At 59.6% G+C, this 55539-nt stretch carries 57 protein-coding genes, 1 tRNA gene and 2 pseudogenes (2 of these 60 running past the window's edge); 14 read left to right on the top strand and 46 right to left on the bottom strand.

Annotated elements, in window-relative coordinates:
* From leuD to ABS758_RS09950, 5 genes are all read right to left on the bottom strand, one after another.
* On the bottom strand, positions 1-29 hold the 5' portion of the coding sequence (gene leuD, locus ABS758_RS09970) for a 3-isopropylmalate dehydratase small subunit (RefSeq protein WP_350382407.1). Its footprint begins 628 nt before the window's first position; only the first 29 of its 657 coding nucleotides appear in the window; its start codon is at positions 27-29; the stop codon falls past the left edge of the window.
* A gap of 9 nt (positions 30-38) precedes the next feature.
* On the bottom strand, positions 39-1442 hold the full coding sequence (gene leuC / locus ABS758_RS09965; protein WP_350382408.1) for a 3-isopropylmalate dehydratase large subunit: 1404 nt from the start codon (positions 1440-1442) through the stop codon (positions 39-41).
* A gap of 140 nt (positions 1443-1582) precedes the next feature.
* Entirely contained in the window at positions 1583-2419 is an 837-nt protein-coding gene (locus tag ABS758_RS09960) for a M48 family metallopeptidase (protein ID WP_350382410.1), read from the bottom strand.
* A gap of 33 nt (positions 2420-2452) precedes the next feature.
* Positions 2453-3553 (bottom strand): chorismate synthase, encoded by a 1101-nt coding sequence (gene aroC, locus ABS758_RS09955; protein WP_350382411.1) that lies wholly within the window; start codon positions 3551-3553, stop codon positions 2453-2455.
* Between the two features lie 78 nt (positions 3554-3631).
* Positions 3632-4000 carry a DUF2069 domain-containing protein gene (locus ABS758_RS09950; RefSeq protein WP_350382412.1) on the bottom strand — a complete coding sequence of 123 codons (369 nt, stop codon included), beginning with the start codon at positions 3998-4000 and terminating at the stop codon, positions 3632-3634.
* A gap of 35 nt (positions 4001-4035) precedes the next feature.
* Here ABS758_RS09950 and ABS758_RS09945 point away from each other — a divergent pair, with 35 nt between their 5' ends.
* Together ABS758_RS09945 and ABS758_RS09940 are read left to right on the top strand one after the other, a co-directional pair.
* Entirely contained in the window at positions 4036-5292 is a 1257-nt protein-coding gene (locus ABS758_RS09945; RefSeq protein ID WP_350382414.1) for a YihY family inner membrane protein, read from the top strand.
* A 28-nt stretch (positions 5293-5320) separates the two neighbouring features.
* Positions 5321-5785, top strand: a complete 465-nt coding sequence (locus ABS758_RS09940; protein ID WP_350382415.1) for a CBS domain-containing protein — start codon at positions 5321-5323, stop codon at positions 5783-5785.
* Here the strand turns inward: ABS758_RS09940 and dusA are convergent.
* Positions 5734-6774, bottom strand: coding sequence for a tRNA dihydrouridine(20/20a) synthase DusA (dusA, locus tag ABS758_RS09935; RefSeq protein ID WP_350382417.1), 1041 nt, complete (start codon positions 6772-6774; stop codon positions 5734-5736). The genes ABS758_RS09940 and dusA overlap by 52 nt on opposite strands.
* Before the next feature lie 87 nt (positions 6775-6861).
* On the opposite strand from dusA, the gene ABS758_RS09930 reads away from it, so the two are divergent.
* Both ABS758_RS09930 and ABS758_RS09925 read left to right on the top strand, forming a co-directional pair.
* Entirely contained in the window at positions 6862-7842 is a 981-nt protein-coding gene (locus ABS758_RS09930) for a homoserine kinase (protein ID WP_350382418.1), read from the top strand.
* Positions 7839-8636: a BPSS1780 family membrane protein gene (locus ABS758_RS09925; protein ID WP_350382419.1), complete on the top strand. Its 798-nt coding sequence runs from the start codon at positions 7839-7841 to the stop codon at positions 8634-8636. Before ABS758_RS09930 ends, ABS758_RS09925 begins: the two co-directional genes overlap by 4 nt.
* Here the strand turns inward: ABS758_RS09925 and ABS758_RS09920 are convergent.
* From ABS758_RS09920 to metE, 20 genes are all read right to left on the bottom strand, one after another.
* Positions 8588-8974 carry a DUF192 domain-containing protein gene (locus ABS758_RS09920; protein WP_350382421.1) on the bottom strand — a complete coding sequence of 129 codons (387 nt, stop codon included), beginning with the start codon at positions 8972-8974 and terminating at the stop codon, positions 8588-8590. The genes ABS758_RS09925 and ABS758_RS09920 overlap by 49 nt on opposite strands.
* Positions 8974-9831: a type II secretion system F family protein gene (locus ABS758_RS09915; RefSeq protein WP_350382422.1), complete on the bottom strand. Its 858-nt coding sequence runs from the start codon at positions 9829-9831 to the stop codon at positions 8974-8976. Before ABS758_RS09915 ends, ABS758_RS09920 begins: the two co-directional genes overlap by 1 nt.
* A gap of 17 nt (positions 9832-9848) precedes the next feature.
* Positions 9849-10697: a type II secretion system F family protein gene (locus tag ABS758_RS09910; RefSeq protein ID WP_350382424.1), complete on the bottom strand. Its 849-nt coding sequence runs from the start codon at positions 10695-10697 to the stop codon at positions 9849-9851.
* Positions 10694-12403 carry a TadA family conjugal transfer-associated ATPase gene (locus ABS758_RS09905; protein ID WP_350382426.1) on the bottom strand — a complete coding sequence of 570 codons (1710 nt, stop codon included), beginning with the start codon at positions 12401-12403 and terminating at the stop codon, positions 10694-10696. Before ABS758_RS09905 ends, ABS758_RS09910 begins: the two co-directional genes overlap by 4 nt.
* Positions 12400-13833, bottom strand: a complete 1434-nt coding sequence (locus ABS758_RS09900) for a type II and III secretion system protein family protein (RefSeq protein ID WP_417276883.1) — start codon at positions 13831-13833, stop codon at positions 12400-12402. The genes ABS758_RS09905 and ABS758_RS09900 overlap by 4 nt, the downstream gene beginning before the upstream one ends.
* Positions 13830-14861 (bottom strand): Flp pilus assembly protein CpaB, encoded by a 1032-nt coding sequence (cpaB, locus tag ABS758_RS09895; RefSeq protein WP_350382430.1) that lies wholly within the window; start codon positions 14859-14861, stop codon positions 13830-13832. Before cpaB ends, ABS758_RS09900 begins: the two co-directional genes overlap by 4 nt.
* On the bottom strand, positions 14858-15583 hold the full coding sequence (locus ABS758_RS09890; RefSeq protein ID WP_350382431.1) for a hypothetical protein: 726 nt from the start codon (positions 15581-15583) through the stop codon (positions 14858-14860). The genes cpaB and ABS758_RS09890 overlap by 4 nt, the downstream gene beginning before the upstream one ends.
* Positions 15580-16299, bottom strand: coding sequence for a hypothetical protein (locus ABS758_RS09885; protein ID WP_350382433.1), 720 nt, complete (start codon positions 16297-16299; stop codon positions 15580-15582). Before ABS758_RS09885 ends, ABS758_RS09890 begins: the two co-directional genes overlap by 4 nt.
* A 1-nt stretch (position 16300) precedes the next feature.
* A complete protein-coding gene (locus ABS758_RS09880) occupies positions 16301-17605 on the bottom strand; it encodes a hypothetical protein (protein ID WP_350382434.1) in 1305 nt (434 codons plus the stop codon).
* Positions 17606-17836 (bottom strand): hypothetical protein, encoded by a 231-nt coding sequence (locus ABS758_RS09875; RefSeq protein ID WP_350382572.1) that lies wholly within the window; start codon positions 17834-17836, stop codon positions 17606-17608. It lies immediately after the preceding gene.
* A gap of 213 nt (positions 17837-18049) precedes the next feature.
* Positions 18050-18754: a fumarylacetoacetate hydrolase family protein gene (locus ABS758_RS09870; RefSeq protein WP_350382435.1), complete on the bottom strand. Its 705-nt coding sequence runs from the start codon at positions 18752-18754 to the stop codon at positions 18050-18052.
* Between the two features lie 80 nt (positions 18755-18834).
* Positions 18835-19374 (bottom strand): inorganic diphosphatase, encoded by a 540-nt coding sequence (gene ppa, locus ABS758_RS09865; RefSeq protein WP_350382437.1) that lies wholly within the window; start codon positions 19372-19374, stop codon positions 18835-18837.
* Between the two features lie 35 nt (positions 19375-19409).
* Positions 19410-20906: a heme biosynthesis HemY N-terminal domain-containing protein gene (locus ABS758_RS09860; protein ID WP_350382439.1), complete on the bottom strand. Its 1497-nt coding sequence runs from the start codon at positions 20904-20906 to the stop codon at positions 19410-19412.
* Positions 20907-20914: 8 nt separating this feature from the next.
* Positions 20915-22153 (bottom strand): uroporphyrinogen-III C-methyltransferase, encoded by a 1239-nt coding sequence (locus ABS758_RS09855; protein ID WP_350382440.1) that lies wholly within the window; start codon positions 22151-22153, stop codon positions 20915-20917.
* Positions 22146-22979, bottom strand: coding sequence for a uroporphyrinogen-III synthase (locus ABS758_RS09850; protein WP_350382441.1), 834 nt, complete (start codon positions 22977-22979; stop codon positions 22146-22148). The genes ABS758_RS09855 and ABS758_RS09850 overlap by 8 nt, the downstream gene beginning before the upstream one ends.
* A gap of 24 nt (positions 22980-23003) precedes the next feature.
* On the bottom strand, positions 23004-23942 hold the full coding sequence (hemC, locus tag ABS758_RS09845) for a hydroxymethylbilane synthase (RefSeq protein ID WP_350382443.1): 939 nt from the start codon (positions 23940-23942) through the stop codon (positions 23004-23006).
* 182 nt (positions 23943-24124) lie between these two features.
* The gene (gene sucD, locus ABS758_RS09840) at positions 24125-25006 is read right to left on the bottom strand and encodes a succinate--CoA ligase subunit alpha (protein ID WP_350382445.1); all 882 of its coding nucleotides are present in this window, start codon (positions 25004-25006) and stop codon (positions 24125-24127) included.
* Positions 25007-25024: 18 nt separating this feature from the next.
* Positions 25025-26185, bottom strand: a complete 1161-nt coding sequence (gene sucC, locus ABS758_RS09835) for an ADP-forming succinate--CoA ligase subunit beta (protein ID WP_350382446.1) — start codon at positions 26183-26185, stop codon at positions 25025-25027.
* A gap of 78 nt (positions 26186-26263) precedes the next feature.
* The gene (locus ABS758_RS09830; protein WP_350382447.1) at positions 26264-26824 is read right to left on the bottom strand and encodes a DUF2889 domain-containing protein; all 561 of its coding nucleotides are present in this window, start codon (positions 26822-26824) and stop codon (positions 26264-26266) included.
* A gap of 75 nt (positions 26825-26899) precedes the next feature.
* Positions 26900-29197, bottom strand: a complete 2298-nt coding sequence (gene metE, locus ABS758_RS09825) for a 5-methyltetrahydropteroyltriglutamate--homocysteine S-methyltransferase (protein WP_350382448.1) — start codon at positions 29195-29197, stop codon at positions 26900-26902.
* 103 nt (positions 29198-29300) lie between these two features.
* On the opposite strand from metE, the gene ABS758_RS09820 reads away from it, so the two are divergent.
* Positions 29301-30218, top strand: a complete 918-nt coding sequence (locus ABS758_RS09820) for a LysR family transcriptional regulator (protein WP_350382450.1) — start codon at positions 29301-29303, stop codon at positions 30216-30218.
* A 94-nt stretch (positions 30219-30312) separates the two neighbouring features.
* Here the strand turns inward: ABS758_RS09820 and recX are convergent, their stop codons facing one another.
* Positions 30313-30840 carry a recombination regulator RecX gene (recX, locus tag ABS758_RS09815; RefSeq protein ID WP_350382451.1) on the bottom strand — a complete coding sequence of 176 codons (528 nt, stop codon included), beginning with the start codon at positions 30838-30840 and terminating at the stop codon, positions 30313-30315.
* On the bottom strand, positions 30830-31891 hold the full coding sequence (gene recA / locus ABS758_RS09810) for a recombinase RecA (RefSeq protein WP_350382452.1): 1062 nt from the start codon (positions 31889-31891) through the stop codon (positions 30830-30832). Before recA ends, recX begins: the two co-directional genes overlap by 11 nt.
* Before the next feature lie 221 nt (positions 31892-32112).
* On the opposite strand from recA, the gene ABS758_RS09805 reads away from it, so the two are divergent.
* From ABS758_RS09805 to ABS758_RS09790, 4 genes are all read left to right on the top strand, one after another.
* Positions 32113-32814 (top strand): response regulator, encoded by a 702-nt coding sequence (locus ABS758_RS09805; protein WP_350382454.1) that lies wholly within the window; start codon positions 32113-32115, stop codon positions 32812-32814.
* Between the two features lie 8 nt (positions 32815-32822).
* Complete coding sequence (locus tag ABS758_RS09800; protein ID WP_350382455.1) at positions 32823-34283, top strand: sensor histidine kinase; 1461 nt, start codon at positions 32823-32825, stop codon at positions 34281-34283.
* 50 nt (positions 34284-34333) lie between these two features.
* Complete coding sequence (locus ABS758_RS09795; protein WP_492304503.1) at positions 34334-35962, top strand: MFS transporter; 1629 nt, start codon at positions 34334-34336, stop codon at positions 35960-35962.
* Between the two features lie 320 nt (positions 35963-36282).
* Positions 36283-37188 carry a recombination-associated protein RdgC gene (locus ABS758_RS09790; protein WP_350382458.1) on the top strand — a complete coding sequence of 302 codons (906 nt, stop codon included), beginning with the start codon at positions 36283-36285 and terminating at the stop codon, positions 37186-37188.
* 41 nt (positions 37189-37229) lie between these two features.
* Here ABS758_RS09790 and ABS758_RS09785 read toward each other — a convergent pair whose 3' ends face one another.
* Together ABS758_RS09785 and ABS758_RS09780 are read right to left on the bottom strand one after the other, a co-directional pair.
* Positions 37230-38522 carry an aspartate carbamoyltransferase gene (locus tag ABS758_RS09785; RefSeq protein ID WP_350382460.1) on the bottom strand — a complete coding sequence of 431 codons (1293 nt, stop codon included), beginning with the start codon at positions 38520-38522 and terminating at the stop codon, positions 37230-37232.
* A 197-nt stretch (positions 38523-38719) separates the two neighbouring features.
* Positions 38720-39316: a hypothetical protein gene (locus tag ABS758_RS09780; RefSeq protein WP_350382462.1), complete on the bottom strand. Its 597-nt coding sequence runs from the start codon at positions 39314-39316 to the stop codon at positions 38720-38722.
* Between the two features lie 193 nt (positions 39317-39509).
* Between ABS758_RS09780 and ABS758_RS09775 the strand changes: the two genes are divergently transcribed.
* A tRNA-Ile gene (locus ABS758_RS09775) sits at positions 39510-39588 on the top strand.
* A gap of 231 nt (positions 39589-39819) precedes the next feature.
* Here ABS758_RS09775 and ABS758_RS09770 read toward each other — a convergent pair.
* The gene (locus ABS758_RS09770) at positions 39820-40020 is read right to left on the bottom strand and encodes a hypothetical protein (protein WP_350382463.1); all 201 of its coding nucleotides are present in this window, start codon (positions 40018-40020) and stop codon (positions 39820-39822) included.
* Positions 40021-40168: 148 nt separating this feature from the next.
* Here ABS758_RS09770 and ABS758_RS09765 point away from each other — a divergent pair.
* A pseudogene (locus ABS758_RS09765) lies at positions 40169-40259 on the top strand (IS3 family transposase); the annotation flags it as partial.
* 76 nt (positions 40260-40335) lie between these two features.
* On the opposite strand, the gene ABS758_RS09760 reads toward ABS758_RS09765, so the two are convergent.
* From ABS758_RS09760 to ABS758_RS09745, 4 genes are all read right to left on the bottom strand, one after another.
* Positions 40336-40533, bottom strand: a complete 198-nt coding sequence (locus ABS758_RS09760; protein WP_350382465.1) for a hypothetical protein — start codon at positions 40531-40533, stop codon at positions 40336-40338.
* A 113-nt stretch (positions 40534-40646) separates the two neighbouring features.
* Positions 40647-41813 (bottom strand): FAD-dependent oxidoreductase, encoded by a 1167-nt coding sequence (locus ABS758_RS09755; RefSeq protein ID WP_350382466.1) that lies wholly within the window; start codon positions 41811-41813, stop codon positions 40647-40649.
* A complete protein-coding gene (locus ABS758_RS09750; protein WP_350382467.1) occupies positions 41813-43813 on the bottom strand; it encodes a LodA/GoxA family CTQ-dependent oxidase in 2001 nt (666 codons plus the stop codon). Before ABS758_RS09750 ends, ABS758_RS09755 begins: the two co-directional genes overlap by 1 nt.
* A gap of 11 nt (positions 43814-43824) precedes the next feature.
* Positions 43825-44115, bottom strand: a complete 291-nt coding sequence (locus ABS758_RS09745) for a hypothetical protein (RefSeq protein WP_350382468.1) — start codon at positions 44113-44115, stop codon at positions 43825-43827.
* A 395-nt stretch (positions 44116-44510) separates the two neighbouring features.
* On the opposite strand from ABS758_RS09745, the gene ABS758_RS09740 reads away from it, so the two are divergent.
* The 3 genes and pseudogenes from ABS758_RS09740 to ABS758_RS09730 all read left to right on the top strand — a co-directional run bounded on the left by ABS758_RS09740 (position 44511) and on the right by ABS758_RS09730 (position 45871).
* On the top strand, positions 44511-44726 hold the full coding sequence (locus ABS758_RS09740; RefSeq protein WP_350382469.1) for a YMGG-like glycine zipper-containing protein: 216 nt from the start codon (positions 44511-44513) through the stop codon (positions 44724-44726).
* 61 nt (positions 44727-44787) lie between these two features.
* The gene (locus tag ABS758_RS09735; RefSeq protein WP_350382471.1) at positions 44788-44949 is read left to right on the top strand and encodes a DUF1328 domain-containing protein; all 162 of its coding nucleotides are present in this window, start codon (positions 44788-44790) and stop codon (positions 44947-44949) included.
* A gap of 99 nt (positions 44950-45048) precedes the next feature.
* Positions 45049-45871, top strand: a pseudogene (locus tag ABS758_RS09730) (isocitrate lyase/PEP mutase family protein).
* 5 nt (positions 45872-45876) lie between these two features.
* On the opposite strand, the gene ABS758_RS09725 reads toward ABS758_RS09730, so the two are convergent.
* The 11 genes from ABS758_RS09725 to ABS758_RS09675 all read right to left on the bottom strand — a co-directional run.
* On the bottom strand, positions 45877-46812 hold the full coding sequence (locus ABS758_RS09725; protein WP_350382472.1) for an electron transfer flavoprotein subunit alpha/FixB family protein: 936 nt from the start codon (positions 46810-46812) through the stop codon (positions 45877-45879).
* Complete coding sequence (locus ABS758_RS09720) at positions 46809-47561, bottom strand: electron transfer flavoprotein subunit beta/FixA family protein (protein ID WP_350382473.1); 753 nt, start codon at positions 47559-47561, stop codon at positions 46809-46811. The genes ABS758_RS09725 and ABS758_RS09720 overlap by 4 nt, the downstream gene beginning before the upstream one ends.
* A gap of 43 nt (positions 47562-47604) precedes the next feature.
* Positions 47605-48033, bottom strand: a complete 429-nt coding sequence (locus ABS758_RS09715) for a PaaI family thioesterase (protein WP_350382475.1) — start codon at positions 48031-48033, stop codon at positions 47605-47607.
* Complete coding sequence (locus ABS758_RS09710) at positions 48011-48712, bottom strand: ABC transporter ATP-binding protein (protein WP_350382476.1); 702 nt, start codon at positions 48710-48712, stop codon at positions 48011-48013. The genes ABS758_RS09715 and ABS758_RS09710 overlap by 23 nt, the downstream gene beginning before the upstream one ends.
* Complete coding sequence (locus ABS758_RS09705; protein WP_350382477.1) at positions 48705-49418, bottom strand: ABC transporter ATP-binding protein; 714 nt, start codon at positions 49416-49418, stop codon at positions 48705-48707. The genes ABS758_RS09710 and ABS758_RS09705 overlap by 8 nt, the downstream gene beginning before the upstream one ends.
* Entirely contained in the window at positions 49412-50389 is a 978-nt protein-coding gene (locus ABS758_RS09700) for a branched-chain amino acid ABC transporter permease (protein ID WP_350382478.1), read from the bottom strand. Before ABS758_RS09700 ends, ABS758_RS09705 begins: the two co-directional genes overlap by 7 nt.
* A 2-nt stretch (positions 50390-50391) precedes the next feature.
* Complete coding sequence (locus tag ABS758_RS09695; protein WP_350382480.1) at positions 50392-51264, bottom strand: branched-chain amino acid ABC transporter permease; 873 nt, start codon at positions 51262-51264, stop codon at positions 50392-50394.
* 127 nt (positions 51265-51391) lie between these two features.
* Positions 51392-52561, bottom strand: a complete 1170-nt coding sequence (locus ABS758_RS09690; protein ID WP_350382481.1) for an ABC transporter substrate-binding protein — start codon at positions 52559-52561, stop codon at positions 51392-51394.
* Between the two features lie 85 nt (positions 52562-52646).
* Positions 52647-53654: an NAD(P)H-dependent flavin oxidoreductase gene (locus ABS758_RS09685; RefSeq protein WP_350382483.1), complete on the bottom strand. Its 1008-nt coding sequence runs from the start codon at positions 53652-53654 to the stop codon at positions 52647-52649.
* 33 nt (positions 53655-53687) lie between these two features.
* Positions 53688-54896 carry a CaiB/BaiF CoA transferase family protein gene (locus ABS758_RS09680; RefSeq protein WP_350382484.1) on the bottom strand — a complete coding sequence of 403 codons (1209 nt, stop codon included), beginning with the start codon at positions 54894-54896 and terminating at the stop codon, positions 53688-53690.
* Positions 54893-55539 carry the 3' portion of an oxepin-CoA hydrolase, alternative type gene (locus ABS758_RS09675; RefSeq protein ID WP_350382485.1) on the bottom strand. The gene runs 151 nt beyond the window's last position, so only the last 647 of its 798 coding nucleotides appear in the window; its start codon lies beyond the right edge, outside the window; the stop codon is at positions 54893-54895. Before ABS758_RS09675 ends, ABS758_RS09680 begins: the two co-directional genes overlap by 4 nt.

Here is a 55539-nt window from a genome sequence, read left to right as displayed (position 1 = left end):
AGCCCCTGATGAGTCGTAAATGCTTGCATGGCGGGATCCTATTTGAAAGTGCGGACGTCAATAAAATGCCCGGTTACTGCAGCAGCGGCAGCCATGGCGGGGCTGACCAAATGCGTACGCCCTCCCTGCCCCTGACGCCCTTCGAAATTGCGGTTTGAAGTGGAGGCGCAGCGTTCGCCCGGCTCGAGCCGGTCGGCATTCATGGCCAGACACATCGAGCAGCCCGGCTCGCGCCATTCAAATCCGGCATCCAGAAAGATGCGATCGAGCCCTTCGCGCTCGGCCTGCGCTTTGACCAACCCCGAACCCGGGACAACCATGGCCAAGCTGACATTACCTGCCACCTTGCGCCCCTTGGCCACTTCGGCCGCCGCACGCAGGTCTTCGATGCGCGCATTGGTGCACGAGCCGATAAATACTTTGTCGATGCGGATGTCGGTGATGGGTGTGTCCGCCTGAAGATCCATATACTGCAGGGCACGCTCCATCCCTTTGCGGCGTACCGCATCGGGCTCTGCTGCCGGATTGGGCACCCTGCCACCAACTGCAGTGACCATTTCGGGCGAAGTACCCCAGCTGACCTGGGGCTGGATCTTGCCGGCATCAATCTCAACCACACGATCAAACACCGCGTCTGGATCTGAGTGCAAGGTTTGCCAATAACGGACGGCCTGATCCCAGAGGTCTCCTTCTGGTGCATATGGCCGGCCCTTGAAATAGTCGATGGTGGTTTGATCGACAGCCACCATGCCGGAGCGGGCACCGGCTTCGATAGCCATGTTGCAGATCGTCATGCGGCCTTCCATCGAGAGGGCCTGTATTGCCGTACCGCCGAATTCGATGGCGTGACCGGTGCCGCCGGCCGTACCAATCTGGCCAATGACGTAGAGAATCAGATCCTTGGCTGTACAACCAAAAGGCAGCTGACCATCCACCTTGACCAGCAGATTACGGCTTTTTTTCATCAGCAGGGTTTGGGTGGCCAGGACGTGCTCGACCTCGGAGGTGCCGATGCCAAAGGCAAGTGCCCCCATCGCTCCGTGCGTGCTGGTGTGCGAATCGCCACACACGACCGTCATGCCGGGCAAGGTAGCACCTTGCTCGGGGCCAATAATGTGCACAATGCCCTGACGGCGGTCGTTCATGCGAAATTCGGTGATGCCCCAGGTATCGCAGTTTTTATCCAGGGTATCCACTTGCAGTCGCGAAATGGGATCCTGGATACCCTGGGAGCGGTCGGTGGTGGGGACGTTGTGGTCGGCCACGGCCAGATTGGCGGCAATGCGCCACGGCTTGCGCCCTGCCAGCTCAAGGCCTTCGAACGCTTGCGGGCTGGTTACTTCGTGAACCAGATGGCGATCGATATACAACAGACAGGTACCGTCTGGGCCCTGGTGCACCACATGGGCGTCCCAGAGCTTGTCATATAGAGTTTGCGGCATGATTGGAGTCTCGAAATCAGGAATGGAACCTGGCATGGCCAAGCGGATAGAAACCATTATGCCAGCGTGAGATCTACCGACAAGGCCAGCATTTATCCTAGTACTAAATATACCCGGTACTGGGTTGAGACAGCGCCCAACTATCGGGGGTGATACAGAGGCATCACCTTGGCCGTGGCCTGTTTGAGATCCTGGATACGGCTTGCAGACGAAGGGTGTGTAGAGAGCATCTCGGGCGGCTGTCCGCCACCAAGGCGCTCCATTTTTTGCCAAAGTGTGATGGCTGCGCGTGGGTCGTAACCGGCACGGGCGGCAAGCTCCACCCCCATGCGATCTGCTTCGGTTTCGTTGGCTCGGCTGTTAGGCAAGGTAAACATCACCTGCGACAGATTGGAGCCCAGATCGGCCACTGCCTGACTACCCGTGACCGCTGCCAAAATGGACACCCCAATACCAGCACCCATCTGGCGCGAGACTTGCTCACGGGCATGTTCACGCAAGGCGTGAGAGATCTCATGGCCCATCACGGCTGCCAACTCGGCATCGGTGGGATTGATTTTCTCAAGCATCCCTGTGTACACGGCAATTTTGCCACCCGGCATGCACCACGCATTGACTTCATCCGATTTCAGGACATGAACCTCCCAGTTCCATTGCTTGGCATCCGGACGAAATACCCCCACTTGTGCAATCAGCCGCTGAGCGATTGCCTGAACGCGTTTGGTTTGGGCGGCGGAGGGATCCAGCGCGTGCTGCGCACGCGCCTGAGCAAGGATCTGCTGGTACTGCTGCGCAGCTTCCTGATCAAGCTGGGCCTCAGAGACCAGGCCGGACATGTATTGCGTGCGTTCGATTCCCACTGCACCAGACTGTGTGGTTTGCACAGGTGCGCAAGCAGCCAGCAGCACCGCGCAAGAGACAGCTGCTGCGGCTATCCAGGAGGTTTTGATGTGGGCAAGACGTTGAATGGGCTTCATTGGCTTTGATCTCCGCTCCGGGGTTGATGAAATCTAGGCACCGGCCAGAACCGAACCACCGACGAAAGGCGCCACGTCCGCGCACTGGGCCCGGTGGCGCAGTGCATGATCCATCAGAACAATTGCCAGCAGGCATTCGACAATCGGGGTGGCCCGGATGGCAACGCAGGGATCATGTCTGCCCAACGTTTGCACCATCACCGGCGAATTGCTTTTATCCACGGAACGACGCTCAATGCGGATACTGGAGGTGGGTTTGATCGCCAGCGAGACCCGCAGCGCCTGGCCGGAAGAAATCCCGCCCAGCACCCCACCGGCATGGTTGGCCAAAAACCCATCGGGGCTGAGCTCATCACCGTGCTCGGAACCACGCATGCTGATGCAATCGAAGCCAGAACCAATGGAAACACCCTTGACCGCATTAAGCCCCATCATGGCATGCGCAATATCCGCATCCAGGCGGTCGTACAGGGGCTCGCCCCAGCCCGCCGGCAAACCATCGGCCTGTACTTCGATGCGCGCACCGATGGAATCACCCTCGTGGCGCAGCTGATCCATAAAGGCCTCGAGTTGCGGCACGATGGCTGCGTTGGGCGCATAAAACGGGTTTTGTGAGACGGCGTCCCAGGATTCGAAAGAAATCGGGATCGGCCCAAGCTGGCTCATGTAGCCACGAATCTGTACGCCAAATTCTTGCATCAGCCACTTGCGGGCCACTGCACCGGCAGCCACCGTGGGGGCTGTCAGGCGGGCCGAGGAGCGCCCCCCGCCACGCGGATCGCGGATGCCGTATTTTTTCCAGTAGGTGTAATCCGCATGCCCAGGCCGGAAGGTCTCGGCGATATTGGTGTAGTCGCGGCTGCGGGCATCCGTATTGCGGATCAGCAGACCAATGGGTGTACCCGTGGTTTGGCCCTCAAAAATGCCCGACAGGATCTCAACCGTATCAGGCTCGCGACGCTGTGTGACATGGCGCGAGGTACCCGGTTTGCGGCGATCAAGCTCTGCCTGGATATCTGCTTCGCACAGCGCCAGCCCTGGCGGGCAGCCATCAATCACGGCGCCAATCGCCGGGCCGTGAGATTCGCCAAAATTAGTGACACGAAACAAGGTGCCCAAAGAATTGCCAGACATGATCGGTACGCCGTGAAAAATCGTGAAAGAAGATTTTGATTATGGCATAGCGCCCACAGGCCAAGGTTTCAAGCTGCGTCAGTGTGACTGCCGGGCCGCCCGCTTGGCCGGACGCACATAAAAAATTGCGGAAAAATACAAGCCCAGGGATAACAGTATCTCAAGGCCGGCCAGCGCAACCGACACGGCTGAGGTATCTGACCACGCACGCACGGAGCCCTCCATCAGATACAGAAGACTGAGCATGGCCACCCACTGCAGCGTATACAAACGGGCACGCAAGACACCACGCACGGCAAACAGCAGTGGCACGGCCTTCAGGGCCATCAGAGACCCACCCGGGCGCAGTGGTGCCCACCAGAGTTCCCAGCCCACGCACAGCACGATAAGACCAAAGAGACAGGCACACGCCAGACGATGCAGCCCTTGATTGAGTTGAATATCCATGTTGCTATTATGGCTCGAAACCTTTGCATGAATGTATGACAGACCTCCCTTCAACGACACGGCCGATTTCCGAGCGGCGGGCCCACGCACTGGACATTGTGCGATTTACCCTCGAGTTTGCAGGCAATCGCAAGCTCACCCGTGTGGCATCCAGCCTGACGTTCACCACCGTACTGGCGATCGTGCCCCTACTGGCCGTGATTTTGTCGTTATTTACCGCTTTTCCGCTGTTTGCAGAGTTTCGTCAGGCACTTGAGGGCTTTCTCAGCCAAAGTCTGCTGCCGCCATCCGTATCCGACACCATCATGCTGTATCTCAACCAGTTTGCGGCCCAGGCCTCAGGCCTGACAGCAGTAGGCGGCGTGTTTCTGGTGATTACCTCGGTCATGCTCATCATGACGATCGACGAAGCGTTCAACGAAATCTGGAATGTCGCGCGCCAGCGCCCCTTGCGCCAACGCCTGCTGGTGTATTGGGCCATTATCTCTCTAGGCCCGATTCTTACCGGCGCCAGCCTGTGGGCCAGCTCGGTATTGGCCAGAGAGTCCCTGGGTTACATCGGCAGTCTGCCCGAAAGCCTGGGCATTGCACTGAATATCATCCCGTTTGCGCTATCCGTGCTGGGGTTTACCGCCCTGTTCGTATTTGTGCCCAATTGCCGCGTACGGTGGCGTGACGCACTGTTTGGCGGCTTGGGAACAGCGGTGATCCTTACCCTCATGAAAGCGGGGTTTACCTGGTATCTCACCCGCTTTCCGTCTTACACTGTGATTTATGGTGCCTTTGCCACCTTACCGATTTTTCTGCTGTGGATTTATCTGTCGTGGCTGGTGATATTGCTTGGCGCCACCACGGCCTCTTTACTGCCTGCATTGCGGCTGCACCGCTGGGTATTGCAGCGGCACACAGGCGCCCAGATAGTGGATGCCATCAGCATTTTGTCGATCTTGTGGCAGGCACGGCAGACGCTGCCCCCCGGGCGCAGCCAGCAGTTTCTCGAAAAACACTTACGGGTGCATCCGGACGCCCTGTATGAGATCCTGGCCAAGCTGCATGACCTTGGTTACGTGGTGCCGGCATCAGACAGCGACCTCTGGGTACTGGCCTGCGACCCCCACCACGCAACCATCGGGCCGTTGGTCGACCAACTGTTACTGGATCGCACGCAAACCGGGCTGACCACGCTGCATACCCAAGCGCTGTCTGACACCTTGCTGGGCAAGCCGCCCACCCTGGACACACTATTCAACACATACACGGCTACCGAAAACACGGATGATGATGCACAATGACAATAAAAACTGCCCGAGGAAGAATGCCATGCTGAAAGTCAATGAAATCCTGCGTGTGAAGGGGCACACGCTTTACACCGGCACGCCAGACATGCCCGTACGCGACGCCATCAGCACCATGAGCCAGCTGGACATCGGCTCTTTGGTCATCATGGAGCACGGTCAGCTGGTAGGCATGCTGACATTTCGTGAAATCATCAACCATCTCAACCAGCACGACGGCCAGACAGGCGACTACACCGTACGCAGCATCATGGATGACGCCCCCATGAGTGTCACACCCAACACCGACGCAGACGAAGTGCAGCGTCTGATGCTGGACAAACACGCACGGTATATCCCGGTGATGGACGGCCCTACCCTGATGGGCGTGATTTCGTTTTACGACATGGCACGCGCCATTGTGGACGCCCAGCAATTCGAAAACGATATGCTCAAGGCTTATATCCGCGACTGGCCATCCGAAGACCCCGCTATTGCCCGGAAATCCTGAGCAGCCGCATCAACCAGCGTATCCCAGGCCTGCAAAAGCAGATCAGGCCCTTGTGCCCGCAAGGCTTTGGAGTCAGACAGCATCTGACGCCAGCGGCGGGCACCGGGCCGGCCGGTGCGCCATCCAAGCAAACCACGCACCATGATATGCAGCGGTACTCCGCGCGCATGATGGTGCTGCACATATTCTAAAAACTGCAGCAGCACCTGCCGGCCTTCGTCATCGTCCAGCGCCGCAGATTGCCTACCCATCAGGCCGTCTGCGCTTAACGCAGACAAAATATCCGGTTGATGCCAGGCCGCACGGCCCAGCATGATGCCGTCCAGCTGGTCTTGCCACGCACGGCAGGTATCCACATCGGATAAGCCACCGTTTAGCACAATGGTGCAATCCGGAAAGTCACGCTTGAGCTGCAAGACCGAGCTATAGCGCAAAGGCGGCTTTTCACGATTATCTTTGGGCGACAAACCCTTTAATACGGCATTGCGGGCATGCACGATAAACACCCGGCACCCAGCCTGATACAGAACACCCACAAAATCGCGCACAAAGGCATATGAGTCATCGTAATCAAGCCCCAGCCGATGCTTGACGGTAACCGGCACCGAGACGGCATCCTGCATGGCGCGGACGCAATCCGCCACCAGTTGGGGCTCGGCCATCAAACACGCCCCAAACGAGCCCTGCTGCACACGCTCGGAGGGGCAGCCACAATTGAGGTTGATTTCGTCGTAGCCCCAGGATTCACCCAGCTTTGCACACTTGGCCAAAGCGTCTGGCTCGCTGCCACCCAACTGCAGGGCCACGGGATGCTCGGACGCGTCGAAATCGAGATGACGCGCCACATCCCCATGCAACAAGGCGCCAGTGGTAATCATCTCGGTATACAGACGGGCCTCGGGGGCCAGCAGGCGATGAAAATAACGGCAGTGGCGATCCGTCACATCGATCATCGGAGCCACACATAAACGCCAATCAGCCATAGTCAAAATTATCCATACAGAAGCGCTATTTTACTTTCGACTAAAATGCCGCGTTGAACTCACCCGCCGCGGCTTTTGCGCCGCCTGCTTGTCATGGCTGTCTTTACTGCTGTTTCCCAGGACGATGTCCACTCGCTGCTGGAACACTACGATCTGGGCACATTGCTTGCCCTGCGTGGGATCACTGCGGGCATCGAGAACACCAATTATTTTCTGGATACCACACAAGGCAGCTATGTGCTGACGCTATTCGAGGTGCTGACGGCCGAGCAACTGCCCTTTTACATCGAGCTGATGCACCACCTGGCAGGCCGCGGTGTGCCAGTACCACAACCGCAAACCCGGCACGACGGCAGCCGCATCAGCACCTTGCACGGCAAGCCAACTGCCATTGTCACACGCCTGAACGGCGGCTACGAGCCCGAGCCCAGCCCGGCCCATTGCACTTTGACAGGACAAACCCTGGCACATGCCCACCTGGCCGCCCAGGATTTTCCGCTGCACCAGCCCAATCTTCGAAGCCTGCCCTGGTGGCAAGAAACCGCCCCCCGGCTGATGCCGTTTCTGAACGAAGACCAGGCGACGCTGTTGCGCCAAAGCCTGAACGAACAGGCTGCCTTTGTGGCCCAGGGCGGACTCGAAAACCTGCCCAGCGGCCCAGCGCACTGTGATTTGTTTCGTGACAACGTGCTCTTTGATGGCACGTTCGAATCTCCTCACATGGGCGGCTTCATCGACTTTTACTTTGCCGGCTGTGACGCCTGGATTTTTGACGTGGCGGTGAGTGTCAACGACTGGTGCATCCAGCGCAGCAGCGGGATATTCATCCGGCGCCGGCTCAGTGCCTGGTTAAGTGCATATCACGCTATCCGCCCGTTTACCCCGGCCGAACGTGCCGCGTGGCCCCTGATGCTACGCGCCGCCGCCCTGCGCTTCTGGATTTCGCGCCTGTTTGATTTCTATCTGCCACGCCCCGCCCAGACCCTTAAACCGCACGATCCACGACACTTCGAACGCATCCTGCGCTTACGCACGACGCAGCCGGCGCCCCTGTTGCCGGGCGACCTCACATGAACAACACACCTACCCTTCAAGCTTCTGTATTGCCTCCCTCCGCCGGCTGGGCATGGATTCTCCAGGGGTACCACCTGTTTCGCGCACAGCCGCTGGCCATGCTCTTCTGGAGTACGGCCACGAGCTTTATCATCCAGGTGGGCTCGGTGATCCCTGTGATTGGCCAGATGGCATTGGTGCTGCTAACCCCTTTGCTGACATTTCTGACCTTGAACGCCTGCCGCACCATCAGCCGGGGACAAAAAATGGTCCCGGGCCTGTGGCTGGCGCCATTGAAGGCTCCAGGCGTCATGCCTGCATTGTTGCGCCTGGGTAGCGCCTACCTGGGCTTTACCTTGCTGGCCGCCTTTGTTTCTGTCTTGCCATTTTTGTCCTCCTTGGTGCAATCCCTTGGCACTGGCAGCGACCCAGACTATGCAAGCCTTGCCCAGGCCATGTGGGGGCCGATGCTGGTATTTGGCGGCTTTTATGTGCTGCTATCGGCGTTGTTCTGGCATGCGCCAGCCCTGATGGGCTGGCATGCACTGCCCCTGAAGCGTGCCCTGTTTTATTCGATGGTGGCCTGCTGGCGCACCAAATGGGCCATTGTGCTTTACGTGGGCAGCTGGGCCGCCGTGTATTACGGCCTTAGCCTGCTGCTTGGTACTCTGGCAAGCGCAGGGCTGACGGCCAACGGCATGACGTGGATATCGCTGATTTTGGACATTGTGCTGACTGCCCTGCTGTACTGCAGCTTTTACCCGGTTTATGCCACCACGTTTCGCGCCAACGACACATCTGCACTCCAGGCCTGAGTGATGACCGCCTGCCATTGAAGTATGGTGTCGTTGTTGGGGGGTAGCTCAAGCGTGGCATAGGCACCCGCACAGCGCGCCCAACGGCCCGGCGCCAGCCACGTGATCCGCCTCAAGATACGCCCCTGATCATCCAGAAACAGCACATTGATCGGACACGTCAGGCCCAGAGTATGCACCATCCTGCAACTGGGAAACAACAGACCACGAGGAAAGGCACCCCAGGCTTTCCAGGCGTGCAGGCCCAACAAACGCTGCCTGAAGCTACGGGCCTGAACCAGCCGTAAAGGCGACCGGGTGAGATCCCAAGCGGGCAAGTCTTGTGGCCCACCCCACATCAGAAATTGGCCTGCATCAACTTGACCGCAATCGGAAAGCCGATCACCAGGAAAGTACAGGGGAAAATGCACAGCACCATGGGAAACAGCATCCTGACCGGTGCCTGCATGGCCAGCGTCTCTGCCCGGGCAAAGCGCTCGCTGGACTGACGCTCGGCCTGAGCCCGCAGCAGGGGCCCAAGGCTCATCCCCAGGCGCTCTGCCTGTGCCAGGGAAAGCACCAGGCTATAAACACCAGGAACATCCACTGCATCAGCCCATTGTGCGAGCCAGCGGCTGCGCTCTACCCCGGTGCGCTCCAGGGCACAGGCGCTTTGAAGGCTTTGGCGCAAAGGGCCTTCGGGAGCGTGCTCTGCCACACGCAACAACGCAACCGGCAGGCTAAGGCCTGCTTCGACACACAGTGTGAGGAGGTCCAGCAAAAAAGGGAGCTCGCGCATCATGACAAAACGTCTTTGACGCGCCTGCGCGTACAGGCGTTGATTGAGCACACAGTATCCCAGAACTGCCCCTCCGGGCACCAGCCACCAGGCAAGGATCGGCAGAACACCCACCAACAAGGCCACCAGCATGGCACTTGCGAAGCAAAAAGCCACCAGTACACGGGCGGCAAGCCAACGTTCGGGTGACCAGCAATCCGATAGCCCCGCCCGAGGCCCCCATTGCTGCAGATGCCGCCGCATCGACCAAGTAACCCAGCGGGCACACCAGGGGGCCAAAGCCAGCACCCAGGGCCACCACAGGGACAAGCGGGATGAGGACTTTTTACCGTCAAGACTGGCCCAAGGCCCCCCCAGTACCCAGCATCCCAGACCGACAGACACAGCAGCCAAAACAAGACCGGACCAAAACCACATGAGTGGATCTCCGTTTTTTACACATCGATGGTTGCCACTCGCCGTATCCAGACGATGCCTGCACATTCGAGAATAACGATGATTCCCAGCACTGTACCTCCCCACCAAGTGTGCCAGAGCAAACGCATTGCCTCAGGCTCGAGCTGAGACAACACCCATAAAAGACCAGCCGGCAGACTTGCCATCAACATACTTTGCATCCGCCCCTGTGCAGTGAGCGCCCGTACCCTGCCCAGCCAATGCAGACGCGAACGTAGCGTACGTGAAACGCTCTCGAGGGTTTCGGCAAGGGCACCACCTGTCTGTGAAGCCACAAGCAAAGCGGATACCATCAGGCCACAGGAGTCTGTGGGGATACGCGTATGCAGGCTTTGCAGGGCTTGTGGCAATCCCAGCCCCAGACGCTGCTCGCGCAACACCAGCGCGAACTCCTGAGACAAGGGTGGCCGTGACTGCGAGGCAATATGTTGCAAAGCAGGTTGTAAACCCGCCCCGGCACGCAAGGCACCAGCCAGGGAAACCAAAAAATCTGGCAATTGGGCGTCAAACTGCTGTCGGCGCCGCCGTCGCATATGCCGCAGAAGCCAGGGCGGCAGCAACAGGATTGCGGCCACCAGAGGCAGGAGGCTCCAAGCCCCCATCAATATCCACGCCCCCACCAGCAGCATCCCTGCCAGGGCAAATAACCGCGCAGGCGATACTTGCGTCAGATCAAGGAACAAAAAGGCACCATCCAGCGTTTGCCGGGTATCTTCGTGCAAGCGCTGTTGATAATCCCGCCACAGCGTGGCGGCCCGTGCAAGCGCCAGCGCCGCCACAACCGCCACACACAAGCCAATCAGAACAGCCAAAACCATGCCTGTCATGATGACGATGCCGCCATGCCTGTATCACCCAGAACCGCACTGCCGTGGCAAACCGAACGATGGGTAAACAAACTGATATCCAGTGCTGCATCGCCATGGAATCCCTCAGGCATAAGACCGCAGCCTGTAAATACGGCAGGCGGCCCCGCCTGGGCGAGAAAAATTTCCTGGAGCTGGAATTTGTGGTTCTCGAGGCCCGTCACTTGGACAATGGCGCTGATAAGGCGCCGGCCATCCGGTGCACGCACGAGCTGAATGATCAGATCCATGCTACCGGCAATATGCTCTCGGACGGCAGCCAGCGGCAGGTCCATCCCCGCCATCAGGATCATGGTCTCCAGACGGGACAGCGCTTCACGTGGATTGTTGGCATGCAGGGTGGTCATGGATCCCTCATGGCCCGTGTTCATTGCTGCCAGCATGTCAAAGGCTTCTGCCCCCCGACACTCACCCACCACAATGCGATCAGGCCGCATACGCAAGGCATTGCGTACAAGATCACGAATATCGATGCGGCCGCGCCCCTCGAGGTTGGGTGGCCGTGCTTCCAGGCTGACCAGATGAGCATGGCTCAGGCGCAGCTCGGCAGCATCTTCTATGGTGATAATGCGCTCGCCCGCCGGGATGGCATTGGACAGGATATTGAGAAGGCTGGTTTTTCCAGAGCCGGTACCCCCCGACACCAGCAGGTTTTTTCGGTGCCGTACGCTATGGGATAAAAACGCCGCCATCGATTCGTCCAATGCCCCAACGGCCAACAGATCCTGCATCACCAAACGCCGCTCGGGAAATTTCCGGATGGTCAGGCTGGGGCCGCGCAATGCAACCGGAGCAATCACGGCATTTACCCGCGAGCCATCCTTCAATCGCGCATCCACCATGGGCGCGCTGTCATCGATCCGGCGGCCTAACGGCGCGACGATACGGTCGATGACCCCCAGTACGGCTTGCTCGCTGCTGAAACACGCAGAATCCTGCATCAGGCGGCCGGCACGTTCGACAAAAATTTCATCGGGGCGGTTAACCATGATCTCCGTCACCGAGGGGTCGGCCAGCAACGGCTCGAGGGGCCCCAGACCCACAGCCTCATCAACCAGGTCGCGCAGCAAACGGTCGCGATCCAGCGTAGCGGGTAAATCGGCATCCTCGGCAATCAACCCCGAGAGCACGCGCGTGGCTTCAGCCCGCAGTGTCTTGTCACTCATGCCGGTGACATCCTGTCTGCGCAGTTGCAGGGCCTGGATCAGGCCTTCGTGCAAGCGGCGGCGTGCCTGGCGGTTTGGTACGGCTTGAGGATCGGCACAAGACACCTGCGAGCACGTGGCAGGCTGCGGATAGGCGCTGGAAGGTGGCTCTTGCAAAGAGATGGGCGCGTGCCCTGCGGGCAGCTGTGCATCTGATATCTGCCTGGCAACAGGCCGCGAGGCATGTATCAGGCATGGCCCGATCACGATATCGTCCTCTGGACACAAGGGCCCGTACGAAGCCACACGATGCCCATTCAGGGTAGAGCCAAAGATGGAACCGAGATCTTCAAGCCAGAGTTCATCCTCGCGACAGACAATCCGGGCATGATGCCGGGCTACTCGCCAGGTTTTCAGCGCCAGACCACAATCGGCCTCGCGCCCTATCAAAAGCGGCACACGATGGCGGGTACGAGTGCGACGACCATCCTCAAATTGCACATCCAGTTCAACCTCTGTCATGGTGACTCTCCTGCTTGGGTTTGCCACTGGGATCCTTTTCCACCAGATCGGGGGTTCCACCCCGTCGATGATCTGGGCGATCTGCCTGTCCCGCGATTCAGTACCGGATTCATCAGCGTAGGCGTATCGGGAAACGCTCTGTTCAGCACGGCGCTTGCCCGCGCTGCCCGGGTTTGCATATCGGGATGATTGGCCGTCACCAGCTGTGGGGTAACCAGAATCGCGAGCTCTGTTTCGTTGCGCCGAAAGCGGCTGGAGCGAAACAGGGCCCCAAGCACAGGCAATGATCCCAAACCAGGAATACGGTCGACGTTATCGGATGTTTCTCGCGATAGAAACCCGGCGAGCACCAGCGTTTGTCCTGTGCGCACATTAAACTCGGTTGCTGTCCTGCGTGTCTTTAGCGACGGCCCGCCTGGCACGGACAAAGCCGTGTCAATAGAGCTGACTTCGACTTCGATGCGGGAACGAACTGCACCGCTACGCTCGATGGAGGGTGTGATGCGCAAGGACACACCGTAGGGCTTGAAAGAGGTCTGCGTATTGCCGTTGCGGTCTACCGTGCTGTAGGGCACTTCTCCTCCAGCCAGAAACTCGGCGGTGGCACCACTGCGAGCAAGAAGTTGCGGTTGCGCTAGAACCACTGCACGCCCTTCCTGGGCAAGGAGGTTGATTTTGGCCGATAGCAAGGCATTGATACCGAAGTAACCTGCTGCTTTTGCCGCGGGAAACATCAGCGGAATCGCCGTCTCGCCAGGGCGATCGGCAAACCGGCGCGACCCCCCATCCCAGCCCAACGCAGATGTCAGGCCCCCGCCTGCATTGGGATCCCAGCGCAAGCCCAGTTCGCGCATCAAGGACTTGGGCACCTCAACCACCTGCACGTCCAGCAGTACCATCTGATCCCAACCGACAGTCCCCGTAAAATCGAGCAATTGCGGATAGCGCCGGCCAAGCTCGGACAAGCGCTGGCGGTCGGCATCAGAGAGCTCATCGCCCTCAACCAGCAGCTTGTCACCCAGCGGGGTGACAAGCGCCCCCGGAATGCGCTCAAGCACGGTACGTAGTTCGTCCTGGAGCTGCCGTGCACCTTCTGGTGCCACCTGCACGGCATAGCGCACAATCTGGCCATCTGCTGTCCAGGCATGCAAAGTGCTGAAACCCGCCTTGCGTGCAAACAAAATGACTTCACGGTCGTCCGTACTCACGGCCTTGATGATTTCACCGTCTCCTACGGCCACCCGGGCAACGCCCGGAATACCCAGCACCCGAACTTCACCAGCCTGCAGCGCAATGGGTGTTTCAGTGGCAGCCAGAACTCCCGCGCCAAACACAAGGCCCGCAAGAGCGACACACAGACCCAACACAAGGCGACTCCAAGGTAGGCGGGCAAATACTCCCGTATGGAAAACAACCCTCCATCGCCTCATGACTGGTCTCCTTCGGTCTCCGTACCAGCATCCAAGAGCACCGAGAGATCATCCGACACCTCATCCTCGTCTGCCTGCAAGGGGCCACCCAGCCCTGTGGTGGGCAGCCGCGTGGCCGGGCCGCGCAACTGTGCCCTCATCCAGGCACTGACCAAAGCCTGCCCCTCAGGAAGATCAAACCAAGGACCACGCACAGCAGAAACTGAGGATTTACCTGGCCGGGCCCATGCGGGCAAGCCACGTGCAGGAGAACTGCCATACAGAATGACTGCCTTGCGTGATGGCACAGGAGGGCGCGCGGCAATGCCCAGCAAAGCAGCCAAGTCGCCCCGCGCAGCACGCCGATCTGCGTGATCGTCCTCTGGGTGACGCAAAATCGCCGTGAGTGTCCCAGCCTGACGGGCGGCCACCAGTTTGACGACGTCTTCGGGGGCCGCATCCAGTGTGACCGTGGAATAGGATGCCGTTGAGTGCGTGTCCCCCAGGGTCGTATCGCGTCCGGTAGCCAAGACCAACACACCCTGCAACAACGGGGCAGTCAACCGTTTGCGTTGATAATCAAAAGACACGTACAGATCGATGAGATCGCCTGGCTGCAGCAAGCCGGACAAGGAATTGAGCTGGTCGACAGGCAGAGTGATGGCCCGGCGTCCGGGTACCAGCTGGGCAGAAAATGCTGCTGTGTGCCGCACGACATGGGCAGCTACGATGGCATCACCCGCTTCCAGTGAAGTCGTCAGCGTTTGCCCTTCGAGCTCGCCATATCGCCCGGGAGGTACCGTATCTCGCCCCACCCACTGCGCTGGAAAACTGCGCAAGGCAAGGTGTTCAGCCACCAGCCGCGTGCCGGCCGGGAGATCCCTCGCAGCGACAACGCGTTCGACCAGAACCAGGCGAGATTTGTCCTCAACCTCACGAACACGCTCCTGGATATGCCACATCAGGAAAACGGCAGCCAGGCTACCTAGCAATAAAGCCAAGCCGGCCAGTACAGCTGCACGTGGAATACTTTCAGGCCAGGCTTTCATGACGGCTCCGTGGCCCGATGCCAGAAAGTGATTAGTACCCCCGGAGCAGTTGACTGCATGAAGAAGGTTAAATGACCCATTTGCGGGTGGCGCCAGACAATCTGAGCCCCTATTGCGACCGGCTCCCGGGCCCGACTGGCCTGCAGCCTGAAAGTATCCTCTGGCGCCCAGCCAGCCAACCGGAGTGAATCAAAGAGCTGCCCACGCACTTTGTCGACAGTGCCCGGCACGCGAAACTGACTGAGTACGCCACTTGCATGTCCCAAAGCCTCCCGCTGAAAAAGTAAGCGTTCGGCACCTGACGGAAGAAGCTGAGCGGGATCAAAGCCAGCTGCGGGAGTGTCAGAGGGCTGCAGGCGGGAAATCAGCCCGATTGTGCGGTCCCCTTGTTGGCGAACCTCAGCCAGCCAATGCGCATCCAATCTAAGGCCAGACAAGAACACGACTCCGTCCGCCAGCTGCATCCGTGTCAGACGCCCCGCCGAGATCGCCATAAGCTGCCTGGCTGCATCTGCAGGACTGGCATTGACGGAGAACTGCTGTAGTGTGATGTGTGCCCCCGATACGTGGAAGTGCTGCTGCCCAGATCCTTGCCACCCTTGTGGGGATAGTTCCTGCACAGGATCCCAGAGGGCGGCCTGAGGCCTGGCGGGCACCGCCACAGCAGACAAGGCGAACAACACCAGACCGGAAAAACCGGTTAATGCCTTGAACCATTTCATGGCAATACCTCGCTTAGGTGGCGCTGAGGCACCTGACCAGCCCAGGGCCCTAGCCAATCCCATTGCGGCTCAGGACGGCCCCACGGCGCATCCAGGGGGCCCAGCCGCCCGGCAACAGCTTGCCCCACCACCTGGGAGGCTTGCTGTGCGTGCCCCCACGCCAATGCACTGCCCGCCAATGTATGCTGCACAAGGGCATCACTGAACGCGGCCCCGCTACCAACGGCAATTGCCGTGTGTGCGCGCAAACGCAAGGCCAATTGATCAAAATCAGCCAGTCCCGCTTGCCCGGCTGAGCCACCCGCTGTACGGGCCTCTGCGTGTGCCACCCAGAGACGCTCGTCACCCAGATGCCAATCGCGGCGAATCTCCGCACCTCCAGCCACCATATCCCCTGGCAAATTCCTCAGTTGCCCTGTCGACTGATCCAGCCAAAGTGCAACGCCATCCGGCACCAGGGCTTGCCCCTTGCGTGTTTGCCAGCCGGCTTTCGGTGTTTGGCTCGGAACCCAGGCATGCGGTGTTTGCGTGTGCTCATCCTGATGGGCCCATGCAAACGCCGCATGCCGGCTGTCGTGCAATAGCTGCAGCCGAATATCCTGAATACGCCCCAACCACGCGATGGCAAGCCAGAAACTGGCCAGCACGGCAAGCACCAAAAGGGATTCAGCTAATGCTTGCCCTTGCTGTTGATGAATACCTGTATGCCCGCTCACATCAGTCTCCTGGCAATGGCAGCAGGGGTGAAGACAGCCGCGCATGCCAATAGGGATGGAACAGATTGGCAGCCTCGGAATGCCCATCCTGCCGGACTGCTGGCCGGGTGAAGAAGGTTTCCGCAGCGCTGCGGGCGTGCACGCTCTGGCCCTCCTGATTTGGCAGGATAAGCCTGATAACGAACCCTGCCTGGCCCTGCGGTGGTAAATCTGCCCTGACATCAAAATAGGCAGCCAACCCCCGGGATGGCCAGAAGACAGCACTTTGCATGGCATACGAGTTGGCCAAAGGATTGGCCTGGCCACCAACAATATCCCACCCGGTAGCAGCCTGAACCCAGCGCCAAAAATCCTTTTGAGAAAAATCAGCGGGAGCATCTGTGGAATGCCCACCCACGATTGCCTGGCCTGATTGCGCGGGCATCCAGGCCCAGCCCATGGCGTACTCGCGGTAGTAGCAACCAATCCAGCGATTGGATCTCACAGCATGAAACGATTGTGTATCCCCTGCCTGCCAACGGCCGGAAGCATCCAGCTGAGTCTGGCCACGGCGGCGCAGTTCGTGACGCCAGGCTGGACAACGCGGATCCACTGCCCACACATTACGGGCGGTCTCGTTGCGAGGGCCCAGAAAGCCATACAAACCAGCCAAACCATGCAATAACGTGGCAAGGGACGCATCAGCAGGACGCTTCTGCAGGAAACCGGGCCAGGCATCAGCCTGGATCTGTGGTGTCAGTACCTGCCGGCCAAGCTCTGGGTAATGTGCCGCCAGAACCTGACGCATGACGGCCAGACGCGCCTCTGGGAGGCCCGCAACCAACGCGTCGGATAGGGAGGCCGATTGATCATGAATAAAGGATTCATGGGCCGCAAATGCCGAGGCCAAAGACCCGCCTACCTGTGTCTGATGATTTAACCCCGCTGCAGCGGCAGCTGCCAGGTAGGCACGCCCGTGGCCTGCCCCAAAAAGCATCCCGATCAGATAGGCAGGCGGGTTACCCTGTGCTAGGCGCTGCGCCTGCATACCGCCAAAGTGCGCCCAACTACCCAGTGTCAGCAAGTGTGCCATGGCCAGTTGGTGGCCCAGCCTGGCACGATTGAGATACGCAAGAAAATTGAGCGTACGTGCCTGAACCAGCGCACCACTGTAGCTGGCAGCATCCAGGCCATGCACCATCCGCGCCTTAGAGGCAGTGACCTGAGCGGTGGCAAAGTAGCGCAGCCAGGCCAGCCCCAACAATGTGGCCAACACCAGGCCCAATACCAGCACCTGGCCGCGCTGTGCGTGGGCGGCGGCACGCATCTACTGCCCCGCTGCCGCGTTGCCGGTAAATGATTTAAGTGTTTTGGCGGCAGTCTGTGCAGCGGCAGACTCAGCGGCAGACTGTGCCATACGGGATTGCTCGCTACCGTCTTCGCCGGCGATTTCACGCGCCATGGCGGCAGTCTGGGAGCGAATCACCTGGCCAAATAGTTGGTAAACCGCAATAGCGGCAACAGCAACCAGTGCCACCACGATAACGTACTCGACCATCGCCTGGCCCCGCTGACTGGCACGCTGGCGGAGATGGCTCAGGCGTGTAAAAAGGACTTCACGAGCACCCGGGCAGCGTTTGGCAGGCCACCACGGTAAGTAGGCGGGAAACAGGCGGAACAAAGACATGGTGGGCTCCGGAAGGACTTGACGAGCACCCAGTGTGCCCCTGCCCTGCCGGCCCGCCTATTCGCAGTTTCCGCCCTGGATAAATCAGGCCTGGACGATCGTGACACGCAGGGTGCCAAGGCCCTGTATCCGTGCCTCAAGCTGATCACCAGACACCACAGCACCTACACCTGCTGGTGTACCGGTAAAAATCAGATCGCCTGCGCGCAACTCGAACAGTGTGGACAGATAAGCGATGGCTTCAGGCACCGACCAGATCATGTCGGACAAATCGCCCGTCTGGCGCTGTTCTCCGTTGATGGTCAAGCCAATATGGCCCTTGGTGAGGTCTCCGGTGGCTGCCACCGGGTGCACGGGGCCGATGGGTGCGCTGTGGTCAAAGCCCTTGGCGGTTTCCCAGGGGCGCCCCTGCTTCTTGGCCTCGGCCTGCAAGTCGCGGCGTGTCATGTCCAGCCCAATGGCATAACCCCACACGGCGCGTGCAGCTTGCTCGGGGCTCAGGTTATGCCCGCCCGCACCCAAGGCGGCCACGAGCTCTACCTCGTGGTGCAGATTATGCGTTTGTGGAGGGTAAGGCATCTGGCCTTCGGTGCCTTCTGCCACATTCAGTACGGCATCAGCCGGCTTGCCAAAGAAAAAGGGCAGCTCTCGGCCGGTAGCGCCCATCTCACGGGCATGATCCGCATAATTGCGGCCCACGCAATAGATGCGGCGCACCGGAAACCGGGCAGATGAGCCTTGTACCGCCAGGGTAACCGGCTCGGGACGGGGAATGACAGTTTCTTGCATAAGTATCTCGAGAAAAAATCCGGCGTAAAGCCGGATTTATGGGCGTGCCAGGTTAAAAACGCACCTGCGCACCCAATGGGTTAAGCCTTCTTGCCTGCTTGATAGCGAGTGACGGAGTCGCGGATTTCTTGCTTGGCCGCATCAATGCCCGACCAGCCTTGCACCTTGACCCATTTGCCTTTTTCGAGATCTTTGTAGTGCTCGAAAAAGTGCTGGATGCGCTGGAGTTCTTCAGCCGGAAGATCGGCGGTGGACTCGATGTGACGATAGGGAGGATAGAGCTTGTCTACGGGGCGAGCCAGCAGCTTGGCATCCTTGCCCGCTTCGTCTTCCATGTTCATCACACCCAGGGCGCGACAGCGAATGACGCTGCCCACCTGTACAGGGAAAGGAGCCAGCACCAACACATCAACCGGATCACCGTCTTCGGAGAGGGTTTCGGGGATGTAGCCGTAATTGCAGGGGTAATGCATGGCCGTCAACATGAAACGATCGACAAACACGGCACCGCTGGCCTTGTCGACCTCGTATTTCACGGGATCCGCATTCATGGGGATTTCGATGACGACGTTGAATTCTTCTGGCAGCTTGTCGCCGGCCGGGACACGATCTAGGCTCATGAGGTTCCTTGGAGAGTGAATCTGAAAATATGCATTTATTTTGAACGGCTGTGATCCGAGGTGAGCGACATGTCCACCCCCGGGATCGGGGCCGTATCGAAGTAATCGTCCTCTGGGCCGGACACCGGGCGAGCCGGGCGGGCCTTATCCGCCTTGACCTGAGGCGCCGGATGATTATCTTCAGGAGTATCCGGAAGATACACGCCACTGGCGGCTTCTGGCACTTGCACCGGCAGGTGATCATCCTCTGCCCTGAGCACGTCAAAGCTTTCGGTCTCGTGACGCATGAAATCGGGGTCGCCGCGGGTATCGGCCGCCGGCAGTGGCCGCTGAATCAGGGGCAGCTCGGAATCCGCAGCTTCACATGCCTTGCGCCAGTGCGATAGCGCTTGCTCTGGGTGGCCCAGTGCGTCATGCAAATTGCCCAGCAAGGCGTGAATATGGATATCGGCACGAAGATCGAGGCTACGCTCTAGATAGTGCGCACCCTGCCCCCACAACTGGGCGGCCAGGCACAATTGCCCCAAGGCGGCCAACAAACCGGGATGATCCGGGTTGGATTTCAGCCAAAGCTCGGCGTGCCCCAAACGCTGGCGTGCCTGATTGGCGTCGCACTGCGCATAGGCACGCAACAGACGATCGTCCAGCCCACGATTAAGCGCCGCCTCGAGGATGCGTGCGGATTCTGCTGGGCGGCCAAACCTGAGCTGTGCACGGGCACCTGCCAGGGCCACCTCGGGCGACAGGCGTTCATCGGCCTGCAAATCACCCCACAAGCCGCTCCAGTCTTTGGCCTCGACGACATCCAGCTGATGGGCGGCAGACTCCGCAATAAACGCTTTGGCCTGCGTTTCGTCGATGGCGCTGCGGCGCAACAACAGGCGCGTAAGCTGGTAGACCTGCCGATGATGACCTAATTGGCGGTGAGCCCGCAAACACAGCCGATTGGCATGCAAAAACCGCGTTGACGTTTCTTGCAGCGGCTCTAGCAGCTCGAGCGCTTCTTCGGCACGATTTTGATCGAGATACATCTCGGCGGTGACAACATCCACCGCCTGACGCAGGCGGCCGTCTTCGCCGGCACTTTCTTGCGCAAGCTGCAGGGTTTGGTCGCGACGGGGGTACTCGCCCAGAAGATGCAGGGCCCTGGCAGCGCTGAGCCCGGCCAGCACCTTGCGATCCGTGGAGCGGGTACGGGACAGCAACTTGGAAAGCTCTTTTTCGGCCTGCACATAGCGGCCTTCAAGTTCGTTGATCCAGCCGCGCTCGAGAAGCTCGATATCGCGGCGCTGGGCACGCCGCCCGCGCCAGTTGCGAAACCGCCCGGGGCTGTTACTCATCCAGTGCAGCAGGCGCAGCAACCAGTGGAACACCAGAAAAGCCAGTATCCCCAGCACGATGGCCAGCGGCAAGGAGAGCTCGACGCGCCACGGTTGCGCAAGAATGACGACGTTTCCGCTGTGTTCGTTGACGGTTAAAGCCAGCGCCACAGCCACCGCCAGCAAAATCAAGGTCCAGATCCAGGATCGCATAAGGCCTCCTAGACGGCGCCGTCAGTTGCAGGTGACTGCACTGCAGGCGGGTTCGTGCCTTCGGAAGGATCTGGCGCGGCCTCCGGGGCAGCCTCTTGGGCAGCTTCGGCATCCCGGGCGGCGGCAATGGCTGCCAGGCTGTTATCTACCGTGGGCAGAGAGATTTCGATGGTGGTGTCATGCAGCGAACGGGCCAGCTTTAATGCCTGGCGGGCGGTCTCAGCCCGCATGTCATAACGCTGATCGAGTGCCTGGGCAATACGGGCGAGCTCTGATTTCCAGATTTTTGACTGGTGCATCATGAGCGCCAGCTGTGCCGTAATTGCCCGCTGTTTGAGCCCCTCGCGAAAACGCTGGGCCTGATCCGGAGACATCAGCAAGGCGGCAGAATCATCCACCCGCCGGATATCGAACAGTTTTTTGAGATCGTGAACCACCTGCTGCCCAGCCCCTTGAACCCATGTCCAGGAATCCTGCAAGGCAGCTTGCCAGCCGCTGTTGGAGTGAGCAGATGCGGCCGGTGCCACTGTGCTTGCCTGAACGGGTGAGGATGTGGTGGGGGCAGTAGCCACGGCGGTTGCCGTATCAGGCATCAACAGAGGCGCTGAACCCAGCCAGTCGGAGAGCTGATCGAGCTGTGCCGACAGCGCCGCGACATTGATGGTGGCCACCGCCCGGAGACGATCGATGTCGCCATTGATGGATTGCAGCAACGCAGCCAGGCCAGGCCGATTGGCGCGTGCCAGCTGTGCCTGAGCGGCCTCCAGCGAGATGATGGCATTGGCCACGTTGCCACCCAGGCTGAGCTGCTGCTGAGCGATGGTAACCAGGTGATCAATGTCATTGAGCAGTAAAAGATCCGAGCCACTGTCCGTCATCAGTTGCAACGCCTGATCGAGCTCTTGCACCTGACTGCTGGTGTCGTCCAGCGCACTGCGGAGATCTTCGACCTGTGCGGCCTGAGCACGGGCAAGAGACAGGGCTTGCTCGGCTTGCTGGCTGGTTTCCCGGGCCAGCTGGGCATTTTGGCTATGCTGCTGCTCAAAATCTGCCTTGAGAACCCGGTACTGGCGGTTTTGCTCGTATAAGCCAACCCCCAAAGCAATAGCCAGCAGCAGCACCACTACCAGCAAGAGGCGCCCCAACCTGCCAGATGGCCGGGAGGCCGCCTGCGCATCTGCCAGGGCGGAAGTGGGTGCTGTGGACGGTGCGGAAACAGTAGGTGTGCTTTGATCAGATTCACTCATGACGGCGTTCGGATCCTTCGGGAAAGCAGTCGGATGCTGCCACTATAGCTTGAAACAAGGCAGCTTCTTGGGGGCTGCTCAGGGTAACGTGCAAGTGCATGTCAGCCTGGGCTGCGTAGCGACATTGTAAACGCCGCACGATTCGTTCGTGCAGCGATACCACACCAAGCCGGCGTGGCCAGGGCAACTGGTGATGCACCAGGCTGCTCTCGATGGCGGCCAGCGCCTGGCCGCTTGTCAAGAGAAGAATTGTGGCCGGGCCGGCAGACAAGTCCTGGCAGGTGGCGAGATCCCATAGACAGGCAAGCCGGCGATAAAGGGCGTGACACTGTACCTGCCAGCCTCGCTGCGACAGTTGATCCGCCAGCCATTGACGGCCCTCAGTGGCGCGCAGGATATGGGCCTGTGCGGGGGGCAAACCCCGCGCATCCCAGGCAGCCAGCAGCGCTTCTGAATCAGGCGCCTGCTCTGACGAGGGGGCAAGGATTTGATTCTTGGGTACAAAGGCCTCAAGTGCCTGCGCCGTCGCTGACCCCACTGCAGCGGCCCAGGCGCCCTCAGGCCATGTAGATCGGTCAGGATGAAAGGGGCTCAGGGTATCGGCGCCGCTGCCGTCAGCGGTGCCGGGCCCACGAAAATAGGCCTCCACTGCCTGCCTGCTGACAAATACCAGCACGTCTCCGCACCGGGCCACCGGGCGAACCGCATCCAGTGTCTCAATCTGCAGGGCCGGCGCGTCAAGCACTGGATAGCCATGCCGTTCAAGTGTGCGCGCCAAGGCGCCATTGCGCCCTTTGGGCCGGGTCAGGATCACCTGAGGCATCATGCCAGCACCCAATGGAGAGACAGCTCAGGACACTGAAAGCCGGGAAAGAATGTCATCGGCACCCTGCCCAAGCAAATCTTGCGCCACCGTTACGCCCAGGCTTTCTGCCTGTGCAACCGCACCGCGAATCCCGGCCTGCAGCACACGGCTGCCATCGGGCTCGGCCACCAGTGCACGCAGGTAAAGCTGGCCTTCATCAATGACGGCATACGCGGCCAAGGGCACCTGGCACGAGCCCCCCAGCGCTTTGGAAACTGCGCGCTCAGCCAAGGTGCAAGCGGTGGTTTCGGGGCTAGCCAGTGGCGCCAGCCATTGCTGAAGATCGGTTCGCGAATCCAGGGTTTCGACTCCCAAGGCACCCTGCCCAGCGGCCGGCAAGCTGAGATCTGCGGGCAAAATGGCCCGAATACGCTCTGCAAGGCCCAGCCGCTGCAAGCCTGCGGCAGCCAGCACAATGGCCGAATAATCGCCACGATCCAGCTTGGCCAGACGCGTATCCAGATTGCCGCGCAGGGGTTTTACTTCGAGATGCGGGTAACGGGTTCTCAGCTGCGCTTCACGACGCAAGCTGGAGGTGCCCACCACCGCGCCGGCGGCCAGCTCGCCGAGGCTGGACACTGTATTGGAGACCAGGGCGTCGTGGGGATCTGCGCGCTCAAGCACCGCTGCCAGCGCAAAGGGCTGCTGCATGTCCACCGGCACGTCTTTTAGCGAATGCACGGCCAGGTCGGCCCGGCCATCCAGCAAGGCGGTTTCAAGCTCTTTGATAAACAGGCCCTTGCCGCCCACCTTGGACAGCGTGCGATCCAGGATCTGGTCGCCCCGGGTAGTCATTTCGAGAAGCTCGACCTGGCATTGCGGGTAAAGGGCCAGCAGCCGCGCCTGTACATAACGCGCCTGCCACAAAGCGAGACGGCTGGCGCGGGTGGCAATGACCAGTTTTTTGGGGTGAGATGAAGACATCAGAGAGTCATCCTGGAAAGCACTAGACGGGCAATCAAGCCCACGGCAGCCAACACCATTAGGGCTTGAAGCAAAGATGGACGTTTGATTTTCATGCCGGATATCCATGAAAAAGGCCCGTTTGGCGGGCCTTTTTTGGGACTGGGGGCCAGCCGCGCCAGCCCCCCGCCATACACACGATATTACAACACGGTCTTGAGCAGCTTGCCCATTTCCGAGGGATTGCGTGTGGTACGGATCCCGCAAGCTTCCATGACTTCCAGCTTGGCGTCCGCCGTATCGGCACCACCGGAGATCAGGGCACCTGCATGGCCCATGCGCTTGCCGGCCGGTGCGGTAACGCCCGCAATAAAGCCCACAACCGGTTTCTTCATGTTGTCCTTGGCCCAGCGTGCGGCATCGACTTCATCGGGGCCACCGATTTCGCCAATCATGATGACGGCGTCTGTGTCGGGGTCGTCGTTGAACATCTTGAGGATGTCGATGTGCTTCAGACCATTGATGGGATCGCCACCGATACCCACGGCGCTGGATTGCCCCAAACCAAGCTCGGTAACTTGAGCCACCGCCTCGTAGGTAAGCGTGCCGGAGCGGCTGACGATACCAATACGACCTTTGCGGTGGATATGGCCAGGCATGATGCCGATCTTGATTTCATCAGGGGTAATCAGGCCCGGGCAATTGGGGCCCAGCAGCAGGGTTTTACGGTTTTCAGCGCGCATGCGATTGCGTACTTCGAGCATATCGCGCACAGGGATGCCTTCGGTGATGCAGATCGCCAGATCGAGATCGGCTTCGACTGCTTCCCAGATTGCAGCGGCTGCGCCTGCGGGCGGCACATAGATGACGGACACGGTGGCGCCGGTGGCGGCCTTGGCATCTTTCACCGAGCTGTAGATTGGGATGCCTTCGAAATCCTGGCCTGCTTTCTTGGGATGAACCCCGGCGACAAAGGCCGCTTTGCCATTGGCGTACTCACGGCACATGCGGGTATGGAACTGACCGGTCTTGCCGGTGATCCCCTGGGTGATGACCTTGGTGTCCTTGTTGATCAGAATAGACATGTCTTTTTCCTGTGATGCTTATTTAGCAGCAGCGACAGCAGCGGTCGCGGCCTCGGCCATGGTGTCAGCGCTGATGATGGGCAGGCCCGAAGCCGCCAACATCTGCTTGCCTTGTTCTTCGTTGGTACCACGCATGCGCACCACCAGCGGCACACTGAGGTTGACGGCCTTGCACGCTGCAATCACGCCTTCTGCAATCACATCGCAGCGCATGATGCCACCAAAGATATTGACCAGGATAGCCTTGACGCCTTTGTTCTTGAGCATGATCTTGAAGGCTTCAGTCACTTTCTCGGCTGTGGCGCCACCGCCGACGTCGAGGAAGTTGGCGGGTTCGCCACCAAAGAGCTTGATGGTGTCCATTGTGGCCATGGCCAGCCCGGCACCGTTGACCAGGCAACCGATGTTGCCGTCCAGCTGGATGTAGGCCAGGTCAAACTTGCTGGCTTCGATCTCGGACGGATCTTCCTCGGCGAGGTCGCGGTATTCGACGATTTCAGGATGACGGAACAAAGCGTTAGCGTCGAAGTTGAACTTGGCGTCCAGTGCCTTGATATTGCCGTTGCCTTCGAGGATCAAGGGGTTGATCTCAGCCAGAGAGGCATCGGTTTCCCAGTATGCCTGATACAGCTTTTGAAACTCGGCAGCCGCCTTGGCCACCGACGCGTCGGGCACACCAATGCCGCGCGCCAGCTGCGCGGCGTCTGCGTCGTTCAGGCCCGTGGCCGGATCGACAAATACTTTAAGGATTTTCTCGGGTGTTTTCTCGGCAACGACTTCGATCTCCATGCCGCCCTCGCTGGACGCCATGACGCACACACGCTGTGAAGCGCGGTCGGTGACAATGCCGACGTAATATTCCTTCTTGATGTCCGCGCCTTCTTCGATGAGCAGGCGTCCCACCTTCTGGCCTTCTGGGCCGGTTTGGTGTGTGACCAGTTGCATGCCCAGAATCTCGGACGACAACTGGCGGACTTCTTCGATGGAACGTGCCAACTTGACGCCGCCACCTTTTCCACGACCACCAGCATGGATCTGCGCCTTGACCACCCACACAGGGCCGCCCAGTTTTTCGGCGGCTGCCACTGCTTCGTCGACCGAAAACGCGGGGATGCCGCGCGGGACAGTCACGCCAAACTTCTTCAGCAATTCCTTGCCTTGATATTCGTGAATTTTCATGAGTTACCTGTCATTGAAGAAAAAAGAAAACCACCCGTAGCCCGTTTCGGACCACAGGCCTGGGCCAGGCCCGGAAGTCTAGCCTTCATGTTGCGCATCCGGAGGAACATACCAGGGTGCGTAATGGGCTTGCACAACAGGCCCATCGACCCGTAATGCATGGCAGCCGTCCAGCTGAAAGGGCCGCTGGCCGTCTGTTTGCTGCCGGCGCTCACCAGCCATCGTCTGGATGGCAACCGTCGGTAATACATTAGTGAGCTCGGTGACGTGCGTGCAGCCGGCCGTGCGGCCAAAGCGCTCGCGCACCTGATGACGAAACTGCTTGAGAAGATTAAGGCCCACCAGCCGTTTGTAGTCGGGTGCAATCGCACTGCAGAATTCGCCGTAAGGCGCCGCGTCGTAAGCAACTTCTGCGTCGGTGATGGTGTAGTGCGCATCGATGGTGACACGCAGATGCATGTGGTGAACAGGCACACCCGCTTTATGGGTACGTCCGCTATGCATGGGGAAATCGTAGGCCTTGGTGTCGATCAGCTGGGCTTCGAGATCCCACAGCCCGTCCTCCCGTGCATAGGTTTGCACGCGAATAGTACGCGTATGCACGGGTTGACGGGGACACGCCGGGTCGGACAAAGCCATGGAAATGCAATCGACTGAAAACTGGTTAATCTTTCGATTATAACGTGCATACCATTTTGCTTATGTCCGAACCCCTTAAGCTGCCTGACGCAAGGTCTGGGCGGCGTGCACCATGGATTCCAGGGCCGCCCTGGTTTCCGGCCAGCCCCGGGTCTTCAGGCCGCAGTCCGGGTTTACCCATAGGCGCTCGGCCGGCAAACGCTGCGCTGCCTTGCGGATCAGATCCACCATCCATGCTTCCTTGGGAACATTGGGCGAGTGGATATCGTAGACCCCCGGCCCGATGTCATTGGGATAGGCAAATGCCTCGAAGGCGCCCAAAAGCTCCATATTGGACCGTGACGTTTCGATGGTGATGACATCGGCATCCATGGCGGCGATTGCTTCGATGATGTCATTGAACTCGGAATAGCACATATGCGTGTGAATCTGGGTGTCGTTCCGTACACCACTGGTGGCCAGCCGGAAGCTGTCCACCGCCCACGCCAGATAGGCGGCCCAATCACCGTGGCGCAGGGGCAAGCCCTCCCGAAACGCCGGCTCATCAATCTGAATCACGGTGATGCCTGCCTGTTCCAGATCGTGCACCTCATCACGTAATGCCAGGGCAATCTGCCGGCAGGTTTCGTCACGCGGCTGATCGTCGCGCACAAAAGACCATTGCAGGATGGTTACCGGGCCCGTCAGCATTCCCTTGACCGGTTTATCGGTAAGCGACTGGGCATACGCAGACCAGGCGACTGTCATGGGTGCCAGGCGGGCAATATCCCCAAAAATGAGAGGTGGTTTCACACAACGCGAGCCATAGCTTTGCACCCAGCCGTAGGCGGTAAACGCAAATCCGGCCAGCAACTCGCCAAAGTATTCCACCATGTCGTTGCGCTCGGGCTCGCCATGTACCAGCACATCCAGCCCGATCGATTCCTGGAAGCGGATGACCTTCTCGATTTCTTCGCGGATGGACTTCTCATAGGCAGCATCTCCCAGCGTGCCTGCCCGCCAGTCACGGCGCAGGGCGCGGATATCGGGCGTCTGCGGGAACGAGCCGATGGTGGTGGTCGGAAACCGGGGCAAGCTCAGGCGTTGTTGTTGCACACGAATCCGCTCATCAAATGGCGCACGTGCGCGACTGATGGTGTCTGATGTCGCCAGACGGCGCGCAACATCTTCACGGTGGATACGACGCGATCCGGCACGATCCTTCAACGCTTGCCTGGCCACCTGCAACGCCGCCTGCTCGGAGGCGTCTGCACTGCCACTAAGCAAAGCCTTAAGCAATTTGAGCTCATCAAGCTTCTGGATTGCAAAGGACAGCCAGCTGCGCAATTCGGCATCCAGGCCTGTTTCCAGGGCCAGATCAATTGGCGTGTGCAGCAACGAGCATGATGGCGCCAGCCAAAGCCGCTCACCCAGTTGATCCCGCGCATCAGAGATTTGCGCCTGAATGCCGTCAAGATCCGCACGCCAGACATTGCGGCCATCCACAACCCCCACCGAGAGGATCTGTTGCGGCTGCAAGGCAGCCAGAACTGGGGACAGCTGCCCCGGAGCCCTGACCAGATCAATATGCACACCCTGCACGGGTGCCGCACGCAATGCGTCGAGATTGCCTTCGATGCTGCCAAAGTATGTGGCCAGCAGCAGCTTGGGCCCTTTCTGAGCAAGGCGTTGATAGACATCGGCAAAGGCGTGCTTCCAGCTGGGCGGCAGATCCAGCACGAGAATCGGCTCATCGATCTGCACCCAGTCCACACCCTGCTTTGCCAAACGCTGCAACACTTCTTCATAGACCGGCAGCAGCGCAGACAGCAGCTCAAGCTTACGGCTGTCGGCAACCCCTTCGGTATAAGCGTCGCCTTTACCCAGCCACAACCAGGTCAGGGGCCCCGGAATAACGGGCCGCGCCTGATAGCCCAGGGCCTGAGCCTCGGCCACCTGATCAAAGAGGGATTCCCGGGCAATGCGATACGTCTGGTTCGGGTGCAGCTCGGGCACGATGTAGTGATAGTTGGTATCAAACCATTTGGTCATTTCGCAGGCGGCTGCCGGCGTACCGGATGGCGCCCGGCCACGAGCCATCCGAAACAAGGTATCGAGCGTCACAGGGGCATCATCGGCCTGACCAAAACGGGCTGGCACGGCGCCCAGCAAGGTCGTCCACTCGAGAATGTGGTCGTACCAGGCGAAATCACCCACCGGCACCCATTGCATGCCTGCTTGCGCCTGGGTTTCCCAATGGCGGGCCCGCAAGGCGCTCCCGGTATCCAGCAAGCTCTGCTGGTCTGCTCGCCCTGCCCAATAGGCTTCCTGGGCACGCTTGAGTTCGCGCTGTGCACCAATGCGCGGAAAGCCAAGATTATGAATAACTGTCATGTTTATCGCTCGTTTGATTTAGAATTCTTCAACCAATGTTATTTTGCCTATGGTTCTAAGAAATAAAAAACCAAATCCTGCACTCTTAACATGAGAAAAATTCATGATAGAAGTTAGACACCTGGAAACCTTGCTGGCCATTCGCGACGGTGGTAGTCTGCAGGAGGCCGCCGAACGCCTGCATCTCACTCAATCCGCCTTATCCCATCAGTTGCGCGATCTTGAAGTGCGACTAAAGACACCTTTGCTGAATCGCCGCACCCGTCCGGCAGGGCTTACCACGGCCGGCCTGCGGCTGGTGACTCTGGCTCAGGATGTGCTGCCGCGGATTCGAGCCACGGAGCTTGAGCTGCGACGCCTGGCCGCCGGACGAGCGGGCCGCCTGCATGTGGCCATCGATTGCCACTCGTGCTTTCAGTGGCTGATGCCCACGCTGGACACCTTTCGCAAAGACTGGCCGGAGGTCTCTCTGGATCTGTCTGCCGCTTTTTCATTTGCGCCGCTGCCTGCGTTGACCCGAGGGGATCTGGACATTGTGATCACCTCCGACCCCCAGGCGCTGGATGCGGTGGATTACACACCGCTCTTTACCTACGAGCTGGTGCTGGCAGTGCCCAGCCAAAGCGATATCGGCAAAGCACGCCCGGTAGAGCCGGAAGATCTGGCCACACAGGTACTGATTACCTACCCGGTTGAACGCAGCCGATTGGATATCTTCACCACCTTTCTGGATCCCGCCGGCATCGACCCGGTGGGCACCCGCACAGCAGAGTTGACCCCTATGATCGTGCAACTGGTGGCCAGTGGCCGTGGAGTGGCCGCCCTGCCCAGCTGGGCACTGGATGAATACAAAAATCTGCCAGGCTTGAGAATCTGCCGTCTGGGCCAGGGCATCTGGCGCACCCTGCAAGCAGGCCGGCGAACCGAGGACAACGACACACCCTATATGCAAGCGTTTGTGGAGCAGGCCAGACGCACCTGCTTTGAGACCTTGCCGGGCATCCGGCAGGCACGCCAGTAATTTTGGTGGGCCGCTGGCAGAGAAAGGCAGGCGTCAGGACGGGTGCCAGGGCAATTGCAGCAAGCCCTCGCGCAGCAGATGTACGCGCAAGAGGTTAATAATCGCCCGGCTCGTCAAGGATGACGTCGTCGGGGCGGCTGCCAGAGTGCCCGGTGAAATCGTCATCCATGCCACGGCCAGACAGCAGCCTGGAGATGACACCGGACGAAAACCCCCGGCCGGCCAGGAAGCGGTACTGCCGCGCGTAGTCTCGGGCATCGGCCGGCAAGGCGCCAAACTTGCGCTGCCACACGTCTTGGGCGCGCTGGGGCTCGGTGGCTTGTAGGTTTTCTTGGATATCGGCCAGCTGCGTGTCTGAGAGGCCCTGCTGACGCAAGGCACCCATGATGCGGCGGGCCCCTTGACGCGCAGCCGTACGGTGTGCGTAGGCCCGCGCATACCGGGCATCGGATTGCCAATGCTGGTGTTCGAGTTCGTCGAGAACAGCCTGGATCTCGGTGGGGTCATCGGAATAAGCAGACAGCTTGCGCTGGAGCTCCAGGCGAGAGTGCTCTCGCCTGGATAGATAGCCGATAGCCCGGGCCTTGAGGCTAAGCGCAGGACGGGATGCCTTAATCGGCATCTGCCTTGGCCGCAACATCGCCGGCAGGGGTGGCCCGAAGCGAAATGCCCATGTGCTCTCGAACGCGGTTTTCGATATCGAAGGCCATGTCGGGGTGCTCTTTAAGGTATTCGCGCACGTTATCCTTGCCCTGACCGATGCGCTCACCATTGTAGCTGTACCAGGCACCGGATTTATCGACCAGGCCCGTCTGCACGCCGAGGTCGATGATTTCACCCTCGCGGGAAATACCTGTGCCATACATGATGTCGAACTCGACCTGTTTGAAAGGCGGCGCCACCTTGTTTTTGACGACCTTGACGCGGGTTTCATTGCCCACGACTTCATCGCCCTTTTTGATGGAGCCAATGCGGCGAATATCCAGACGCACCGAAGCATAGAATTTGAGCGCATTGCCGCCGGTGGTGGTTTCGGGGTTGCCGAACATGACGCCGATTTTCATGCGGATCTGGTTAATGAAGATAACCATGCAGTTGGCGCGCTTGATGGTGGCGGTGAGCTTGCGCAGTGCCTGGCTCATCAAGCGGGCCTGCAGGCCGGGAAGAGAATCGCCCATGTCGCCTTCGATTTCGGCCTTGGGAACCAATGCAGCGACGGAATCGATGACGATGAGATCGACTGACCCCGAGCGCACCAGCGCATCGGTGATTTCGAGGGCTTGCTCGCCGGTATCAGGCTGAGAAATGAGGAGGTCTTCGAGGTTGACGCCAAGACGGGAGGCGTATTGCACGTCGAGTGCGTGCTCGGCATCGACAAATGCGCAGGTACCACCGATTTTTTGCATTTCGGCAATGACCTGCAGGGTAAGCGTGGTTTTACCTGAGGACTCGGGGCCGTAGATCTCGACGACCCGACCACGGGGCAGACCGCCAACACCCAAGGCGATATCCAGCCCCATGGAGCCGGTGGAGACCACCTGGATGTCGTGCTCGATCTGGTTATCGCCGTAGCGCATGATCGAGCCCTTGCCGAATTGCTTTTCGATCTGTGACAGCGCGGCAGCCAGCGCTTTGGCGCGTTCGGGGTTGGCCTTGCTGGTGCGTTCGTCCATGGGTGGGTTCCTTTTACGTAAAACGGGTTTGGCTGCAGTCATGAGAGAAATTATTGCATTAAATTATACTGGATAAAATCCCAGTTATGACACTGTTGTCCAGAATCCGCTGCATAAACGGCCATCGTTAACCCTAAATGACGCAGGGTCAGGGCCCATGCGACAATCTGAAACAACCGGGTGCCTGCACCCCAACCCTTCCAATCGATGTCATCTCCGCCATGCGTATCCTGATTGCCGAGGACGACAGCATTCTTGCGGACGGGCTGTCCAGATCGCTGCGCTACGACGGCTATGCCGTGGACGTGGTCCACGACGGCTCCAGCGCCGACTCCGCCCTGCAGCTGCAAACCTTCGACCTCCTGATTCTTGATCTCGGGCTTCCACGACTCAACGGCCTGGCGGTGCTGCGCAAATTGCGCCAGCGGGGTATCCCTTTGCCGGTACTGATCCTGACCGCAGCAGATTCCATCGAACAACGGGTCGAAGGCCTGGATCTGGGTGCCGACGACTATATGTCCAAGCCCTTCGCGCTCACCGAGCTCGAAGCCCGTGTGCGCGCCCTGATCCGCCGTCATGGCGGGGGCCGGGCCTCGGTATTGCGTCACGGGCGCCTGCAATTCGACCTCAATGGCCGGATCGCCACCATCGACAGCGTCCCCATCGAGCTCTCCGCCCGGGAAACCAGCCTGCTGGAAATCTTTTTATCGCGCAGCGGCCGCATGATCAGCAAACACCAGTTGGTCGACCTGCTATGCGAATGGGGCGAAGAAGTTACCACCAACGCCATCGAAGTCTACATTCATCGGCTGCGCAAAAAAATCGAGCCTGCCGATCTCCATATCCTTACTGTGCGAGGCCTGGGATACTGCCTCGAGCCTGAAAGCCGTCACCAAACGGCAGACGCCACGGCGGTCGACTGACGTCGCCCATGTTCGCATCCTCTTCTAACAGCCGCCGCTGGCGCCGCACCGGCCGGCACCCCACCCTGCTGGGACGCATCCTGCTGTGGATGATTGTGCCCTTGTTTGTGATGTGGTCCATCGGCATCGTCATCACCTACTTTATTTCTCTCAATATCGCCAACTCACCCTACGATCGCACACTGGCCAGCCATTTGCGCCTGTTGCGACACGAAGTCGAGCAACAACGCCTGAGCAAGCCAATTACGCTGTCAGAATCCGCCCGAACCGTACTGGCCGGCAGTGGTGAAGACAGCCCCACCACCTGGCAGATCCTGGATGCCAACGGCCACCTGATGGCCGGAGACCCCTTCATCCCGACCCCCGAGAACTGGGCCTACGACATCGACCAGATCCGCTACCGAAACGCTACGCTCAACCACCAATCATTACGTCTGGCCTATCTATGGGGAGGGCGCGACCAGGACGGCCTGGGGTTTCTTGCCGTGGTGGCCGAGCCAGCCGAGGCACGCGCCACCTTGCAGCAAGAGATCCTGACGGGCATGCTTACCCCGCAGCTGATCATCCTGCCATTGGCGGCGATGCTGGCAGGGCTTGGCCTTACCCAAGGCCTCGAGCCCCTCAGCCTGTTGCAAGAGCACATGCGCAGGCGCAAGCCCAGCGACCTCTCCCCCATCCGCGACGACCTCGCCCCGGCAGAAATCGTGCCCCTGATTGCTGCCATGAACAATGTGCTGCATCGCCTCTCCGCGTCCATCGAATCCCAACGACGCTTTGTGGCCAACGCAGCACACCAGTTAAAAACGCCACTGGCGGGCATCCGCACACAGTGCGAAATCGCCTTGCGCGAGCACGAGCCTGATCGCATGCGCGCAAGTCTCAATCAACTGATCACGGGCTCCCAGCGCGCCACCCGCCTGGTTAACCAGTTACTGCTGCTGGCGCGCGCCGAATCCCTCGACCCCAATCAGTCGCGCACCACAGAACAACTGGATCTTGCGGCGCTAGCCGAGGAAGCCACTGGCCAATGGGTTGAAACGGCCATCGGCCGCGGGCTCGATCTGGGCTTTGAAACCGACGGCGAGGCCCTGCCCGTCTTTGGCAATCCGGTGATGATTCGCGAGCTTATCAACAACCTGGTCGACAATGCCCTGCTGTACACCCCGGCAGGCGGCCAGGTAACGGTTCGCACCCTGGCCGACAAAGACTGGGTATGCCTGGAAGTGCAGGATAACGGGCCAGGCATCCCGCAAGAAGAACAAAGCCGTGTATTCGACCGCTTCTATCGTATTTTGGGCCACGAGGCCGAAGGCAGCGGCCTGGGGCTGGCCATCGTCCGTGAAGTTGCAGATCACCACCAGGCACACATCGACTTCCTTCCCCCGGGCAACCATCGGGATCCCTACAGCGCAGGCACCCGGCTGCGTGTGTCGTTTCCACGAGATTACGTTCCCCAGGTTCACACATGAACTTTACTCAAACCCTGGATCCCGACCCAACGGACGACGACCGCCGCCCCATGACGCACGAAGAGCGTCGGGTGATTCTCGCATCCTCCATGGGTACAGTCTTCGAGTGGTACGACTTCTACGTCTACGGCTCTCTGGCAGCTATCATTGCCCAGCATTTTTTCTCGGGGGTCAACCCCACTGCGGGCTTTATCTTTGCCCTCCTCACCTTTGCCGCCGGGTTTGCCGTACGTCCATTTGGTGCACTGATCTTTGGCCGGCTGGGCGATATGGTCGGGCGCAAATATGCGTTCGTCGTGTCGATCCTGATCATGGGCCTGTCCACCTTTCTGGTGGGCGTACTGCCTGCGTCCACCTCCATTGGCATCGCAGCACCCATGATTTTACTGTTGCTGCGACTGTTGCAGGGGCTGGCCCTGGGCGGTGAATACGGCGGCGCGGCCGTTTACGTTGCCGAGCATGCACCCAACCACCGACGTGGCTTCTTTACCAGCTGGATTCAGACCACCGCCACCACCGGGATGTTTCTGTCATTGGTGGTGGTGCTGGGCACCCGGGCCACCCTGGGGCAGGAAGCCTTTGAGTCCTGGGGCTGGCGCGTCCCTTTCCTGATCTCCGTCCTGCTGCTGGTCATCTCCGTGTGGATCCGATTACGTCTGCACGAGTCGCCCGCCTTTACCCGAATGAAATCCGAAGGGCGGGTATCACGTGCGCCAATCAAAGAGGCCTTTGGCCAGTGGCGCAATCTGCGCCTGATCCTGCTGGCCCTGATAGGCCTGACCGCCGGACAGGCAGTGGTTTGGTACACAGGACAGTTTTATGCGCTTTATTTTTTAACTGAAAGCCTGCGGGTAGACGCCAACCTTGCCAATATCCTGGTGGCCCTGTCCTTATTGCTGGCTTGCCCATTTTTCCTGGTGTTTGGGGCGCTGTCCGACCGCATCGGCCGCAAACCCATCATCATGGCCGGTTGCCTGATTGCCAGCCTGAGCTACTTCCCTGTGTTCAAGGGGCTGACGCACTACGCCAACCCGGCACTCGAGCGTGCCCAGCAGCAAGCCCCCGTGTATGTGGTCTCCGATCCCAATGCGTGCTCGCTGCAATTCAATCCAGTGGGAATCGCCTCGTTTACCAACTCCTGCGATCTCCTGAAGGCCTTTATGGCCAGCCATTCGGTGCATTACATCAATCAGCCGGCGCCGCCTGGCTCGGTGGCCTACGCGATGGTGGGCGACGAACGCATTGATTCATTTGAAGGCACCGGATTGTCACGTGCCGAATTTGCCTTGCGAGAATCCGTGCTGCAAGCCAGCCTGCGAGAAGCCATCCGCAGCCACGGCTATCCAGCGCACGCAGACCCCTCGCAAATCAATTACATCATGGTGCTGTTGCTGCTGTTCTTTTTGGTATTGCAGGTAACCATGGTGTATGGGCCCATTGCAGCGATGCTGGTAGAGATGTTTCCCACCCGCATCCGCTATACCTCGATGAGCGTGCCTTATCACATTGGCAACGGCTGGTTTGGCGGCTTTTTACCGCCGGTGGCTTTTGCTACGGTAGCAACCACTGGCGATATGTACGACGGCCTGTGGTACCCGGTGATCGTGTGCGCCATGACGCTGGTCGTGGGGATGCTCTTTATTCGCGAAACACGCCATAACGATCTCAACGCCCAATGACTCGCACCAAAAACCGCGTGTTGATTCAGAGTTTCGTCAGGCACTCTTCATTAAACTGCGCCTGTGCATCAAGCCTGTGCCCTGGTTCTCTTGTTCCCCCTTGCGTCCCAGGCCAGATCCCGCTTGTTGCACCGCTGTCCTGGCACCCCCCGCGAGCCTTTTTGTGTCAGGACTTTGCTTCTCAGGGCCCGGTCTCGACCGGGCCATTTTTTTGTGCCGGCAATGCATCATCCATGCCCCGCGCACGCTTGCAGCAGCCCAACCGCACCCATCGCGTACAATCAGGGCCCTGTTTCCAACGCCCTCTTTTGCTGACTGCCATGTGGTTTAAGAATCTGAAGCTGTATCGTCTTGCCCCCAATGCCTCACTGTCCCTGACAGACCTGGACACCGCCCTGGAGCCCCTGGCGTTTCGTCCGGGCAGCAGCCAGGATAGCCAGGTATCCGGCTGGATGCCGCCGCGCGATGACAGTGGTCTGGCCTATGGTCAGCACGGCCAGATCTTGCTGCGACTACAAACAGAAAAAAAACTTCTGCCTACTACCGTCATCAACCAGGCCAGCCGTGCCCGGGCCCAACAAATCGAAGAGCAGCAAGGCTACAAGCCCGGCCGCAAGCAGATGAAGGACATCAAGGAGCAGATGACCATGGAGCTGCTCCCGCGCGCTTTTGTGATCGCGCACGACACCCATGTGTGGATCGATACCATCAACCATTGGGTTGCCATCGACGCGGCAGCAGTGGCCCGCAGCGATGAGGTCCTGAGCCTGTTGGCCAAAACCCTGACACCTTTTCCCATTTTGCCTTTGCATGTGCAGACCTCGCCTGGAGCTGCCATGACGCGCTGGCTCAGCGAAAACGAAGCTCCGGACGGCTTTACCATCGACCAGGACACCGAGCTGCGATCCAGCGGAGAATCCCGCGCGACAGTTCGTTACGTGCGGCAAACCGTAGACCCCGACGAAGTGCGACGCCACATTGAAGCCGGCAAACAGTGCACGCGCCTGGCCATGACATGGAATGATCGCGTCTCGTTTGTGCTGACCGACACACTGGACATCAAGCGCGTGGCGCCCCTGGACGTACTGAAAGAGCACCAGGATGCCCAGACAGCGAACGAAGCCGAGCAATTTGATGCCGATTTTGCCCTGATGACGGGAGAGTTGGCCCGTTTGCTGGACGATCTGGTGACCAGCCTGGATGGCTTCAGGACAGACGGCCAGTAAGCCTGGCCGTCCATCTGCAGCGCCACAAAATGATTGTGGCGTTAATCCAGGCCGTGAAACACGCTGTCGTCGGGTCCGATATGAGAGGGCGGCAACCAAGTGACATCCCTTAGCGAGTGCTGCACCAGCCCCTCGACACCCAGCAGGACTGCAAAAATGGCCATACGCAAGGGGATGCCATTATCCGTCTGACGGAAAATCGCCAGGCGGGAGTCGTGGTTGAGATCGGTACTGAGATCATTGGCACCTTCACGGCTATCCCGTGGCAAAGGGTGCATGACAATCACATCCGGCCCACAACACGCGTCGACAATCGCCTTGTTTACCTGAAACTCGGCCGAATAGCCCTCCAGGTTCTCGCCCGTGAAGCGCTCTTTTTGCACCCGCGTGGCGTAAATCACATCCGCCCCTTTCAGGCCCGCCGCCAGATCATGCGTCTGCTCGATCACATGACCGTTGCGGCTGGCTTTCTCAAGCAGATAGTCCGGCATCTCGAGCCCCGGCGGCGATACCAAGGTGAACTTCAGCCCCCGATACAAAGCCAGCAACTTGATGAGCGAGTGCACGGTGCGGCCGTATTTGAGGTCGCCCGCCATGACGATATGAGCGCCATCCAGCAGTTTGCCCAAGCGCGAAAACTCGGTCAGGATGGTGTAGAGATCCAGCAACGCCTGGCTGGGGTGCTCTCCGGCGCCATCACCGCCATTGACCACAGGGATATTGGTGGCAGCCGCAAACTCGGCAACTGAGCCCTTCTCCGGATGGCGGATCACCATGGCATCCACGTACCCACTCATCACCCGGCTGGTGTCATAGATAGACTCTCCCTTGGCCATCGATGAAAACGTAAACCCGGTGGTATCGCACACCGAGCCGCCCAGGCGGCAAAATGCTGCCCCAAAGCTTACTCGCGTGCGGGTGCTGGCCTCAAAAAACAAATTCCCCAGTACCGCGCCCTCAAGGACACGAGACACTTTGTGCCGCCGGGCGATGGGCTGCATCAGATCAGCCACACGGAACAGGTCTTCCACCGACTCGCGGCTGAACTGATCCACAGACAGCAACTGGTGTTTATTGTCTACAGCAATGCGGTCGCGCAAAGAGCCACTTTGTGCGCTTTGCGCATACTTTTGCATCAGGGTTTCGTTTTCGACGATTTCTGTGACAAACCGCGAGACCACCTCGGGCATGCTGCGGGCTTCTTGAGAACCTTCGGGTAGAAGCCAGGTATCCAGCGCACGGCGCTTGACGCCAATGCGCCCGGCAAAGACATCCCGGGTGAGGTTCAGGCGACGCATGGCATCGCGCAGAAAAACTTGTTGGGAAACAGCCATGATGAGTTCCTATATACGCAATGCGTAGATTTTCACTGATCACACGCCATTCAGGCAAGCAAAATTTGGGCTGATCCCGGCCGAGTTGGGATAGAAGCAACAAAACAGGCTGGCGAAAACATTGCGCCAGCCTGGGATTGTTAGCACAACCTTATATGTGCAAATGAAAAAGCATCTGCACTTTTACCGAAAACCGCTTAGGGCTGCTGAAGCCCGGCAATGGAGCGCGCAGCCAACTCGGCGTTATGGACGGATCCAACCCCAAACGCCACCTGCTGCTGGGTAATGGGCGACGTGTATTGCGGTGCAGCCAACATCACCTGCCCCACCACAAGGGCCAGATGCAAGCCTGGGTGAGCCTTGGTTTGTGCATTAAGCTTCTGCAAGCCATCGTTGCTGAGGATCAGAACCAGCACGCCACCACCGGCCTGATCTGCAGCTGATTGCACGCCCATGAGATCACTGCGATCGACGATGGCATCTGTGCGCACATACAACAGCCCGGAGGGCTTGAGCGGTACGGGGGTCCACCCCGGATGCGCATGCGTATCGGCTAAAAACACCCTGACATCCGTTGCCTGCGAATTTGCCGCAAGCGTTTGTACTGGCCCTATTTTGCGGGTTGTAGGAGCGTTCAGGCCGGAGGCAGGGGCTGTTGGGGCCGTAGACACCGCAGAACCAGAGGTGGCTGCCTGCTGATGCTGCGGCACGGCCTGGCATGCTGCCAGCAAAGCCACCAAAGCGGCCATCCCCGCTGCCCGGACAATGCGGGCGGACACGGTTGCAGACGACATCAAGATTCTCATTTCCCAGTTCTCCCATCTACTTCTCATGGCCTTGATGATGACACATTTTGGCCGAAAAGCCGGATCAAGATGCCGGCGCACCCGGCGGCGCTATCGCGCAGCCCTCATCCAGCAGATGATCCTGTGCGATAATTGCCGCTTTCCAGGCAGGCCAGATTGGCTGTCCAATCCGCGCCTCCAAGGCCCTCTAGCTCATGCTTGGTTAGAGCAGCGGACTCATAATCCGTTGGTGCCGTGTTCGACTCACGGGGGGGCCACCAATAGAATCAAGCACTTACGCCAATCCCTAGGGGTTGGCGTTTTTGCTTTCCGGCTCTATGCAAGCACTATGTAAACACTTTTGACAAATGCCGCACTGACTGCACATAAATAAAAACCCCACTAGGGGGCGCAAAATGATCGCTTGATGGTGTCCAGCAATTTGGCCTACCGTTTGCGGCGCTCGGGTGTCCCAGCGTTCCGAGAATGGCTACTCGAACGGTCATATGGAACTAGCTACTGCGCAGGGTAAGCGATTCCCGCCAGTCACCGGTATAGTCAAACGTGGGGGCATCGAAACTCTCCTGCACCCAGTCAAGCGAGAAGTCGTCGGCTCTAGGCCCGCACAGCCAATAAGCATAGCCTTCCCCGTCTACCGCCCACCATTGCGCAGCCTCGGGGGCATCAGACCAATCAACCTTGTCATAACTCATAAGCATCTCCTTGTAGATGTGAAAAACATCTTACCTTAACCACCATGAGGCGCCCGGCCCAAGCAGCCGGGCACTGCAGCCACATGAGCAACCCACATCGTAAAGCAGCCAAGGACAAGTCCCAAGGCCGATACGTCCCGCCACCCATATCCATCAATACATTCACTACTACAATCACGAACGCGTCAGGACAAAACCAAAAGGCCTGAGTCCCGTGGCAATACCGAACTCAGGCCTTGGCCAACCAACCTGTGACCGTCCAACTTCCGGAGGTCAGTTCATCAAAGGCGAGGCGCATTTGTCACTTGCCGATCACTACCTCTGGGCGTGCTTGAATGCCGCCACGGTTAGCTGGGCGGCGACCTCGTCGAGGTCATCAATCTCATCGCCGCCCGCTGCAGCTTGTTTCAGGCTGGCTCTGATCGCAAGGAACTGCCCCACAACATCCGCTGCTCGAGCACGATGCTTACGGCTGATCTTGCTTTCTTGAATCTTGCTTTGCGCGTCTGACATACAGACCTCCGATGAGTTGATCGGAGCCAGTATGCCAGAAACAAAAAACCACCTCATCGGGCAGATCGGGAAATCGAGGATACACAGCACGCTGTTCCATGCCTCTCTGCCGATCAGCGTCCGTCGCCCCGCCGACGCTGCCAGAAAAGCTCGTCAGACCAGCGCTGCTGCTGCGCATAATAAAAATTGCGCTGCAGCACATAGTGGTTCCAACGTTGCGCCTGGCCGGCCAGATAATGTTGTATCTGGATCTGCGCATGGCCTGCAGGCACAGCTGCCTGCAACTGATAATGCACCTGATGGCCGGCTTCGCTGCCACTGTCCAGGGCTTTCCAGATACCCTGGGATGACAGAGGGTCATAGGCCTGGGCCGCATCCCCTACAGCCAGCCAGTCCTGTCCGCCAAAATCCTGCAAGCGCTGGCTGCCTGCCGGTGCCCCCCGGATCGGGGTGTCGTCCGCCACATACCCTTTGGCCTGCAGCAGAGGGCGCAAATGGGTGGAGGCCTGCAACACGGCATCAAAACCCGTTTGCTGCACAGCCAGGTGGGCGGCAGGCAAATCATGATCCGTATGAAACACCAGCAAACGCCGGGATTTTTCACCGGGCAGCCGATTGCTATACCACCAGCCCGAAGGGCCGGATTCTATCCGGGTGAACCTATCCTCATCCGGTTCAGCGGTGTCATACCACCGGGCATAGGCAAACAGGCCGTCCAAGGAATGAAACGCCACCCCTAGGGCACGGCCCACGACAGCGGCACGCCCGGAAGCATCTACCAGAAAGCGAGCCTCATGCATGGACTCTCCGTCAGCCTGGGCCAGCTTCACCCGCCAGCGCAGCGTACCCCCCACTTGCAGGGCACATGTTATAAAGCGCCCACCCATCATTAGGGTCGCACCGGCAGCAACCGCCTGGTCGCGCAGAGATTGATCAAAAGCCAGGCGGTCGACACACAGGCCGTGGCCGCTGGCGGTATAGAAAAAATCCGTGGTGTCAGGCTGTGTCTCGACCCATACAGACACATTGCCAGCTGTCTCAAAACTACCGGAGGCACCTCCAAGTGCCTCCATCGACGCCCCCAAAAACTGCCGCACCAAGCCCATGGCCCCGGGAGCAATGGACTCCCCCAGCTTGAAACGCGGCGCGACACGGGCTTCTACCAACAGTACACGCCAGCCAAAGCGTGCCAGCGTGATAGCGCTGGCGCAGCCTGCGGGCCCCGCCCCTACGATGACGACATCCCAGGGCGTGCCCGCCACTGAGGCCTCTGGGGCCATCAGCTCGCTTTGCCGGGTGGCCGATCCAGGGCCGGGTCGCGCTCTTGCTCGATAAAGACAACTTCGCCGTTATCACGCATCAGTTCACCATCGGCAGATTTCAGCGGCAACACCATCCCCAGCTTGGGCCAGGCATACAGCATCTGGTCATACCCGTCAGTGGACGACAGTGGCTCACCGGTTTCGTCATAACCCCTGAACCACTCACGGTGCGTACGTTCTTGGGTTTTGCTGTCGTACTGGAACACGACATCAGGCCGCTGCGTGGGCCACCAGGCGGTATTGCAAGACCAGAAGTCTCCCTGCCAGGGGCTGGACATATAGGCACTGAGTGCGCCGGGCTCGATATCTCCCGCCACGCGGAAGGCAGCGGCAAATTTCTCGCGGTAGATGATCAGGTAGGGAAACTCGATACCCGGGTGGAACCCCCCACCAATGGTGGGTTCGAGCGCGGCAGCATCCAGGGCATGTGGTTGTTGAGCCAGTGGCAACTTATCCAAAGCCGCCGGGGCCTGTAGGGTGCCGGTTTCAAAATTGCCTTCGGCCCAGTCTTGCAAATGGCGCAACTGCCAATCGGTTAGGCTCAGAAACTGATTGGGAAAATTGTCCCCCAGTTGCTTGTTTTGCGCAGGCTTCCCACCCGACCCCCACAACTTGGGCATCTGATGCTCGTCTTCGTTGCGGGAGAATTGCGGATCCTGCCAGCTGTCGGGTCGCATCGGCGGCGCAGGTAACAGAGAGTCGACCAACCGGTGACGCGTGCCGGCAGAATGTCGCATCAAAGTATAAATGCGCTGGCGCAACGCTTTGAAGTCTTCGCCAGGATTGGACAACACCTTGATGTAATCCGGGCTAAGCAGATTGCCGGGCTGTTTGGGGCCATGCGCCAGGTTCTTGGTGCTGGGGTCTACCCCTGCCGCCTGGGCACTCACCCAGCCGTAATTTACCGCCTTGGCAAACACAGGATAGACGTCCCGGTAAAAATTGGTTTTCTGGCCCATATACGGATAGACCTCCGGAAAGGCCTCGTAGACGCGATCCAGAATGGACACCACATGCATCATATGTGGCGCATATTTGGGCGGTGCGGTCACAACCCAGGCACCGCGCACAGGATTGCGGCTGCCCTCATCCGTCGCAGCGGTCACGCCATCGCGCGTGCTAAGCACTGTACCGTCGGCCAAAGTAACCGTGACATCGATTTCGCCGCCACAGGTATCATCCCACCAACCGGGAATATTGAAATACGCAAACTGGTTGGTCAGCGGGTCTTTGCCGCCCTCCGGGCCATTGGGCGGGTTATGGAATTCACTGGGATTGGAAAGAGTCACCTTGGGGGTGGTGACACATTCACCCCCGCCAGGCGACGCGATAAACAGTAAGCGGTCGGCTTCGTCCAGTCGTAGCTGGCCAAGCTCGATATCATGCGCCGGGGTATAAGTAACCTCTACATCCTGGGTGACATCGGCAGGTGTATACCCTTCATACCGCAAGGTGCCAGGCAGCATGCCCTTTTTGATGCCAGTGAAGACATCCCCCTTCAACACCACCGCATCACGCTGCCCGGAGGCGATCGTCTGCACACCAGGATCAATGATCAGTTGATCACGTTCGCTGGGTTTCAAGCCCGGCTGAATGCCCGGATTACGCAACTGGTCGGGGTCAAACAGATAAGCCCCCTGAAACGCATAATTGGCCGCTTTCATGTTGCGCACATGGACGCGCCAATGCAGCGACTTCACTTGATCGGAAGCAGTGGAAAGCTCACCTATGACCTTGTCATCGGAATCATAGGCATACACACGATAGCGCTGGGCCTGACGCTTCAGGCGCATATCGGCATCGCGATAGCTACCGCCATCGGGCCCAGGCCCGCCCTTGCCACCGGGATCCACCACTACCCCAGGTGCCTCGGGGCCAATGAAGAACTCGTCGCTGTTGCCCATCCGGGCCATGCCGATACCGGGATGAATGCGTATGCTTTTAATGGATGTAGACATAAGCCCCTCAATCATTTGCTGGACACGACGGCCCAATCGAGCAGGTTATTGGATACCACGACATAACGACGGCTGCCATGGCCAATGGTGGCCTGTATGGTGCCCTTGCCCCGGGCCTGCTGATACACCGTGAAGCCTCCCCCAAACCCGGCTTTGATGGATTTTTCCACCTGATCAGGGCTGCTGTCTGCCAAAACCGGCATCAATCGGCCTTCAGGCCAGGCCGCTGCCATTCCTGGCACCAGCGATACCCCGGCCGCACCTGCGCACACCTGCATAAACGTTCTGCGTCTACTGTTCATCCTGAACCTCCTGTGTTGGCAACAACGACAGTCCAATAGGTATGGATAGTATGGACTTCAACCAATGTTATCGCAGATCAGGCGGAACCTTTGAAGCCTGTCGGCACCAGACTGAAAGCTGAAGGGCGATTTCAGCTTCTCTGGTGGGTTGAAAAGTACTGCTGATTTGTATCAAGACGTAGGTATCCAGACATGCCAGTCTGTCCCGCACCTGACACGGCTAAGCCTGGTTTTCTTCATCCAGCAATAATCCCTCAATTGTTACAACTTCCCAAGTTTGCAATGAAACGGGGTATTAATAACCATGATGCCCGTGTTACCGTAATTGCAAGCCAACGAGATTCAAGCGTAAATCAATTTACCCGAATCAAAATCCATCAATACGGAGGTTCAGCATGAAAACATGGACACGAATTTCGAGTCATATTGCGATTGCTGGTTTGCTGCTTAGCCTAGGCGCTTGCAGCGGGATGTCCGAACAGGGAAAAAACACCGCCATTGGTGCGGGGGTCGGGGCTGCCGGTGGCGCCATCCTGACCGGTGGCAGCACCATCGGCACGCTGGGCGGAGCTGCCATTGGCGGCGTAATCGGGCACGAAGCCACTAAATAAACAGCACGCTTAAAAAGCCATCATCTGAATCAAAATTTGTCTTAATTTTTGGGGAAGAGATATGCTGCATTACGCACTGGTTTTTTTAATTATTGCTCTGATAGCAGGCTTTTTGGGATTTTTTGGGATTGCCGGAATGGCAGCCAGTATCGCAAAAGTATTGTTTCTGATTTTTATCGTGCTATTTGTCGTCTCCCTGATTTTCGGCCGCGGCCGAACGTAGACATAATGATCGGCAAGCGGAGGTTCCTTGTTATCAGCGGAGCCGACGTCCGAATACCCCGCCTGATCCAGCCGCCAGCATCCCTCACCAAACACCGTCATGCCCATCCTCCCCCAAAAAGCCGAAATCTTCCGCGCCCTGCGCTACGCCGACCGGGCCTTCATCATCCCCAACCCGTGGGACATCGGCACGGCGCGGATGCTGGCGGGCATGGGCTTTCAAGCTCTGGTCACGACCAGTGCCGGCTACGCTTATACCCTGGGCGTCCCGGACTCTGGGGTCAGCCGGGACAAGATGCTGGCGCATGTGGCCGAACTGGCAGCAGCTACCGACCTGCCCGTCAGCGCGGACATGGAGAGCGGCTATGCGGACACCTCAGATGACGTAGCGGAAACCTAACGTCTGACGGCTCAGGCGGGGACAGTGGATGCCTCCATCGAAGACGCGACCGGCCGCGCGGACGAGCCGATCTACGAGCTGGCACAGGCGGTCAACCGGGTGACGGCGGCGGTCGCAGCAGTGCGATCCCTGCCCTATCCCTTCATGCTGACGGCCCGGGCTGAGAACCACCTGCACGGGCGCCAGGATCTGGCGGATACGATCCGCCGCCTGTAGGACTATCAGGAGGCCGGTGCCGACGTGCTCTATGCGCCGGGGTTGCGGACGCGGGAAGAGATCGTCACTGTCGTGCAATCGGTGGACCTGCCCGTCAATGTGCTGATGGGGTCGCCGGACATGAACCTCTCGGCCGACGCGCTTTCGGACATGGGCGTCAAGCGCATCAGTGTCGGCAGCGCGCTCAGCCGGGCGGCCCTGGGGGCATTCCTGCGGGCCGGCTAGGAGATGTCTGACCGGCGGGACGTTCACCTTTAGGGAAGCTGCCGTCAGCTATGCAGATTTGGCCCGCATGCTGAAGCCGTGAGGCCCCTATTCAGCAAGCGCCTGCACCAGTTCCGGCACTGCGGTAAACAGGTCTGCCACCAACCCATAATCAGCGACACCGAAGATGGGCGCCTCGGGGTCCTTGTTGATGGCCACGATCACTTTGGAGTCTTTCATGCCAGCCAGATGCTGGATTGCCCCGGAGATCCCCACGGCGAGGTACAGTTGCGGCGCGACGATCTTGCCGGTCTGCCCCACCTGGTAATCGTTGGGCGCGAAGCCGGCATCCACCGCCGCACGCGAGGCACCCAACGCAGCGCCCAGGCGATTGGCCAGCGGTTCGAGAACCTGCTGGTATTGCTCTGCGCTGCCCAGGCCGCGCCCTCCGGAAACGATGACGGCGGCGGCGCCCAGATCCGGGCGGTCACTGGACGTCAACTCACGGCCCATCAGTCGCACCAGGCCCAGGTCAGGCTCGGCCGCAACGGCCTCGATCGCCGCTGACCCGCTGGCTGCCGCAGCATCAAAGGCGGTCGTGCGGATCGTCATCACCTTGACGGCATCGGTGCTGCGCACCCGTGCCAGTGCGTTGCCGGCATAGATGGGACGCACGAACGTCTCGGCATCCTCGATGGCAACCACATCCGAAATCTGTGCCACGCCCAGCAAGGCCGCCACCCGGGGCAAGGTGCTCTTTCCGACCGGGGAGGCTGCCGCAAGGATGGCTCCATAACCCTGCGCATGCGCCAGGATCAAGGCGGCCAGGTTTTCTGCCAGTTGATCCTGGTAGTGCGGCGCATCGACCAGCAGGACGCGCGAGACACCCGCCAGCAGACTGGCTTGCTCGGCGGCTGCCCGGCAATCCGCACCCGCCACCAGCACATGGACATCTTCGCCCAGCCTTGCGGCAGCTGCCACGACGTTGAAAGTTGCAGCGCCCAGGCGTTGGTGATTATGTTCGGCAAGGACGAGAACTGTCATGCGATTACCTTAGCTTCATTCTTGAGTCGATCGACCAACTGGGCAACGTCGGTCACCCGGATTCCCGCACTGCGCGCGGCGGGCTCTGCCACCTGCAGGACGGTCAGCCGGGACTGCACCGAGACCCCCAACCCGTCAGGTGTCAGGGTGGTCAATGGCTTCTTCTTGGCCTTCATTATGTTGGGCAGAGTCACGTAGCGCGGCTGATTCAGGCGCAGGTCCGTGGTGATCACCGCCGGCAAGGTCAGTTCGAGCATTTCCAGTCCACCATCCACTTCTCGGGTGACGGTGGCGCGGCCGTCGGCCACCGCCACCCGCGAGGCAAACGTGGCCTGCGGCCAGCCCATTAAGGCGGCCAGCATTTGCCCGGTCTGCCCGGCGTCGTCGTCGATGGCCTGCTTGCCGCAGATCACCAGGTCAACAGGCTCTTGCTGACACACAGCCTTCAGCAGGCGGGCGATGGCCAGCGGCTGCAATTCGGCGTCGGTCTGCACCAGAATGCCGCGATCAGCTCCCATGGCCAGGGCGGTACGCAGGGTTTCCTGGCATGCCGGCACGCCGCAGCTGACGACGATGACCTCGTCAACCAACCCCGCTTCTTTGAGGCGCACGGCCTCTTCCACGGCGATCTCGTCGAACGGGTTCATGGCCATCTTGACGCTGGAAAGATCGACCCCGGTGCCATCACCCTTGATGCGCACCTTAACGTTGAAATCCACCACCCGCTTGACGGGCACCAAAATATTCACAGACTATTCCCTCGTAGAAGACATATGGAACGGAGTGCCTTAGCTACCCCTGGCGGTAGCGATTGACGGCATCCCCGTGAGCGATCGGACGGCCTTCGTCATCGAAGACCTCGGTCCGGGAAAAGAACACACTGCGTCCAGCGGACTGCACCTTGCCCCGCGCGCGCAATCTGCCGGCGGACACCTGCCCCGTGTAGCTGATGTTCAACGACAGGGTGACAGCCTTGCGCTGGTGCTCGAGCGAGCCGGTATACAGCCCAGCCAAGGCACCGGTGACGTCGATGAGCGTGGCCAGCACACCGCCGTGGACAGTTCCGCCACGGTTCAGGTGGCGCGCTTCGATATCCAGCTCAAGTTCAGCGTAGCCGTCTTTCCAGGCGACGATCCGGCAGCCGGTCTGCGCGGCAAAGCCGGCGCCGATGGCGCCATCGCTGAGCATCTGGGCCAGTTCAGCGGGCAAAGTAGAGTTCATGCAATGCCTCGATGTTGACATCCGCAGCAGCCTGGGAAAACTGGATCTTCCCGCCCTGCATCAGATGGACGTGATCGGCCACGCCCACCGCCTTGTGTGTGTTCTGCTCGACCAGCACGATGGTGCGCCCCTCCTTCTTCAGCTCGGTGAGGACATTGAAGAGTTCGCTGACAATCACTGGCGCCAGGCCCAGGGACGGTTCGTCGATGATCAGCAGATCCGGGTCAGACATCAGGCCGCGTCCCATGGCGAGCATCTGGGCCTCACCACCAGACAAGGTGCCCGCCAACTGAGTACGACGCTCTTTCAGCTGTGGAAACAGGGCATAGGCCTTCTCACAATTGGCCCTGGCTCCGGCACGCCTGGATTTGGGATAGGCACCCAACATCAGGTTCTCCTCGATGGACATATCCTTGAACACCATCCGCCCCTCGGGGATCATTGCGATTCCGCGCCCAAGCAGATCCCAGGTGGACGTACCGCCCAACGGCTGCCCCTTGAAGGTGATACTGCCATGACTCAGAGGGATGAGTCCCATGATGGCGCGCAGCAGCGTGGTTTTGCCTGCACCATTGGGACCAACAATCGTGGTCAGTTGCCCCTGGGGCACCGATAGGGATACATCCCACAGCACATTGATGACGCCATAGCCTGCGCGCACATCCTCAATTTCAAGCATGGCTGTCTCCTGTGTAGCTCTTGATAACCTCAGGATTTCTGAAGACGTCGGCCGGCGTGCCATCGGCGATCAACTGACCAAAGTTGAGTACCGCCACCCGATCGCATAGATTGCTGATGGTCTCGATATCGTGCTCGATGATCAGGATGCCGACGGAAAATTTGGCATGCAGATCTTTAAGCATGCTCATGAAACGGCGCTTGCCTGCAGTCTCAAGCCCCGCCAGCACTTCGTCCAGCATGAGCAGCCTGGGATTGGTGGCCAGTGCCTTGGCAACCTCCAGCGCCTTGAGTTCGGTAAGCGCCAGGCCGGTGGCTGCATCATGGTCGGCCTTGGCATTCAGACCGGTGAAGCCCAGCACCTCATCGAGCCGTGCATGATCGACATGCCCGGTGCCAAAGCGCTGAGCCACGATCAAATTCTCTCGTACCGTCAACTCATGCATAGGCTGCGGAACCTGGAACGTACGCCCGATGCCCATGCGGGCCCGACGATGCAGGGGCGCACGAACAATATCGCGCGTATCAAACAGAATGCGCCCATCAGAGGGAGATACCAGGCCAGAAATGGCATTGAACAACGTAGTCTTCCCAGCCCCGTTGGGGCCGACCAGGCCCACCACCTCATCCGAATGTACCGCCAGGCTCACGGCATTGACCGCAGTCAGGCCCCCAAACCGGACGGACAGGTTTTCGAGCTTCAGCATGCCTGCCTCCCTGTAGAACCATCTGTAATCCGCTGTATGCCAGGTATCTTGCGCACCAACGGCACCAGACCACCAGGGCTGAAAATGATCATGACCACCAGCAAGACCCCCAGCACCAACTGATGACCGGTCGGCATGAGGTTCTTGAAGATAAGCTGATCTACCAGATAGACCGTCACAGCACCGATGATAGGCCCGGAGATAGTGCGGTAGCCACCAAAAATGGCCGCCACAATGGGCAACATCACCCACATGCCATTGAATGCATAATCAGGCTCGAGAAAGTTGATGTAATGCACATTGAAGGCTCCGACGACCCCCGTCATGAAGGCTGAGACAAACAGCATCGCGGCCTTGAGCAGCACACTGTTGACCCCTACCACGCGAGTAGCGTCTTCGCTGCCATGCATGGCACGCAGGGCAATGCCGTAATCGCTAATGCGAACGTACCGATAAACTGCCACGAACACCAGCAATAGAGTCAGGATAAGCACATAGGAGCCTGTCTTGCTCGATAGATCCAAACCCAGAATGACTGGCAGCTGAGGCACGCTGGCCAGACCACCCGCCCCCCCCGTCACTGATTCCCATTGCGTCGCCACGATACGGAAAATGTGCGCATACGCCAGAATTGCCAAAGCAAAATACGGGCCTTTCAGGCGCAGCACCGGTAGCATCACCAAGGAGGCCAGCACCGCCCCGACGCCACCCATCAACATGGCGGGCAGCACTGGCATGCCTGCCTTCATGGTGAGTAAGGCTGACACGTAGGCACCAACCCCGAAAAATGCAGAATGCCCAAAGCTGACCATCCCGCCCAGATTGCCCAGCAAGGCCCAGGCCAATGCGACCCCCCCGATGATTAGGGCTGCCACAATCAGGCTCATCACGTAGCTGTTGCTTCCCAGAAGCCACGGAATGGCGCCATACGCCAGCACGGCCCCGAGCAGGGCTGATTTTGATCGTTTCATATTCACCCTCTTCGCGCCTTAGCACCAAACAGACCATTCGGCATGACAAACAGCACCAACAAGAACAGCACCATCCCGACCAATTCCTGCAAGGCCGAGCTGTACAGGGTGACAGTCAACGCCTCGGCAATCCCCAGCAGCATGCCACCTATCAGCACGCCCGGAATCGAACCAATGCCCGCCAGGACGGTAATGATGAAGGCCTTGATCGTCAGCGCATGGCCAAAGGCCGGCTGAATGACGCCGTAGCTGAAAATGGCCACACCGGCAAAGGCCGCCAGAATACCGGCAACGATGAAAGAGACGATCTCGGTCGTACGCGGGTTGATACCCATCAGCTTGGCCGCAGACCGGTCGCTGGAGACGGCACGCACGGCGCGCCCATACCAGCTGCGTGACAACCACCACCACAACGCCAGCATCAGCAGCAGTGCAACCACGAAGAACAGCAATTCACCACGCATGCTGTATAAGGGCCCCAGCACCACAGCGTCCTGCAGCCACGAGGAAGAGGTCGAGTGCACATCGGCAGACCAGGTGAGCAAGATGGCATTGGTGAGCATGACACCCACGCCATAGGTGAGAATCAGCGAGTTTAGTTCACGATCCGCCCGGATCATGTTGACCAGCCAGTACACGACAACCGAGCAGAGGCTGACCACCACCAGCGCGATGGGGATTGCGTAAATGGGGCTGATGCCTAGACCCGCCTCAACCGTGTAGGCGACATACGCCGCCAGCAAAACGAGCTCTCCGTGGGTGAGGTTGATCACCTTCATCGTCCCGAAGACCAGTGCCAGTCCAAGAGCCACCAGGGCGTATGAGCCGCCTTGGAGAACTCCGGAATAGAGCGACTGCAAAATGAGTTCCATCATGGAAGGAATGCTCCGCGTTCAAATAAAGTACATCAGACCAAAAGCCCGATATCGTTGGCAGCAGCCCTGCCTAGGCCACGGATCAGACACTTGGCCTGGGACAAAGGCTGCCCCTGCCAAGGACCGCTTACCAGGGCACACCCGGGTAGACGATCTTGCCGGTGGCGGCATCGGAAGGCCACACCAACACAATTTTGTCGCCTTGAACCTGACCGATATGGTGCGCAAAGTTGATGTTGTCACCCTGGTCGTTAAACTGCACCCGACCAATCAGGGTCTGAGCATCAGTGGCGGCCAGTTCTTGCGCCACCCCGCCAGACTTCAGCGTGCCTTTTTCGGCAGCACGGGCAATGGCCTCGAACAGAATCTTGGCCTGCACGTAACCGAACTGTTGCAAGTAGCCCACGTCGTCCTTAAAACGCGCCTCATACGCCTGGGCAAACGCCCTGCCCTCTGGTGAAGTGAATTCAACCGGATAGGGCAGTGCTGCCGTGCCATAGACATTCTGCACAATATCAGGGAATTCCTTGATCATCTTGGGGGTGACCAGCCCCCAGACACCGATCATGGCCTTGATCTTGGGCTTGAGCACCTTGGCCGCCCTTAGGATACCTACGTAATCGTTCTCATAGCCCACCATCAGGATGGCATCAGCCTTATCTCTCAGGCGCACCTTATTGATAAGCGGCTTGAAATCGGTGGCAGCTGGATCAAAGGCATGCATGATAACCTTTACCCCCTTGCCCACCATCTCTTTCTCAACATCGGCTGCCAGGTGTGCATTGGCTTCCTTCGTGGAATACAGCACCGAAATGGTCTTGACCTTCATGGTCTCCATCAGGCCAACCAGCGCTTTCTGATAGCCGGCCGTGTTGTTGACTCGGAAGAAGGTCTTGAAGCCGCGCTGCGTGAGGCTATCGGCCACAGCGCCCGAGGTGATGTAGGGCAGGCCCAGTTTGTTGGCAGCATCCGAGGCCGGGCCAACGTTGTTCGAACCGTATCCACCGGTGATAGCCACCACACCCTCACCCGCCAGTTTTTCGACAGCAGCCACTGCCTTGGCAGGCTGCGACTCATCATCGATCTTGATGAGCTTGATCGTGTGCTCGCTCTGTGATTTGTTGAACAGATCGGCCGCGACTTCAACCCCCTGGATCATGCCGCCGCCCTCGCGCGCCAGCGACCCGGTCATCGGGCCTTCGACCCCCACCAAAATCTCATCGGCGGCTGCCGACCCCATCTGCAGGCACAGGGCCACCGCAGACAGTACACATACTTTGCCCAATCCTCGAACCATGACATCTCTCCTTTTGTATGGCATTTAACAAGGCCTTGTCTGAGGCCCCTCTTGAAAAACAATCAAACTCGGTAAACCGGATAGATCAATTCACCGGCGTCGTTTCCTGGCGGACGGCATCCAGCCGTTGCAAGGCCTGCTGCATCTCTTCCCTCAGGCGCGCCACGATGGCGGCCAGGGGCTCCGCCCGATCGACAAAGGCCAGCGCATGACCGGCCGCGAGCAAGCCGCGCGACCAATCGCCCGTCTGGTAGGCATTGCGACCGATCTGGCCGGAGACCAGCGGCATCAGATCCGCGATCGTCACCTGGGGGTTCTCAGCCTCCATGGCTTTCACCAGCACCGTCGTTTCGTTACGCAAGGTGCGTACTGTGTTCTTGATCGACTGCATGCACAGGTCGGTATCCGTGGGCAACGCCTGGATGAGCCGTTGTTTGAACTCTGTGTGCGCCCAGATCTCGTCAGCCACCAGGAAGCGAGTGCCCACCACCACACCGGCGGCTCCCATCGCCAGCGCGGCGATGATCTGCGATCCGTGGCCGATGCCGCCACCCACCAGATAGGGAATATGCAAGGCCTGCTGCGCCCAGGCCGTATTGACGATGGTGCCCACCATATCCATACCGGGATGCCCGCCGCACTCCGCACCAACAACGGCCACGGCATCGACGCCCATCGACTGGGCCTTGAGGGCATAGCGTACGGCAGGCACCTTATGCAGCACCTTGACGCCCGCCGACTTCAGCAGGGGCAGATAGGCCTCCGGACTACGGCCCGAGGTCTCGACGAAACGCACCCCCTCTTCGATGAGGGTCTCGAACACCTGCTGGGTTTTCTCTCCCGGCACCAGCTTGGGCAACATGGACACGTTGACGCCGAAAGGGCCGCCGTTACACAGGTCCCGGCAGCGGCGAATCTCGTCGCGCAGCTGCTGTTCCTCGGGAAAGCTTGCCGCCGTGATGAAACCCATGATGCCGGCGCGAGAAGCCGCGGCCACATACTCGGCATTGGCCAGCCACATCAACCCGCCCGCCACGACGGGCAGAGGGATCCCATACAGACGGGTGATGTCCGTTTGGCATGAAATCGGCATAATCTTGGAGTCTCCTGGGGGATCGCAACGCCGCTAGATGATCTGCTGAGCCTTGAGCCGTGCCACATCGGCGTCGCTCATGGCGAGGAGCGACTGCAGCACTTCGGCCGTATCCGCCCCCAGCTGCGGCGGCGTCTTGCGGATTGGCGGACGCTGGCCGTCGAAACGATAGGGCGGCGCCAGCACGTAGGTGGACTGCGCATGCGGATGCGGCAGGCTCTGCACCAGGCCGCCATCGACGGCCCGTTGGGACGTCAGTGCCTCATGAAGACCCAGTACCTCGCCGCAAGGAATGCCGCAGGCGGCTAGGCGCTGGAGCAGCAGTGCGCGCGGTCGACGATGAATCTCATCGATGAGCACAGGATTCAACGCCTCGCGGTTGGCCGCCCGCAGGAGATTGGTTTTGAATCGCTCGTCGTCGGCCAAGTCGGGTCGTTCAATGACGTCGCGGCAGAATCGCTCGAACTGGCTGTTGTTCCCTACCGTCACCACCAGCGGCCCATCCTGGGCCTCGAAGACGCCGTAGGGCATGATGGACGGGTGGTTGTTGCCGTACTTGGGAGGATCTTCGCCGCGCAGCAGGGCTTCGAGCCCATAGTAGGCAGAAATCATCAGGCCGCAGTCATACAGCGCCATCTGGATATGGCGTCCGCGCCCAGTGCGCTCGCGCTCGAATAGCGCCGCCAGCATCGCCTGGGCGGCATACATGCCGGTAAACATGTCCACGACCGCCACGCCGAACTTCAGCGGCGGCTGCCCCACCTCGCCGTTCAAGGCCATGAGGCCGGTTTCCCCCTGCACTACCAGATCGTAGCCTGGGCGGGTAGCCTCGGGGCCATGGCTGTTGTAGCCGGAAATCGAGCAATAAATCAGTCGCGGATTCTCTGCGCTAAGCTGCTTGTAGCCCAACCCCATGCGCTCGACCCCGCCCACCTTGAAGTTCTGCACGACCACATCGCTCTGCACCGCCAGTTCACGGGCGATACGTCGACCTTCTGCGGACTTCAGGTCCAGGGTCACGGAGCGCTTGTTACGATTGACGCTGTTGAAGTAGGCCGTCTCGGTCAGCCCCACTCGGACGCCCCAGTCGCGCGTGTCGTCGCCCCGGCCAGGATGTTCCACCTTGATCACTTCGGCACCCAAGTCGCCCAGTGTCATGGCCGACATGGGGCCCGCCAGCACGCGGGATAGATCCAGAACACGCACCCCCGCCAGGGGCAGATGAGCCGTCTCGCTCGTCATGATATTTTCCTCAAAGAAATGAAGTTGGCGGAACGATTTTCAAAGAACGCCTGTATGCCCTCGGCCGCTTCCGCATCACCCAGAGAGGCTGCCATCCGGTCGGCCTCTGCATCGAGTTGCCCCTCCACCGATTGGCGGTAAGCGCTGAGCGACAACGCCTTGATCCGCGCCATGGCTCGCTGTGGGCCGCGCGCCAGGCGTTGACCCAGCTCGACCGCCCGCGCCTCGACACTGCCCGGCGTCACCACGCGGTTGACCACCCCCAGGCTGGCCAACCGGGGCACCGAGATTCTATCGCCCGTCAACACCAGCTCGGCCAGCAGCTGGCGCGGCATGAACTCGGACAGGAATGCTGTCGCGCCGCCATCCGGGCTCAGGCCTACCTTGACGTAAGCCAGTGACAGATAGGCGTCCTCTGCCATGAGCAGCAGATCGCAGGCCAGCGCAATGGACACCCCGGCCCCGGCGGCGCCCCCTTCCACGGCAGCCAGCACTGGCTTGGGGCAACGGCGGATAGCGCGCACGGTCTCGTGCAGGGCCTCAATACGCTCGCGGCGCTGCGACTCGGTGAGCTCGCGCCGCTTGGACAGCTGATTGAGATCGCCGCCCGCGCAGAAATAGCCTTCCGCCCCCGTGAGCACCA

It is taken from the genome of Castellaniella sp. FW104-7C03 (genome assembly GCF_040276085.1).
Classification (GTDB): Bacteria; Pseudomonadota; Gammaproteobacteria; order Burkholderiales; family Burkholderiaceae_B; genus Castellaniella.
This window is presented reverse-complemented; position numbering and strand designations above follow the sequence as displayed.

What these genes read in the sequence shown, in the direction of transcription:
- ABS758_RS09805 (WP_350382454.1), top strand. Translation starts at nt 32,113, where the DNA reads ATGCGTATCCTGATTGCCGAGGACGACAGCATTCTTGCGGACGGGCTG.
- ABS758_RS09685 (WP_350382483.1), bottom strand. Translation starts at nt 53,654, where the DNA reads ATGCCGATTTCATGCCAAACGGACATCACCCGTCTGTATGGGATCCCT.
- ABS758_RS09930 (WP_350382418.1), top strand. Translation starts at nt 6,862, where the DNA reads ATGGCTGTCTTTACTGCTGTTTCCCAGGACGATGTCCACTCGCTGCTG.
- ABS758_RS09910 (WP_350382424.1), bottom strand. Translation starts at nt 10,697, where the DNA reads ATGACAGGCATGGTTTTGGCTGTTCTGATTGGCTTGTGTGTGGCGGTT.
- ABS758_RS09925 (WP_350382419.1), top strand. Translation starts at nt 7,839, where the DNA reads ATGAACAACACACCTACCCTTCAAGCTTCTGTATTGCCTCCCTCCGCC.
- ABS758_RS09690 (WP_350382481.1), bottom strand. Translation starts at nt 52,561, where the DNA reads ATGGTTCGAGGATTGGGCAAAGTATGTGTACTGTCTGCGGTGGCCCTG.
- ABS758_RS09960 (WP_350382410.1), bottom strand. Translation starts at nt 2,419, where the DNA reads ATGAAGCCCATTCAACGTCTTGCCCACATCAAAACCTCCTGGATAGCC.
- ABS758_RS09710 (WP_350382476.1), bottom strand. Translation starts at nt 48,712, where the DNA reads ATGCTTGAAATTGAGGATGTGCGCGCAGGCTATGGCGTCATCAATGTG.
- ABS758_RS09795 (WP_492304503.1), top strand. Translation starts at nt 34,334, where the DNA reads ATGACGCACGAAGAGCGTCGGGTGATTCTCGCATCCTCCATGGGTACA.
- ABS758_RS09760 (WP_350382465.1), bottom strand. Translation starts at nt 40,533, where the DNA reads ATGTCAGACGCGCAAAGCAAGATTCAAGAAAGCAAGATCAGCCGTAAG.
- aroC (WP_350382411.1), bottom strand. Translation starts at nt 3,553, where the DNA reads ATGTCTGGCAATTCTTTGGGCACCTTGTTTCGTGTCACTAATTTTGGC.
- hemC (WP_350382443.1), bottom strand. Translation starts at nt 23,942, where the DNA reads ATGTCTTCATCTCACCCCAAAAAACTGGTCATTGCCACCCGCGCCAGC.
- ABS758_RS09700 (WP_350382478.1), bottom strand. Translation starts at nt 50,389, where the DNA reads ATGAAACGATCAAAATCAGCCCTGCTCGGGGCCGTGCTGGCGTATGGC.
- ABS758_RS09745 (WP_350382468.1), bottom strand. Translation starts at nt 44,115, where the DNA reads ATGAACAGTAGACGCAGAACGTTTATGCAGGTGTGCGCAGGTGCGGCC.
- ABS758_RS09820 (WP_350382450.1), top strand. Translation starts at nt 29,301, where the DNA reads ATGATAGAAGTTAGACACCTGGAAACCTTGCTGGCCATTCGCGACGGT.
- ABS758_RS09905 (WP_350382426.1), bottom strand. Translation starts at nt 12,403, where the DNA reads ATGACAGAGGTTGAACTGGATGTGCAATTTGAGGATGGTCGTCGCACT.
- ABS758_RS09830 (WP_350382447.1), bottom strand. Translation starts at nt 26,824, where the DNA reads ATGGCTTTGTCCGACCCGGCGTGTCCCCGTCAACCCGTGCATACGCGT.
- ABS758_RS09870 (WP_350382435.1), bottom strand. Translation starts at nt 18,754, where the DNA reads ATGCAAGAAACTGTCATTCCCCGTCCCGAGCCGGTTACCCTGGCGGTA.
- ABS758_RS09740 (WP_350382469.1), top strand. Translation starts at nt 44,511, where the DNA reads ATGAAAACATGGACACGAATTTCGAGTCATATTGCGATTGCTGGTTTG.
- ABS758_RS09725 (WP_350382472.1), bottom strand. Translation starts at nt 46,812, where the DNA reads ATGACAGTTCTCGTCCTTGCCGAACATAATCACCAACGCCTGGGCGCT.
- ABS758_RS09860 (WP_350382439.1), bottom strand. Translation starts at nt 20,906, where the DNA reads ATGCGATCCTGGATCTGGACCTTGATTTTGCTGGCGGTGGCTGTGGCG.
- ABS758_RS09890 (WP_350382431.1), bottom strand. Translation starts at nt 15,583, where the DNA reads ATGAAATGGTTCAAGGCATTAACCGGTTTTTCCGGTCTGGTGTTGTTC.
- ABS758_RS09780 (WP_350382462.1), bottom strand. Translation starts at nt 39,316, where the DNA reads ATGTCGTCTGCAACCGTGTCCGCCCGCATTGTCCGGGCAGCGGGGATG.
- ppa (WP_350382437.1), bottom strand. Translation starts at nt 19,374, where the DNA reads ATGAGCCTAGATCGTGTCCCGGCCGGCGACAAGCTGCCAGAAGAATTC.
- ABS758_RS09755 (WP_350382466.1), bottom strand. Translation starts at nt 41,813, where the DNA reads ATGGCCCCAGAGGCCTCAGTGGCGGGCACGCCCTGGGATGTCGTCATC.
- sucD (WP_350382445.1), bottom strand. Translation starts at nt 25,006, where the DNA reads ATGTCTATTCTGATCAACAAGGACACCAAGGTCATCACCCAGGGGATC.
- ABS758_RS09855 (WP_350382440.1), bottom strand. Translation starts at nt 22,153, where the DNA reads ATGAGTGAATCTGATCAAAGCACACCTACTGTTTCCGCACCGTCCACA.
- recA (WP_350382452.1), bottom strand. Translation starts at nt 31,891, where the DNA reads ATGGACGAACGCACCAGCAAGGCCAACCCCGAACGCGCCAAAGCGCTG.
- ABS758_RS09735 (WP_350382471.1), top strand. Translation starts at nt 44,788, where the DNA reads ATGCTGCATTACGCACTGGTTTTTTTAATTATTGCTCTGATAGCAGGC.
- ABS758_RS09850 (WP_350382441.1), bottom strand. Translation starts at nt 22,979, where the DNA reads ATGATGCCTCAGGTGATCCTGACCCGGCCCAAAGGGCGCAATGGCGCC.
- metE (WP_350382448.1), bottom strand. Translation starts at nt 29,197, where the DNA reads ATGACAGTTATTCATAATCTTGGCTTTCCGCGCATTGGTGCACAGCGC.
- ABS758_RS09680 (WP_350382484.1), bottom strand. Translation starts at nt 54,896, where the DNA reads ATGACGAGCGAGACGGCTCATCTGCCCCTGGCGGGGGTGCGTGTTCTG.
- ABS758_RS09900 (WP_417276883.1), bottom strand. Translation starts at nt 13,833, where the DNA reads ATGAGGCGATGGAGGGTTGTTTTCCATACGGGAGTATTTGCCCGCCTA.
- ABS758_RS09750 (WP_350382467.1), bottom strand. Translation starts at nt 43,813, where the DNA reads ATGTCTACATCCATTAAAAGCATACGCATTCATCCCGGTATCGGCATG.
- ABS758_RS09695 (WP_350382480.1), bottom strand. Translation starts at nt 51,264, where the DNA reads ATGATGGAACTCATTTTGCAGTCGCTCTATTCCGGAGTTCTCCAAGGC.
- cpaB (WP_350382430.1), bottom strand. Translation starts at nt 14,861, where the DNA reads ATGAAAGCCTGGCCTGAAAGTATTCCACGTGCAGCTGTACTGGCCGGC.
- ABS758_RS09950 (WP_350382412.1), bottom strand. Translation starts at nt 4,000, where the DNA reads ATGGATATTCAACTCAATCAAGGGCTGCATCGTCTGGCGTGTGCCTGT.
- ABS758_RS09880 (WP_350382434.1), bottom strand. Translation starts at nt 17,605, where the DNA reads ATGCGTGCCGCCGCCCACGCACAGCGCGGCCAGGTGCTGGTATTGGGC.
- ABS758_RS09770 (WP_350382463.1), bottom strand. Translation starts at nt 40,020, where the DNA reads ATGAGTTATGACAAGGTTGATTGGTCTGATGCCCCCGAGGCTGCGCAA.
- ABS758_RS09875 (WP_350382572.1), bottom strand. Translation starts at nt 17,836, where the DNA reads ATGGTCGAGTACGTTATCGTGGTGGCACTGGTTGCTGTTGCCGCTATT.
- ABS758_RS09790 (WP_350382458.1), top strand. Translation starts at nt 36,283, where the DNA reads ATGTGGTTTAAGAATCTGAAGCTGTATCGTCTTGCCCCCAATGCCTCA.
- ABS758_RS09920 (WP_350382421.1), bottom strand. Translation starts at nt 8,974, where the DNA reads ATGTGGGGTGGGCCACAAGACTTGCCCGCTTGGGATCTCACCCGGTCG.
- ABS758_RS09715 (WP_350382475.1), bottom strand. Translation starts at nt 48,033, where the DNA reads ATGAACTCTACTTTGCCCGCTGAACTGGCCCAGATGCTCAGCGATGGC.
- ABS758_RS09785 (WP_350382460.1), bottom strand. Translation starts at nt 38,522, where the DNA reads ATGGCTGTTTCCCAACAAGTTTTTCTGCGCGATGCCATGCGTCGCCTG.
- sucC (WP_350382446.1), bottom strand. Translation starts at nt 26,185, where the DNA reads ATGAAAATTCACGAATATCAAGGCAAGGAATTGCTGAAGAAGTTTGGC.
- ABS758_RS09940 (WP_350382415.1), top strand. Translation starts at nt 5,321, where the DNA reads ATGCTGAAAGTCAATGAAATCCTGCGTGTGAAGGGGCACACGCTTTAC.
- ABS758_RS09915 (WP_350382422.1), bottom strand. Translation starts at nt 9,831, where the DNA reads ATGTGGTTTTGGTCCGGTCTTGTTTTGGCTGCTGTGTCTGTCGGTCTG.
- ABS758_RS09945 (WP_350382414.1), top strand. Translation starts at nt 4,036, where the DNA reads ATGACAGACCTCCCTTCAACGACACGGCCGATTTCCGAGCGGCGGGCC.
- leuC (WP_350382408.1), bottom strand. Translation starts at nt 1,442, where the DNA reads ATGCCGCAAACTCTATATGACAAGCTCTGGGACGCCCATGTGGTGCAC.
- ABS758_RS09705 (WP_350382477.1), bottom strand. Translation starts at nt 49,418, where the DNA reads ATGCTGAAGCTCGAAAACCTGTCCGTCCGGTTTGGGGGCCTGACTGCG.
- ABS758_RS09800 (WP_350382455.1), top strand. Translation starts at nt 32,823, where the DNA reads ATGTTCGCATCCTCTTCTAACAGCCGCCGCTGGCGCCGCACCGGCCGG.
- recX (WP_350382451.1), bottom strand. Translation starts at nt 30,840, where the DNA reads ATGCCGATTAAGGCATCCCGTCCTGCGCTTAGCCTCAAGGCCCGGGCT.